Annotated in this window: 55 protein-coding genes and 1 other RNA gene (1 of these 56 cut by a window edge); 28 read left to right on the forward strand and 28 right to left on the reverse strand. The window is 54.1% G+C overall.

Annotated elements, in window-relative coordinates:
* Nucleotides 1–75: 75 nt before the first annotated feature.
* Entirely contained in the window at nt 76–969 is an 894-nt protein-coding gene (locus JIN87_RS08340; RefSeq protein ID WP_200355090.1) for an AraC family transcriptional regulator, read from the reverse strand.
* Between the two features lie 89 nt (nt 970–1058).
* Between JIN87_RS08340 and JIN87_RS08345 the strand changes: the two genes are divergently transcribed.
* From JIN87_RS08345 to JIN87_RS08355, 3 genes are all read left to right on the forward strand, one after another.
* On the forward strand, nt 1059–2102 hold the full coding sequence (locus JIN87_RS08345) for a Gfo/Idh/MocA family protein (RefSeq protein ID WP_200355091.1): 1044 nt from the start codon (nt 1059–1061) through the stop codon (nt 2100–2102).
* Between the two features lie 14 nt (nt 2103–2116).
* Entirely contained in the window at nt 2117–3022 is a 906-nt protein-coding gene (locus JIN87_RS08350) for a sugar phosphate isomerase/epimerase family protein (RefSeq protein WP_200355092.1), read from the forward strand.
* A 201-nt stretch (nt 3023–3223) separates the two neighbouring features.
* On the forward strand, nt 3224–4711 hold the full coding sequence (locus JIN87_RS08355) for an MFS transporter (protein WP_200355093.1): 1488 nt from the start codon (nt 3224–3226) through the stop codon (nt 4709–4711).
* Between the two features lie 36 nt (nt 4712–4747).
* Here JIN87_RS08355 and JIN87_RS08360 read toward each other — a convergent pair whose 3' ends face one another.
* Nucleotides 4748–5524, reverse strand: a complete 777-nt coding sequence (locus tag JIN87_RS08360; protein ID WP_200355094.1) for a sugar phosphate isomerase/epimerase family protein — start codon at nt 5522–5524, stop codon at nt 4748–4750.
* Between the two features lie 122 nt (nt 5525–5646).
* Here JIN87_RS08360 and JIN87_RS08365 point away from each other — a divergent pair, with 122 nt between their 5' ends.
* Nucleotides 5647–8706 (forward strand): glycoside hydrolase family 9 protein, encoded by a 3060-nt coding sequence (locus JIN87_RS08365; protein ID WP_200355095.1) that lies wholly within the window; start codon nt 5647–5649, stop codon nt 8704–8706.
* A 21-nt stretch (nt 8707–8727) separates the two neighbouring features.
* Here JIN87_RS08365 and JIN87_RS08370 read toward each other — a convergent pair whose 3' ends face one another.
* Both JIN87_RS08370 and JIN87_RS08375 read right to left on the reverse strand, forming a co-directional pair.
* A complete protein-coding gene (locus JIN87_RS08370) occupies nt 8728–9549 on the reverse strand; it encodes a hypothetical protein (protein WP_200355096.1) in 822 nt (273 codons plus the stop codon).
* Nucleotides 9550–9568: 19 nt separating this feature from the next.
* The gene (locus tag JIN87_RS08375; protein ID WP_200355097.1) at nt 9569–10555 is read right to left on the reverse strand and encodes a zinc-dependent alcohol dehydrogenase; all 987 of its coding nucleotides are present in this window, start codon (nt 10553–10555) and stop codon (nt 9569–9571) included.
* Nucleotides 10556–10812: 257 nt separating this feature from the next.
* Here JIN87_RS08375 and JIN87_RS08380 point away from each other — a divergent pair, with 257 nt between their 5' ends.
* Entirely contained in the window at nt 10813–12312 is a 1500-nt protein-coding gene (locus JIN87_RS08380; RefSeq protein WP_200355098.1) for a sulfatase family protein, read from the forward strand.
* A gap of 515 nt (nt 12313–12827) precedes the next feature.
* Here the strand turns inward: JIN87_RS08380 and JIN87_RS08385 are convergent.
* On the reverse strand, nt 12828–13601 hold the full coding sequence (locus tag JIN87_RS08385; RefSeq protein WP_200355099.1) for a GIY-YIG nuclease family protein: 774 nt from the start codon (nt 13599–13601) through the stop codon (nt 12828–12830).
* 248 nt (nt 13602–13849) lie between these two features.
* Nucleotides 13850–14206, reverse strand: a transfer-messenger RNA (tmRNA) gene (gene ssrA / locus JIN87_RS08390).
* 213 nt (nt 14207–14419) lie between these two features.
* On the opposite strand from ssrA, the gene JIN87_RS08395 reads away from it, so the two are divergent.
* Both JIN87_RS08395 and JIN87_RS08400 read left to right on the forward strand, forming a co-directional pair.
* Nucleotides 14420–15904, forward strand: coding sequence for a mechanosensitive ion channel family protein (locus JIN87_RS08395; protein WP_200355100.1), 1485 nt, complete (start codon nt 14420–14422; stop codon nt 15902–15904).
* 46 nt (nt 15905–15950) lie between these two features.
* Nucleotides 15951–17078 (forward strand): hypothetical protein, encoded by a 1128-nt coding sequence (locus JIN87_RS08400; protein ID WP_200355101.1) that lies wholly within the window; start codon nt 15951–15953, stop codon nt 17076–17078.
* 149 nt (nt 17079–17227) lie between these two features.
* Here the strand turns inward: JIN87_RS08400 and JIN87_RS08405 are convergent, their stop codons facing one another.
* Both JIN87_RS08405 and JIN87_RS08410 read right to left on the reverse strand, forming a co-directional pair.
* On the reverse strand, nt 17228–18208 hold the full coding sequence (locus tag JIN87_RS08405) for a malate dehydrogenase (protein ID WP_200355102.1): 981 nt from the start codon (nt 18206–18208) through the stop codon (nt 17228–17230).
* A gap of 196 nt (nt 18209–18404) precedes the next feature.
* Complete coding sequence (locus JIN87_RS08410) at nt 18405–19466, reverse strand: 3-deoxy-7-phosphoheptulonate synthase (RefSeq protein WP_200355103.1); 1062 nt, start codon at nt 19464–19466, stop codon at nt 18405–18407.
* A 258-nt stretch (nt 19467–19724) separates the two neighbouring features.
* Here JIN87_RS08410 and ygfZ point away from each other — a divergent pair, with 258 nt between their 5' ends.
* The 3 genes from ygfZ to JIN87_RS08425 all read left to right on the forward strand — a co-directional run bounded on the left by ygfZ (nt 19725) and on the right by JIN87_RS08425 (nt 21294).
* Complete coding sequence (gene ygfZ / locus JIN87_RS08415) at nt 19725–20654, forward strand: CAF17-like 4Fe-4S cluster assembly/insertion protein YgfZ (RefSeq protein ID WP_200355104.1); 930 nt, start codon at nt 19725–19727, stop codon at nt 20652–20654.
* Nucleotides 20647–20853, forward strand: coding sequence for a hypothetical protein (locus JIN87_RS08420; protein WP_200355105.1), 207 nt, complete (start codon nt 20647–20649; stop codon nt 20851–20853). The genes ygfZ and JIN87_RS08420 overlap by 8 nt, the downstream gene beginning before the upstream one ends.
* A gap of 126 nt (nt 20854–20979) precedes the next feature.
* Nucleotides 20980–21294 (forward strand): HU family DNA-binding protein, encoded by a 315-nt coding sequence (locus tag JIN87_RS08425; RefSeq protein WP_200355106.1) that lies wholly within the window; start codon nt 20980–20982, stop codon nt 21292–21294.
* A gap of 101 nt (nt 21295–21395) precedes the next feature.
* Here JIN87_RS08425 and JIN87_RS08430 read toward each other — a convergent pair whose 3' ends face one another.
* The 4 genes from JIN87_RS08430 to JIN87_RS08445 form a co-directional block, all read right to left on the reverse strand.
* The gene (locus JIN87_RS08430) at nt 21396–22277 is read right to left on the reverse strand and encodes a prepilin peptidase (RefSeq protein WP_200355107.1); all 882 of its coding nucleotides are present in this window, start codon (nt 22275–22277) and stop codon (nt 21396–21398) included.
* 12 nt (nt 22278–22289) lie between these two features.
* A complete protein-coding gene (gene aroE / locus JIN87_RS08435) occupies nt 22290–23216 on the reverse strand; it encodes a shikimate dehydrogenase (protein ID WP_200355108.1) in 927 nt (308 codons plus the stop codon).
* Between the two features lie 36 nt (nt 23217–23252).
* Entirely contained in the window at nt 23253–24152 is a 900-nt protein-coding gene (locus tag JIN87_RS08440) for a transglutaminase family protein (RefSeq protein WP_200355109.1), read from the reverse strand.
* 504 nt (nt 24153–24656) lie between these two features.
* A complete protein-coding gene (locus JIN87_RS08445) occupies nt 24657–25043 on the reverse strand; it encodes a response regulator (RefSeq protein ID WP_200355110.1) in 387 nt (128 codons plus the stop codon).
* A 224-nt stretch (nt 25044–25267) separates the two neighbouring features.
* On the opposite strand from JIN87_RS08445, the gene JIN87_RS08450 reads away from it, so the two are divergent.
* Together JIN87_RS08450 and xseA are read left to right on the forward strand one after the other, a co-directional pair.
* Nucleotides 25268–25942, forward strand: coding sequence for a TVP38/TMEM64 family protein (locus JIN87_RS08450; protein WP_200355111.1), 675 nt, complete (start codon nt 25268–25270; stop codon nt 25940–25942).
* Nucleotides 25932–27296: an exodeoxyribonuclease VII large subunit gene (gene xseA, locus JIN87_RS08455; protein ID WP_200355112.1), complete on the forward strand. Its 1365-nt coding sequence runs from the start codon at nt 25932–25934 to the stop codon at nt 27294–27296. Before JIN87_RS08450 ends, xseA begins: the two co-directional genes overlap by 11 nt.
* Here the strand turns inward: xseA and JIN87_RS08460 are convergent.
* Nucleotides 27293–27706 carry an ACT domain-containing protein gene (locus tag JIN87_RS08460; RefSeq protein WP_200355113.1) on the reverse strand — a complete coding sequence of 138 codons (414 nt, stop codon included), beginning with the start codon at nt 27704–27706 and terminating at the stop codon, nt 27293–27295. The genes xseA and JIN87_RS08460 overlap by 4 nt on opposite strands.
* A 524-nt stretch (nt 27707–28230) precedes the next feature.
* On the opposite strand from JIN87_RS08460, the gene JIN87_RS08465 reads away from it, so the two are divergent.
* The 3 genes from JIN87_RS08465 (at nt 28231) to JIN87_RS08475 (ending at nt 30081) form a co-directional block, all read left to right on the forward strand.
* A complete protein-coding gene (locus JIN87_RS08465) occupies nt 28231–28851 on the forward strand; it encodes an outer membrane lipoprotein (protein WP_200355114.1) in 621 nt (206 codons plus the stop codon).
* Nucleotides 28852–29099: 248 nt separating this feature from the next.
* Complete coding sequence (locus JIN87_RS08470) at nt 29100–29471, forward strand: glycine zipper domain-containing protein (RefSeq protein WP_200355115.1); 372 nt, start codon at nt 29100–29102, stop codon at nt 29469–29471.
* Between the two features lie 151 nt (nt 29472–29622).
* A complete protein-coding gene (locus JIN87_RS08475; RefSeq protein ID WP_200355116.1) occupies nt 29623–30081 on the forward strand; it encodes a peroxiredoxin in 459 nt (152 codons plus the stop codon).
* Here the strand turns inward: JIN87_RS08475 and JIN87_RS08480 are convergent.
* Nucleotides 30061–31671, reverse strand: coding sequence for a beta-N-acetylhexosaminidase (locus JIN87_RS08480; protein WP_200355117.1), 1611 nt, complete (start codon nt 31669–31671; stop codon nt 30061–30063). The genes JIN87_RS08475 and JIN87_RS08480 overlap by 21 nt on opposite strands.
* Nucleotides 31672–31857: 186 nt before the next feature.
* On the opposite strand from JIN87_RS08480, the gene JIN87_RS08485 reads away from it, so the two are divergent.
* Nucleotides 31858–32955 carry a glycoside hydrolase family 117 protein gene (locus JIN87_RS08485; protein WP_345780788.1) on the forward strand — a complete coding sequence of 366 codons (1098 nt, stop codon included), beginning with the start codon at nt 31858–31860 and terminating at the stop codon, nt 32953–32955.
* Between the two features lie 19 nt (nt 32956–32974).
* On the opposite strand, the gene JIN87_RS08490 is transcribed toward JIN87_RS08485, so the two are convergent.
* The 4 genes from JIN87_RS08490 to JIN87_RS08505 form a co-directional block, all read right to left on the reverse strand.
* Entirely contained in the window at nt 32975–33676 is a 702-nt protein-coding gene (locus JIN87_RS08490) for an HAD family hydrolase (protein WP_200355118.1), read from the reverse strand.
* Between the two features lies 1 nt (nt 33677).
* Nucleotides 33678–34448, reverse strand: coding sequence for a pseudouridine synthase (locus tag JIN87_RS08495; protein WP_200355119.1), 771 nt, complete (start codon nt 34446–34448; stop codon nt 33678–33680).
* Between the two features lie 210 nt (nt 34449–34658).
* Nucleotides 34659–35648, reverse strand: coding sequence for a DUF4097 family beta strand repeat-containing protein (locus JIN87_RS08500; protein WP_200355120.1), 990 nt, complete (start codon nt 35646–35648; stop codon nt 34659–34661).
* 101 nt (nt 35649–35749) lie between these two features.
* A complete protein-coding gene (locus tag JIN87_RS08505) occupies nt 35750–36754 on the reverse strand; it encodes a small ribosomal subunit Rsm22 family protein (protein ID WP_200355121.1) in 1005 nt (334 codons plus the stop codon).
* A 107-nt stretch (nt 36755–36861) separates the two neighbouring features.
* Between JIN87_RS08505 and JIN87_RS08510 the strand changes: the two genes are divergently transcribed.
* Nucleotides 36862–38598 (forward strand): ABC transporter ATP-binding protein, encoded by a 1737-nt coding sequence (locus JIN87_RS08510; protein ID WP_200355122.1) that lies wholly within the window; start codon nt 36862–36864, stop codon nt 38596–38598.
* 38 nt (nt 38599–38636) lie between these two features.
* On the opposite strand, the gene JIN87_RS08515 is transcribed toward JIN87_RS08510, so the two are convergent.
* Together JIN87_RS08515 and JIN87_RS08520 are read right to left on the reverse strand one after the other, a co-directional pair.
* Nucleotides 38637–39704, reverse strand: a complete 1068-nt coding sequence (locus tag JIN87_RS08515; protein WP_200355123.1) for a tRNA dihydrouridine synthase — start codon at nt 39702–39704, stop codon at nt 38637–38639.
* A gap of 55 nt (nt 39705–39759) precedes the next feature.
* The gene (locus tag JIN87_RS08520; protein ID WP_200355124.1) at nt 39760–40167 is read right to left on the reverse strand and encodes a DUF1801 domain-containing protein; all 408 of its coding nucleotides are present in this window, start codon (nt 40165–40167) and stop codon (nt 39760–39762) included.
* A 175-nt stretch (nt 40168–40342) separates the two neighbouring features.
* On the opposite strand from JIN87_RS08520, the gene JIN87_RS08525 reads away from it, so the two are divergent.
* The 3 genes from JIN87_RS08525 to JIN87_RS08535 are packed head-to-tail and all read left to right on the forward strand — an operon-like array spanning nt 40343 to nt 42444.
* Complete coding sequence (locus tag JIN87_RS08525) at nt 40343–40915, forward strand: RNA polymerase sigma factor (protein WP_200355125.1); 573 nt, start codon at nt 40343–40345, stop codon at nt 40913–40915.
* Nucleotides 40912–41667 carry a HEAT repeat domain-containing protein gene (locus tag JIN87_RS08530; protein ID WP_200355126.1) on the forward strand — a complete coding sequence of 252 codons (756 nt, stop codon included), beginning with the start codon at nt 40912–40914 and terminating at the stop codon, nt 41665–41667. Before JIN87_RS08525 ends, JIN87_RS08530 begins: the two co-directional genes overlap by 4 nt.
* Nucleotides 41668–41685: 18 nt before the next feature.
* A complete protein-coding gene (locus JIN87_RS08535; protein ID WP_200355127.1) occupies nt 41686–42444 on the forward strand; it encodes a DUF4097 family beta strand repeat-containing protein in 759 nt (252 codons plus the stop codon).
* 89 nt (nt 42445–42533) lie between these two features.
* On the opposite strand, the gene JIN87_RS08540 is transcribed toward JIN87_RS08535, so the two are convergent.
* The 4 genes from JIN87_RS08540 to JIN87_RS08555 all read right to left on the reverse strand — a co-directional run bounded on the left by JIN87_RS08540 (nt 42534) and on the right by JIN87_RS08555 (nt 45467).
* Nucleotides 42534–43271 carry a LytR/AlgR family response regulator transcription factor gene (locus tag JIN87_RS08540; protein WP_200355128.1) on the reverse strand — a complete coding sequence of 246 codons (738 nt, stop codon included), beginning with the start codon at nt 43269–43271 and terminating at the stop codon, nt 42534–42536.
* A gap of 100 nt (nt 43272–43371) precedes the next feature.
* A complete protein-coding gene (locus tag JIN87_RS08545) occupies nt 43372–44190 on the reverse strand; it encodes a 3-keto-disaccharide hydrolase (RefSeq protein WP_200355129.1) in 819 nt (272 codons plus the stop codon).
* Nucleotides 44191–44224: 34 nt separating this feature from the next.
* Complete coding sequence (locus tag JIN87_RS08550; protein ID WP_200355130.1) at nt 44225–45292, reverse strand: sensor histidine kinase; 1068 nt, start codon at nt 45290–45292, stop codon at nt 44225–44227.
* A 7-nt stretch (nt 45293–45299) separates the two neighbouring features.
* Complete coding sequence (locus JIN87_RS08555; RefSeq protein ID WP_200355131.1) at nt 45300–45467, reverse strand: hypothetical protein; 168 nt, start codon at nt 45465–45467, stop codon at nt 45300–45302.
* A gap of 112 nt (nt 45468–45579) precedes the next feature.
* On the opposite strand from JIN87_RS08555, the gene JIN87_RS08560 reads away from it, so the two are divergent.
* Complete coding sequence (locus JIN87_RS08560) at nt 45580–46086, forward strand: hypothetical protein (RefSeq protein ID WP_200355132.1); 507 nt, start codon at nt 45580–45582, stop codon at nt 46084–46086.
* A 39-nt stretch (nt 46087–46125) separates the two neighbouring features.
* On the opposite strand, the gene JIN87_RS08565 is transcribed toward JIN87_RS08560, so the two are convergent.
* A complete protein-coding gene (locus JIN87_RS08565; protein ID WP_200355133.1) occupies nt 46126–46989 on the reverse strand; it encodes an alpha/beta fold hydrolase in 864 nt (287 codons plus the stop codon).
* A 125-nt stretch (nt 46990–47114) separates the two neighbouring features.
* Here JIN87_RS08565 and JIN87_RS08570 point away from each other — a divergent pair, with 125 nt between their 5' ends.
* Nucleotides 47115–47756 (forward strand): LysE family translocator, encoded by a 642-nt coding sequence (locus tag JIN87_RS08570; protein ID WP_200355134.1) that lies wholly within the window; start codon nt 47115–47117, stop codon nt 47754–47756.
* Between the two features lie 15 nt (nt 47757–47771).
* Here JIN87_RS08570 and JIN87_RS08575 read toward each other — a convergent pair whose 3' ends face one another.
* A complete protein-coding gene (locus JIN87_RS08575) occupies nt 47772–49127 on the reverse strand; it encodes an aminotransferase-like domain-containing protein (protein ID WP_200355135.1) in 1356 nt (451 codons plus the stop codon).
* Between the two features lie 53 nt (nt 49128–49180).
* On the opposite strand from JIN87_RS08575, the gene JIN87_RS08580 reads away from it, so the two are divergent.
* The 4 genes from JIN87_RS08580 to JIN87_RS08595 all read left to right on the forward strand — a co-directional run bounded on the left by JIN87_RS08580 (nt 49181) and on the right by JIN87_RS08595 (nt 52405).
* On the forward strand, nt 49181–49657 hold the full coding sequence (locus tag JIN87_RS08580) for a GNAT family N-acetyltransferase (RefSeq protein ID WP_200355136.1): 477 nt from the start codon (nt 49181–49183) through the stop codon (nt 49655–49657).
* Nucleotides 49654–50376 carry an AzlC family ABC transporter permease gene (locus tag JIN87_RS08585; protein WP_200355137.1) on the forward strand — a complete coding sequence of 241 codons (723 nt, stop codon included), beginning with the start codon at nt 49654–49656 and terminating at the stop codon, nt 50374–50376. The genes JIN87_RS08580 and JIN87_RS08585 overlap by 4 nt, the downstream gene beginning before the upstream one ends.
* Complete coding sequence (locus JIN87_RS28900; protein WP_200355138.1) at nt 50369–50695, forward strand: AzlD domain-containing protein; 327 nt, start codon at nt 50369–50371, stop codon at nt 50693–50695. The genes JIN87_RS08585 and JIN87_RS28900 overlap by 8 nt, the downstream gene beginning before the upstream one ends.
* Nucleotides 50696–51163: 468 nt before the next feature.
* Nucleotides 51164–52405, forward strand: coding sequence for an MFS transporter (locus tag JIN87_RS08595; RefSeq protein WP_200355139.1), 1242 nt, complete (start codon nt 51164–51166; stop codon nt 52403–52405).
* Nucleotides 52406–52411: 6 nt separating this feature from the next.
* Here JIN87_RS08595 and JIN87_RS08600 read toward each other — a convergent pair whose 3' ends face one another.
* A complete protein-coding gene (locus JIN87_RS08600) occupies nt 52412–53293 on the reverse strand; it encodes a PqiB family protein (protein ID WP_200355140.1) in 882 nt (293 codons plus the stop codon).
* A 41-nt stretch (nt 53294–53334) separates the two neighbouring features.
* A complete protein-coding gene (locus JIN87_RS28735; RefSeq protein WP_200355141.1) occupies nt 53335–54270 on the reverse strand; it encodes a paraquat-inducible protein A in 936 nt (311 codons plus the stop codon).
* 299 nt (nt 54271–54569) lie between these two features.
* Between JIN87_RS28735 and JIN87_RS08610 the strand changes: the two genes are divergently transcribed.
* Entirely contained in the window at nt 54570–55790 is a 1221-nt protein-coding gene (locus JIN87_RS08610; RefSeq protein ID WP_200355142.1) for a hypothetical protein, read from the forward strand.
* A gap of 160 nt (nt 55791–55950) precedes the next feature.
* Nucleotides 55951–56158: the 5' end (the start) of an InlB B-repeat-containing protein gene (locus JIN87_RS08615; protein ID WP_200355143.1), read on the forward strand. Its footprint extends 5852 nt past the window's final position; 208 of the gene's 6060 nt are visible here — the first part of the coding sequence; the start codon lies at nt 55951–55953; the stop codon falls past the right edge of the window.

The raw sequence follows: 56158 nt of genomic DNA on the forward strand, positions 1-56158 counted from the left end.
CCCCTGTCGAATCGCGTGACAAGCACGCTCCCACTTATTTTCTGTTTCGGATTTCGCACTTTATTGGAGAGTCTCTCAGGTGAGCTGGGAACCTCTTCGACTTTTGCGGTATTCTGAAGCGGAATAACCCATCTCATCCTTAAAGGCGCGGGAGAAGTAATTGAGGCTGGTGAAGCCGGTTGACCAAGCGATTTGAGAAAGATTGAGTGACGGATCTTGTAAGAGTGTAATCGCGTACTGAATACGTTGCTTCCGAATATAATGATTGGGAGTGGTGTCGGCGTATTGACGGAACAAGCGGGTGAAGTGGTCAGGACTGCAGTTGAGCCGATCGGACAGGAACCTGACGGAGAGCTTTGGATTGCTGATTTCGCTGCTGATAAGGTCTTGGGCTCGGATGACGCGAAGATCGTAGGGTTTGTGGTAGGTCTCGGCGTTTTCCAGAATCTCGAGAAGGAGGGCGAAGAACGCGCGAAGCAGACCGTTTATATGCAAGTGCGAGTTACGATTAGGATGGCTTGTTTGGTGGGTAATTTGGTTGATGTAGCCGAGTGCCAGTTCAGCAGAAGCGGTTTGATAGGTGTCACCCGAGCGAACCTCGGGGGAATCGCCATCCCGGCATTCGGATTCGAGGACGTTAAGATGACTCTGACCAAAGCAGATGACAATATTGTGAAACGGACCGTTTGAGTCAGCGTATCCAGATTCTCCGTGCGGTAGGCCCGCATGGATGATGGCAGCCTCGCCTGCCTGAAGATCGAAGGCGGAATCTGGGCATCGGAATTTGTTAGTGCCGGATTGCTGGAGGAACACTTCTGGCGTAGGGTGAAAGTGCATACACCTGACCCGTTTTCTCAATTGAGAGACAGGCGGCAGGTGCAGGGTGTTTTTCTCCGCCAACAGTCCATCCAGGTAATCAGAAACGATTTGCCGATGGCTCAAGTTGCGTTGTTGAAAGGGGCTTGTCATTGGGGAGTCGGAAATGTGCTAATCTTGTCGGCTATCTGGAATCAATGGAAGTTGAAAGTGGATGCCTGAACGGTGAGTCTACTTGGACTATGGTAAAGCTTGCAGTAATTGGCACTGGAGGAATGGCGAACCATCAGGTCGAGTCATTCTTGAAAATTGATAAGTGTGAAGTGGTCGCTGCCTGCGATATCGATGAGGAACGTGTATCGGATTTCGGAAAGAAGCACGGAATCAAGACTCTTTATACTGATACCGATAAGCTTTTGGCGGAGGTTGAGTGCGATGCGGTGAGCATTGTTACGCCAGACGCGTATCACCATCCGCTTACGATGAAAGCGATCGCCGCGGGAAAGCATGTTCTCTGTGAAAAGCCGTTGGCCCTAAACGCAGCGGATGCGCTTGAAATGTCGGAAGCGGCGAAGAAGGCGGGCGTCATAAACATGGTCAACTTCTCCTACCGGAACAGCTCCGCGATTCAATACGTGGCGAAACTGGTTGCTGCGGGCGAGCTGGGTGAGATCCGGCACCTGCACGCTTACTATTTGCAAGGCTGGCTTGCCCAAGATGACTGGGGCTTTTGGGAGACGAGTCCGCATTGGCTCTGGAGGCTTTCGACCAAGGCGGGCAGCATGGGAGTTCTAGGGGATATTGGAGTGCATATTCTGGACTTTGCTGGGATGCCGATGGGCGCCTACAAATCTGTTAATTGTAAGCTCAAGACCTTCGATAAGGGAGAGAATAATACGATGGGAGGCTTTGAGCTGGATGCGAATGACTCTGCCATTGTTACCGCAGAGTTTGCGAACGGAGCTATCGGGACGATCCACACGACTCGTTGGGCTCAGCCCCATCAAAACTCGCTTCGCTTGAACCTTTACGGCGACAAGGCCTCGGTAGAGATCGATTTAGATACTTCTTATTCGCAGTTGAAGATAAGCCGTATCCTCGGACGCAAGTCGATGCCATGGGAGACCGTAGATTGCGGAGAGACTCCGACGAATTTCGAGCGCTTCATCACGGCGGTAGAGTCGGGAGTTCAAGATCAGGCGGATTTTGCCCGTGGGGCAGAGGTCCAAGCAGTGTTGGATGCCTGTTTCGAATCAGATAAGGAAGATAAGACGGTGAATCTTTAGTTGGAGAAACGATTATGTCATTGAATAAAGAATACGATATTCGAATCGGTACGCTGGTCGGACAAGGTCAACGAACCCCAGAGTACATTTCCCAAATTTTACCGCATGGGTTTGAGTCCTTTCAGATCAACTTTTGGCAGACCACAGGTGATACCGATCTTGAGCGTTTGGCGGCCGAAACGAAGGAAGTGATAGATGGACATGATGTGATCGTCTCCTCACTCGGAGTCTTTGGAAATCCGCTTGGGGATACGGAAATCGATGAGCAAACGAGAGAAAGTTGGCGCAAGTGTATCGATGCTGCGGGGGACTTTGGAGCAGATCTCGTTTGCGGCTTCGCGGGGCGGGTCAGAGAAAAGCCAGTACCGGATTCCATCGATCGTTATGTAGAGGTTTTTGGAGAGCTATCGGAGCGAGCGAAAGACAAGGGGATCCGCATCGCCTTTGAAAATTGCCCGATGGCTGGAACTTGGGAAAGTGGTGATTGGAACATCGCGTTCAATCCTGCTGCCTGGGACATGATGTTTGATGCGCTTCCGGCCGAGAACATAGGGCTGGAGTGGGAGCCGTGTCATCAGATGGGGCAGCTAATCGATCCGATCGCGCAATTGAGAAAGTATGTGAGCAAGGTGTTCCACGTGCATGGCAAGGATGCGAGCCTCTACCATGAAGTGATCCGGGAGTTTGGAGTGCATGGTCCGAAACCCCACTTCGAGCATCGCCATCCCGGTTTGGGAGATAGCAACTGGACGGATATCATAAGCGAGCTAAGACGTGGCGGCTACAAGGGTACTATCGATATCGAGGGCTGGCATGATCCCATCTATGTGGGCGACTTGGAAATGACAGGACAGGTTCATGCTCTGGAGCACCTAAAACGGTGCCGGGGAAACTATGTGCCCAACCCGGTCGGGTTTTAAGTATCCAGCTCATCTAGGTAACGGTTGTTGCCCCCCAACGGACACAGATTCGCTCTGGACCCATTTTGCCCGCTGGGGACAGCGGGCTCTACCTTTACTGACGCTTTCCATGAAGCTTCGATCTCCAGCTCTGCAGGAGCCCAACTTGATGTTGAGTGGTGCAATGTTGAGCTGTGCCATGGCTGTTGCCATCTCTGAAGCATGAGTACCCTGAAGACCGAAGCAGACCCCGCTGCTGGGAACCCCCAGAGTTCTTCCAAAAGAAACATTTCCAAAGAGCCGAAACCGGGCGAACTCGTAGCCTTTGGGTCGGCTCAGTCTGTCTTTGATTTGCAGAACGTGACGATGAACACGTTGCTGCTGCAGATCCTTAACATGGTTTTGCACATCAACCCCGTATTGGTGGGGGGACTACTAACGGTCCGTTCGTTTGTGGACGCGATTACGGATCCACTGATGGGGCATGTGACAGATAGCACGAGGACACGCTGGGGCCGCCGCCGTCCCTACATTCTCGTAGGCGGGATTTTGACCGCGGTTGTAATGGTGGCAATGTGGCAGTTTGACCGGAATTGGGACCATCAAACGATCGCCAATTACATGGGAGTCGCGATTGTCATGTTGGCGATAGCAACTACGGTGCAGAACGTTTCTTATGGGGCGTTGACCTTCGAGATGTCGCCTAGCTACCACGGGCGTACACGTGTTCAAGTCTACCGTGCGTATTGTCAAAAAGTCCTGGGGCTTGCGAATCCTTGGTGGATGCCGATCGCTATGTTGCCCCTGTTTGGCGACGGTTTGACTGGAATGCGGTCTCTTTCATTCCTGTTTGCGACGATCATGGTTTTGGTAAGCGTGGCTTGTTTCAAGTTCTGCCATGAGCGCACGGAACTGTTGCCGCTTGAACGATCCGATGATAGGGGCTTTGTCGCCGACGTGCTTTCACCAATCGGCAAATTCTTTGTCGGTATTTGGAGTACCATTACGAACATACACTTTGCAAAGGTCACCATGATCTACATGACCTTGCTCTTTCTGCTCGGTGTCTTTCAGGCCTATGGGAGTTACCTGACGATATACTATCTCTTTGATGGCGATCTGCTGAAAGGATCGGCGTTCCACGGTGGGGCAGGCACTCTCGGAGCGGTCTTTGGCTTTTTGGCGATACCGTTCGCATCGATGTTATCACGCCGCTATGAAAAGCACATCGCACTCAAGATTTGCATCACCTGCATGGCGTTTGGATCCGCTTCGAACTATTGGTTTTACCAGCCCGATTATCCTTGGCTGCTCTATCTCGCCCAACCCTTCTATTCAATCGGGATTGCAGCTTTGTTCGTGCTCTTGGGTTCTCTCTTCAATGACGTAATCGACGTGGACGATCTGAAAAATGGTGTCCGCAGAGAGGGGCTCTTTTCAGCGACTTCAGGTTTCTTCATGAAGCTAGCCGGTTCAGCGGCGGGGTTGTGTACCGGGCTGGTTCTGAATTACACGAGGTTTGATGCTGCCCTTGGCGGCGATCAACCGGAAGGGACGTACCAGAAACTTCTGTTCCTTTACTCCTTTGGTCCGGTTGCGTTGCTGTTGATCTGCATCGCCTTACTCTGGAGATACCCGCTTACCGAGAAGCGGATATCGGAGATACAGACCCAACTGCACGAGAGAAACGAACGTGCGGGATCCGTGTGATCGGGTGTAGTTGAAAATCGGAAACGAATTCGTAACCTAGTCGACTAGATTACCTTTGATGTAATCGAAGCTCTTCTTGAGAGAGTCGAAAGGATTGCCCGGGCACTCGTCTTGTTCGACAACGAAGGTTTCGCATCCGCTAGCTTCGGCAGCGGAGATGATGCGTTTGAAGTCTAGATTTCCCGATCCGATTTCACCCATTGTGGATTCGTTGCCTTCGTAGACGGTCATGTCTTTTATGTGAAGGATGGGAAGGCGTCCGGAGACCTTTTGGCACCAGGTTACTGGATCGCATCCTCCACGTTGGATCCAAAATGTGTCGAGTTCTGCTTTCACTAGATCCGGATCTGTCCGCTCGAGGATGGTATCCAGGACGATCTTTCCGTCCCGCTTTAGAAACTCGAGGGCATGGTTGTGATAGAGTAGGTTGAGTCCGGCCTCTTTGTAAACCGCTCCTGCTCGGTTGAGGCGGTCGATGAGGCGATCTACGCTCGCAGGGTCGTTGAAGTCCGTATCGTGCGGGTATGAGTAGATAATGTACTCGCAGCCCAGGTCCTTGATGTGGTCGACTAGGGTTTCTGGTTCGTCCAGTGTTTTGCCGAGATCTTCGTGGGTAGAAGTGATGCGCAAACCGTTATCGTTGCAGATCTGCAGGGTCTCTTTTGCGCTTATCATCCCCTGGGGGAGGGCTGCCAGTTCGACGGCTTGGTAGCCGATTTGGGCGAGCTTCTGACAGCTGTCTTGAAAGTTCTTTTCGCTCTGAATGAAGTCGCGAATTGTGTAGGTTATGGCTGCGATTTGGTCGATTTTCATCTTGTTCCATGTTCTTTCTTCCGCCCTTAGGAATCAACGCGCAGTTTCTGTACGTTGACCCTTTCATAAGCGTAGAGTGCATCGTTGGTTGAGCCCCAAACACTTTAACGACTTTCCCAAACATGATTTTTAGACGGTTCTGTCTTTTGCCCTTTTTCCTGACAGTCGGACTCGCTTCCGAGCTGGTTGAGGTAAGCCCGTTGACGGATTCAATCCTACTGGTCCATTTCGACGACGGATTCGTTGAGCGGCATCAGCTTGGCGAGTCTCGTAGAGCGGATACAGTGATCGTAGACCCGCTCGATGTGGAATTGGCGAGTCAGGTGAGTTCCTATTCGCTGTCCAGTGAGAGCGATGCGAATTATCAAGGAGGCAAAGCTCCGTCATCGGTCGGTCGAAAAAGCAAGGCCACTGATTTTTCTTGGATTTGTGAATCGTGGGTTAGCGGTCAGGGATGCGTGAACTCGGGCCCAGATGCAGCATTGGAGCATTGGCTCTACCTTTTCCTTCCTGACCCGTTGGTAGATGGCGCGAGTTATCGTTTAGAGCTCGGCAGCTTATCGGGAGGTCAAGCGGTCGAATTTGTTTATGATGTCAAAAGCTCTCGATCGGAAGCAGTTCACGTCAATCTGCTAGGGTATGTTCCGGAGGCGACTAAGAAATTTGGATACGTATACGCTTGGCTAGGGGATAGCGGAAAACTTGAGTTGGCAGACTACGCCGGGAACGCGTTTCACCTGATTGATCGAGAGACGAATGAGAGTGTGTTTTCCGGAGAGCTGACATTCCGTAAGGATTCGATGAATGCGGAAACCCGCCAGCCTGCAACTGACGAAACTCCAAACCAGAACTTTCTCGGAGCGGATGTCTATGAGTGTGATTTCTCCGGGTTTACGGGTACTGGCAAGTTCCGTCTCGCGGTAGAGGGGATAGGTTGCTCATTCGACTTCGAAATTCATCCCGACATTTACAGGGAGGCTTTCAGGACAACGGTACGCGGCCTTTACCATAACCGAAGCGGTATCGCTCTTGAAAAGCCCTATACTGTTTTTACTCGTCCAGCACCGCATAATCCTAACCTCACGCCCGGTTTCGATGGAGTCATCAAGTATACCAGTTCCCGGATGTTGGATTGGGTAAACGATAACCATTCAGAGGAAGATAAGCCTGCTATCGAGAATGGAATTGAGGGGCCGATAAACACTTGGGGATGGTATCAGGATGCTGGAGACTGGGATGGTTACGTCACGCATATGAAGATTCCAAGTTTGCTGATGTTCGCGTTCGAAGCGGCCCCGGATAACTTCAAAGATGGAGAACTCAATATTCCTGAAAGTGGAGATGGGATACCGGATATATTGGGGGAAGCCCGCTGGTTGTTGCGTTTCTACTATCGTACGCGGATGGCGATGAAGGATGCGGGGTATGGGACTGGTGGTGTAGGCGGCGGTCGCGTTGCGGGTGACTGGTTCGGAGGAGATGAAGCCGAAGATGGGACCACGAAGGCGTCATGGACAGATGTCGATCGCACCTACATCGTTTCTGGCGAGGATCCGATGACATCTTTCAAGTACGCCGCCATCGCCGCTCACTATGCTTACATTTTAGGTGAATTTGGATACAACGATCCGGAGGGGATTGATTGGGAAGAGGAGGCGAAGACCGCGTATGATTGGGCGATTCAAAATACTCTGGATGGGGATGATCAGATTCGCTTTAGTGGCTCGTTTCTTTGGGAATATCGTCTTTATGCGGCTGCGGCTTTGTATCGTTTAACGGGTGTTGAAGTGTATCAAACTCAGTTTGAAGCGGATGCTTCAAGCATTCAGGCGACCAGCTTCGTGCAGGGTGAAGCCCGTTGGGGAACCGCTTTGTTCGCTGGTATCGAGAATGTTGAGAGTATTAACGCTACGTTGAAAGATCGCATGCAACAAGCGATGCTTGCCACCGCGGATCGAGTCCTAGTAACGCATATCGATCAGCGTGCGTGCCGTTGGGGGGGGAACATCGATCAACCGATGAACGTAGGCCAACCGACGACCCCAAAGATTCCGGAAGTGATCCTTGCTTACCCGATCGCCAAGCAGATCGATCCAGAGCGGGCCGAGGTGTATTTGAACAATGCGAGAACGACCGCTGATTACTTTCTCGGTACGAACCCGCTTAACATGACTTGGGTGACGGGGCTCGGTGAACGTCGACCGGAACGTCTCTTTCACATGGATAGCTGGTACAATGGTCGAGATGAGATGGTACCTGGGATTGTACCCTACGGGCCATGGCAACAAAGCCTGGTGCTTGGAGAATCTGAGACGGGGCCCTGGCAGCATGTATGGGCAAACAAATACATTTACCCTGACGATATTGGAGTTTGGCCGGGGCATGAGCGTTGGTTCGAGCAATGGACTTCGCCTCTGACTAACGAATTCACAGTACACCAAAACACTGTGATCTCTGCTGTGGTCTATGGTTTTCTTTGTGGATCGAACGAGGAACGTGATGCGTCAGCTCCGAGTTCACCAAGCGAAGTAACAGCGAATGAGCTGAGTTCCGAATCAGCGGTGCTGAGCTGGGCAGAGACGAATGATGATGTCAGGGTTATTGGATACAACGTATACCTCGATGGAGAGCTTTTTGATCAAATTGAGGGCACGCGTGTGAGCTTTGACCAATTGACTGCGGGGGCCGGTTATACCGTGGAGATTGAAGCCATCGATCATGCGGGTAACCGATCAGAGGAAGTCACAAGTATTGAGCTCGTTTCTGACTTCTCAGCGAAAGTTAAGACCGAGCTGGTTGCCTGGAGAATTCAGAACTTTGGCACAGAAGAAAACCAAGGAGACGCCGCTGATGACGCAGACCCGGACAAGGACTCTGTATCCAATATCATGGAGTTCTATTTAGGGACCGACCCAAATAGCTTTTCGGCCGCATTCGATCTGTTCGATGCTCAGAAGGAGGGAGGCAACTGGTATTTCTCTGCCGCAGTAGAGGGTAGTGTGGGCGAGGGGGTTGTATCATTCGAGTCGTCAGAGGATCTTTTGAACTGGGGGCTCGCAGATTCATCAGAAGTCGAGAAGGCCGGGAACCTCTGGGTTTTCAGGGGAGCGCTTAGCGGAACCCTGCAGAAACCGTCTTTTATTCGATGGCGTCTGGGGGAACCTGGTATACAGGTCCGTTGAGTGTGTTTTGCTAACAGCCTCCTAGGCTGTGGCAGACAGGTAGATCGTGTGTGAAACCTTCTCGCCAGACGTCGCTTCGAGAACAGGGGAAATTTGCTCTAGCTCGGTGAACTCGCTATCGTTGGAGCACCAGATCTGACTTCTGTAAGCAGAGTCTATCTCCGCGGAGTTTAATCCGGAATAGATACCGTGCTCCATGGAAAGAGTGCCTCGCTCGGATTCGAAGCAAATCGTTTGAACGGGGAATCCCAGTTTAACTCCGTCGCTACTGACTTTTGAAGGATCGATTATGGCGTTTTGATCGTTGGTTCTAATGGCAGGGCTCGATGTCGGATGATTCGTTTCGAGTCCGATCGTTAGGTAGCCGTGAGGAGTAGAGTCCGATTTCTGGATACGAAGTTTTATTCGTTCGGCACGAGGGACCGCGAGTACATGCATCGCGTAATGATCTGTGGCGCTTGGCTGCCATTCGCATGAGCAGGCGAGTTTCGAACCAGACCAGAAGTAGCGCCTCGTAATCCGAGGGAATTGTGGGGCGGTGTGTGGCAGTTCGAGTGTTAGCGCTTCTCCAGAAAGATGACAGTTTGCTTGGGAGCGTTCCCAGTCGATCGGTGGGGGCCAGTTCCAAATCCGCTGGGGGCCAAGCCAGAAGCGATGTCCGCCGAAGTCCTTGTTTAGACCAGTGGGACTGTAGAGGAGATTGCGACCTGTCCCGTAGGACCCGAAGTGTACGAGTCTTCCTCTCGTGGGGCTAACGATTGCTAGGCTTCCTCCAACGGCAGATTGGTAGGCTTTCTCTCCATTCCAGATGATGGATTCCCAGCTAGCAAATTGGGTGGTCACCGATTTGGAATTCGTGAATTTAGCTCCACTTGAAAGTGCCTGTAATCAGACTTTCATCTCTAGAGATCAACCGGTCGTAAACGCTTTGGGCCTCTTCGGGGTCGTAGGGGGATCCGATGAGCTTATCTACGGACAATTGGCCGGAGCCCAAAAGATCAAGAGAGTCGGCGAGGTCGGACTTGGAGTTATCTCGAGGCAGGAGGAATGTAGTCTCGCGCTCGAAGGCGTCCACGTAGGGAAATTGTAGTGACATGGGTGAGCCTTGTATGACGAAGCGGGAACCAGCGGTATCGGCCCCCCAATCAGGGACTCTTCCGAGTTTGATCGCTTCTGGAAAGACTGCGGCTGAGCCGGTCGAGTCGACGATGCTGTCTGCCCCGTTTGGATACGTTTCGAGCAAAGCGGACTCTAGGGAGGTCCCTTTCACGCAGATCGCGTTGATGCCAAGACTTCGTGCGAGTTCGACTCGGGAGGGCGACAGGTCGAGGGCCAGAATGTTAGCAGGAGACGTCTTGTGGATCAAAGCCGATAGCATTCCTATTGGGCCAAGCCCAATAACGACAATGTTTTCACCGGAAGTGGGACGGTTCAATTTGAAGCCATGCAGTGCAATTGCGATCAGTTTAGTCGCGGAAGCTTGCCTGAGGTCGACTGTGTCCGGAACTTTCGTCAAGTCCCCGTCGTCCACGGTCGCGAACTCTGCGTGTCCTCCCCACATGCTGTTCGCGTCGGTTTTTTGTGTCCCGCAGAATTGAACCCTATCTCCTTTCTTCCAACTGGAGTTTGGTCCTGCTCTTTCGACGACTCCAGCTGCGGAATATCCAAGAACTACAGGGTGAGCGGGGAGGCCTGGTTGGCTTCCGTTGAGAACGCGCAACTCGGTGCCAGGGCTGATGGTCGAGTAAGTCGTACGAACGAGAGCTTCTTTTTCTCCGGGTTCCTGGATACCGATGTCTGCGATTTCGACTCGATTTATATCAACTGCAACTAAGGCGCGTCCCTTCATGTTTTGACCAACTATTTTCAACTAGGTCTGAATGATCTTCAATAATTCCCTCGACGTCCAAGTCGGTAAACTGAACGTTGATCAATGAGGTGGTTCCGAAGGTCGTGGCTGAGGAGCTCGCGGCGACACTAGAGCGAAGCGATGCACCGAACCTGCAGTATCTTGTGAGCTTTATCCGAGGTTAAGCACGCCCATCTGAACGTTCATCAATTTCTGTTCGAAAAGTCGGCATCCGATAAGGTAGCTTCGGGTCCTACATGATGAAGATTAAACGAAAATTAGCTGGGTTTAACGTACGTGCTCTCATTTTGCTACTGGTACTGAGCTTTGGTGAGGAAGCGCGAATCTGGGCGAAATCCGAAAGACCTAACATCGTATTTATCTTAATTGACGATCAGCGTTACGATTTTCTCAGTTTTTTGGACCATCCTTGGATCGAGACTCCGCGTATCGATGAGCTCGCATCTCATGGCATGTATTTCGATCAAGCCTTTGTTACAACTTCGCTTTGCTCTCCCAGTCGAGCTTCCATCGTAACCGGAGTATATGCTCATACGCACGGTGTCATTGATAATGATACGCCAGTTCCTGAGAATTTGGATACGTTTCCCAAAGAACTGCAAAAAGGAGGCTATCATACCGGGTTTGTGGGTAAATGGCACATGGGCGGTAGTAATGACATGCCACGTCCTGGATTCGATTACTGGGCTTCGTTCAGGGGACAGGGCCCGTACAATGATCCTGAAATGAATATTGATGGGGAGGTGTATCAGAAGAAAGGTTACACTCCGGACGTGTTGACGGACCTCGCGGTAGAATTTATTGAGGAGCAAACTCAGTCCGATAAACCCTACTTTCTTTACCTTTCTCACAAGTCGATACACGAAGATTTTACGCCAGCTCGAAGACATGCTGGGCGTTATTCCGACCTTGAAATCCCGCTTCCTGAATCCTTCGGGAATAGCGAAGCGAACTATGCTGGAAAGCCGGACTGGTTGAAGAAGCAACGCGTTAGCTGGCACGGAGCCGAGAGGGATTACGGGATACTCGACTACGGAAGTTTTGATCGATTTTTCCAACTGTACAGCGAATGCATGCTCGGTGTTGATGAAAGCGTAGGGCGGATCGCGGATACTTTGGAGCGGTTGGGTGAACTAGATAATACGGTGATTATCTATTTCAGTGACAACGGCTACTTGATTGGTGAACACGGGCTGATCGACAAGCGGGTTATGTACGAAGAGAGTATTCGAGTGCCTGCTTTCATTCACTGGCCGAGTAAAATTAAGGAAGCATCGGTTAACTCAGAGTTCGTTCTCAATGTTGATTTGGGGCCTACGATCTTAGACATCGCCGGAATCGGGACACCGGAATCAATGCACGGAGAGTCGTTCTTGCCGCTAATCGAAGGAGAGTCCGACGGCTGGCGTCAGGATTTCGTGTACGAGTATTTTATCGACCCTAACGCGGTGCAGACACCGACAATCTTTGGACTCCGAACCAAGGACTACAGCTACATGACCTATCACGGAGTCTGGGATCTCTTTGAGTTGTACGACATGCAGAAGGATCCGAACCAGCGGAACAACTTGTTAGGCGAAGTGGATTATGGCTGGGGGTATGGTGGCTTCTTGAAATACACCCGGCAACAGCTGCCGGAAGTGTATCCAACCGTGAAGCGATTGGATAATCGTCTGACGGAATTGATGGAGGAATTAGGTGGAAGTCGAAATCCGTCCTGGAAGTTGGCGGACTGAATCGCGGAGAAATATTGTATCCCGGTGAAACGCACCCCCAGCATATTCAAGTGCATTTGAAAACGGGATACGCTTGCATTTACACGCTGAATCTTGGGCAAGTGTGGGAAGGAGACTGAAGGCCTGTCGGTCTTCTTATGACGGAAAAAACGGAAAAAATCGACACGTCTTGTTTTCATGTCGATTGGATCGACATGTTGCTATTTGGAAGTGGCCACTCTCCTTGCGAGCCCGGGCGAGAACGACGCCGATGTCCTTACTGCTGGAAATCCGTGCTGATTGTGAGCTTTTCATACCCGATCGGGTATCAAGCCTTTGCGACGTACTAGCGGGAGTCACAATCGGGTGAGAACTGCCTGCTGAAACAGAAATCAGTATGGCGAGCTTGCACCAGCTGGAACTTTCGCCGCGACCTGTCTCGACGTCCTCGATCAATTCGGAGTCGAACGCCCCAAGTTCGAAAATCCAAACGAGAACGACGGGTATTGGAAGTGCTAAACTTCAGCGAGCTTGTCTCAATCTCGATGGAGCGTTTGAAGCTTGTAGCCTTGGTTCTCTAGGCTTTGGGCGAGGATCTTGATGATCTCTTCTGTCTTAAAATCTTCGAAGGCTCGTGAGGCTCGGTCGTCTGACAGGATAACGTCCATGAAGCGTCGGAATGGTTTGGGACCGTTTAGTGCTCGCAGAAATCTCTCGCGTGTAGGCTCGGAGATATCTGCGGATTGCGCGAAGTCTTTCCTGATCATGTATCCATCACTTGAATCCACAGGCTGCAAGTAAATGAAACGATCGTCTTCATCTGGGGCGACTGTTTTCCCGCATGCGTTTTTGACTTCATCTGTCCCGATGTAGATTTCACCTGTTTCCGCGTCGAGAAAGGCGCGTTCTAGGTCATTGCTGGAGTCCATCCACATGGTGATCCAGTCGAGTGTTGAGGGTGAAACGGATGCTGGTTTTAAGAAGGGGGCTGTATCCTTCGACTCTTCTTCCGGAGCTAGGGGCGTGGGTTTGTCCTTCGTGTTGAAGGGACTGGATTTGTCGAGGGGTGGCCAGAGCCTTTTGTTTGCGAATGCTCTGCCAGATCCGCTTTTCAGGTAGTCTTCAAAGTCTCTAGCTGTGTTCTCGTCGGAAAAGGCGAAGTAGTTTACAAGTTGCCAGGGCTTGTGTTTGGCGGTGTTCGGGGACTGGCCGTTATTGTGGGCTACGAGGCGAGCTTGCACATCTTCGGTGTAACCTGTGTATCGTTGAGTTGGGTGTTCAAAGGATTGGAGTTGGTAAACGTAGAACATGTTTGACCCTATCTCTACTCGTTGACGAGTCGCAATCGTGTTCTTCCATTTGCGGGGAGATCGGACTGGTGTGTCCGCCTTCGCCGAAGCCTTGGCGAAACAGCTATTCCCTTGTGGTGAAGAATATGACGAAAATCTTAACCTTTGGTGTTCGCTTAAGTCCTCCTTCGCTCTTTGAGCTTCGGCGGACAGTGCCAGGCCCTCCTTTGCTAAAGCTACGGCGGGCACTTTTCAGCTGAGCTGAAATGTGGTGGAGGTGGCGGGAGTCGAACCCGCGTCCCTCGAGCCTTCTCGAAAAGCGTCTACATGTTTGTTCTCGTTTTTGATCTCACCTCTGGGTCGCGACGAAACCGCGCTACCTTTGAGGCCAGCCCGCTGATGAAGTACGGCTAGGACGCAACAGACATCCGTTCCCAGCTATGCTCGCTAGTCGTCGCCTCGCACCACCTAGCGAGTATCGGTGGGGAGACGTAGCTGATCTATGCAGCTAGAGGCATTTCTTCGTGTGTGCCATTTGTGTTTTTGATGGACGATTTAAGAGGCCAACCATCATCCTCTACATGCAGCCAGACGTTCCAACTTGAGGTCGAATCCGGAACACCCCCGTGCGCCAGCGGAGCTGGCGAGGCTTTTAGTCTGTAGGTGTTTAGACTGTAGGCCTTGGAAATTGGGCGAAGTTGGTTCGGAACTTCGGAAATTGTTGGTGCCGCATTTGCGGCGGTTTGACTTGGAGTCAAAGAACAGGATGAGGCTTATGCGCCGTCTTTGCGCACAAATCAAGTTGATAGCGCGCAAGCTAGTAGACACAGTTTTTACCAATGAGTGCCTTATCCTCCTCTGTTTTGTTGGCCGAATTTTCGTTTTCGGGGTTCATCGAAGAGACAATCGTGCCGTGGTGGGAGCGTTTCGCCCAAGTTTTCGTGGGCGAGGACCTAGTGATTCAATCATCGGTGATCGTAGGAGCGCTTGTTTTGTCCTGGATCATTTCGGCTGCAATGAAGCCGATGTGCAAGCGGGTGACGGAGGCGATCGAGGAGCGGGATGACTGGGTGGAGGAGACCGTCGATTGGCTGGCGGACAATTTGTTTCGTCTCTTGCTGGCGGGAACGCTTTGGGCGGCTTCGCTTTGGTATGACGCGTATAATTTGGAACAGGCCACGGTCATCACGCCGCCGTCCGCAGTGACATCGGGCGAGGTTGCGGTTGGTGAATCAGGCGTGGAGTTGTCTCAAGGGACTTCGGTTGCTCCGGAAAAACGTGTATCCGTAAAGAACTACATTCTGATTCGTGCGTTTGCGAGTATCGCGACGCTTTGGTTGTTGTCTGGAGCTTTGCCGACTCGATTGAAGAAGCAGGCTTACTATAAGATCTTGTTCTTCGTTTTAGCGGCTGGGTTGACGCTTAATTTGTTGGGGATTTGGAACGCAATTAGTGAGGGCCTGAATGGGATTAAGCTGTTGCCGGTCTCGGGCTCGACGGAGACGCGAGTGACGGCATTGACCCTGGTGAAAGGTGTCGTGGCAATCCTGATACTGATCCCGGTGGCCGGGTGGCTGATGAAGTCCTCGGAGAAGAAGGTGACTCGTATGGCGAATGTCTCGCCGGCTTTGCAGGTGCTCTCAGTTAAACTGATCAAGGTGCTAGTCGTAACGGGGGCGGTGTTGTTCTCGATCAGTGCGGTGGGAATTGATCTTTCCTCTTTTGCGGTGCTTGGCGGGGCGATCGGTTTGGGGCTTGGCTTTGGGTTCCAGAAGGTGATTTCGAATTTGATCAGCGGTGTGATCTTGCTGGGAGACAAGTCGATCAAACCTGGCGATGTGATCGAGGTGGATAACACGTATGGCTGGATCAATACGCTGGGCGCTCGCTACACGTCGGTGATTACGCGTGATGGTACGGAGCATTTGATTCCGAACGAGATGATGATTACCGAGAAGGTGGTTAATTGGTCGTTCAGCAGCGACAATGTTCGGGTAAAGATTCCGTTTGGCGTTTCTTATAATTCGGATGTACGCCAGGTGATGAAAATCGCTAATGAAGCGGGCGCTGCGCATCCGCGCGTGCTCAAGGATCCAGCGGCGGCTACGCGGATGATTGGCTTTGGCGACAATAGCGTGGATTTCGAGCTGCGTGTTTGGCTGAAGGATCCGGCGGATGGCTTGGGTAATATCCGGAGCGATTTGTTATTGGCCCTGTGGGATGCGTTTCAGGAGCACAATATCGAGATCCCATTCCCGCAGCGCGATTTGCATATTCGTGATTCGCAGCCGATTCCGGTGGTTGTGAAGGAAAAGGATGAATAGGTAATGAGTTTGGGGTTCTGGGTGACGGGTGCTGGGTTGTCTTGTTATGAAAGCGTTGCGGTTCGAGGTTCGAGATCGGTTGAAGGAGAATGAGCTCCATTTGACGGAATTGGCTAACTTCGAATGGAGCGAGTCTGCAGAGGAGGTCGATGCTGAGTCTTTGCTGCTGGATCCAACGGTTACCTTGTATTGCTTCGATGATGACATTGAGCACGCGGTGTTTGTGGGCTCGGAGAAACGGATAAACCCGAGGGAAGAACCTTTCTATTTTGTAGCTCAGTATCGGTCGGCGACGCATTTGTATTTTCTGCCGATTGATTCATTCAGGGAGTTGGCGAAGCGGATCGAGATCGAGGAAGAGCGAGTTAGTTTCGTACATTCCGTGGGCCGATGCGGATCGACTTTGATTAGCAAAGCGTTTGCGGCTGTTGATTCTGTGGAGAGCTATTCGGAACCGGATGTTTTCATGCAGTTGCTCAGTTTGCGGGGGCGGGGAAAGATTGGGGGCGACGAGCTGACGGCTTTAACGGCGGACTGTGTTCGCTGGACACTGAGGCCTGAGTTGGATGTGCGAGCGGTGTCGCATTGGTCGATAAAGTTTCGGAGTCAATGCACGGAAATGGCGGGGGATTACTTTAAGGCGTTTCCGAAATCTAAGATGCTGTTTTTGTACCGGGATTGGCGCTCGTGGCTGGGGTCTGTGTATCGTGCCTTTATCGATCACGAGACCGAGGGCGATGAAGAGGTGAAGGCTATGGTCGAGGATGTCTTCAAGACGATCCATCCCGTGTTTTCTGAATACGTCACGGAAGGGCGTTCGCTGCCGTTAATCCAGAGTTGGCTTTTGTCTTGGGTGGGGAGCTCGGAGGCGTATCTGAAAAGCTGTGACGCTGGAGGTGAGTGGGTGGCGGCCAGTTTCGACCAGATAAAAGAGGATCCGAGGGTCGTGGTTGAACGACTGTTTGAGCACTGCGGGATAGTGATCAGCGATGAGGGGGTGCTGGAGAGCGTCTTTGCCCGCGATTCGCAGGAGGGGAGTGTTATTTCTCGGAAAGAGATTGGGGAGATCCCAACGATATCGGAGGCGGAGCTGACTCGTTTGGAAGGTCTTTTGAGGAAGCGGGTGTTGGTGGATCGGGCTGAGAGTGGATTGCCGTATTTGATTGAGGTGTGAGGAGGGTGTTGGTGGCCGCTGGGACAGCGGCCGCTACCTGGTTGGGGTTGTGAGCTATGGCATTGCGGCTCGCCGGGCCGTCGAGCCCTACCATGAAAAAAGCCAGTCGCGAGGCGACTGGCTTTGTGGTAATTGGTTTTTGGTGACGATTAGAGGAGGTCGGAAACCATTGTCTTCTCTTCGGAGAGCTCGGCTTCTGTTTCCTTGATCTTCTGTTGGCTGAACTCGTTGATATCGAGGCCTTCGACAACGGAGAGCTTTTCGCCGTCGCTCTTGATTGGGTAAGAGTAGATGAGGCCTGGCTCGATGCCGTATTCGCCTTGTGAGCAGATGCCCACTGAGAAGACGTCGTCAGCTGCGGTTGGTTTGATGATGTTGGCAACCGTGTCGATCGCAGCGTTGGCAGCGGAAGCGGCGGAGGAGAGTCCGCGAGCCTTGATGATGGCCGCGCCGCGTTGCTGTACGGTTGGGATGAATTCGTCCTTGTACCATGCTTCTTCGGTGATGACATCCGTAGCTGCCTTGCCACCGATTGTCGCGTCGAAGTAGTTTGGATACATTGTGGAAGAGTGGTTACCCCAGATGGCGAGGTTCTTCACGTCGGTAACGTCTACGCCTGCCTTGAGAGCGAGCTGAGTCTTGGCGCGGTTTTCATCGAGCTTGGTCATCGCGAACCAACGATCCTTCGGTACGTCTGGAGCGTTGTTCATAGCGATGAGACAGTTTGTGTTACATGGGTTGCCGACTACGAGAGTGCGGATGTCCGATGCAGCGTTCTCTTGGATCGCCTTGCCTTGAGAGGTGAAGATCTTGCCGTTGATGCCGAGGAGGTCCTTGCGCTCCATGCCTGCCTTGCGAGGTACGGAACCGACGAGGAGTGCCCAGCTTGCGCTGTCGAAACCTTCGTTGAGGTCGCAGGTTGGGACGATGCCCTTGAGGAGTGGGAAAGCGCAGTCTTGGAGTTCCATTACGACGCCTTCAAGCGCCTTCATTGCTGGCTCGATCTCGATCAGACGGAGAATAACCGGTTGGTCCGGTCCGAGCAGTTGTCCTGACGCGATGCGTACGAGGAGCGAGTATCCGATTTGTCCGGCAGCGCCGGTTACAGCCACGTGTACTGGGTTTTTCATAGCCCCTCGAAGCTATGTGCTGTCGTTATGAAAGCGAATCAAAAGAACAAGCCGTGCTAATAAATAGCACGGCCTGTTTGAGTGAATTAGATTTGCTTAAGTGGGTGTTAAGCTGGGGCGAGGTGATGGGCGCTGGGTTATTGGTGCTGGGAATGGGTGAACCTGCACTGCGGCTCGCCGGGCCGTCGAGCCCTACCTAGGCGTTGGCGAAGCGGGCGGCGAGTTTCTCGTAGGCGGAGAGGACGCTGGCTTCGGTGGTTTCCCAGTCGATACAGGCGTCGGTGATGGAGACGCCGTACTTGAGGTCTTCCTTGGGAGCGGGGAATTTCTGGTTTCCTGCTCCGAGGTTACTCTCGACCATGACACCGATGATGGAGTCGTTGCCGGCTGCGATCTGGTCCATGATCTCGTCCCAGACGATCGGCTGGCGGTTGTGGTCCTTGTTGGAGTTGCCGTGGCTGCAGTCGACCATGATAGCTGGAACGAGGCCTGCCTTGGTGAGATCCGCTTCGCACTTGGCGACGGAGTCAGCGTCGTAGTTCGGGCCGCCGGAGCCGCCGCGGAGGACGACGTGGCAGTTTGGGTTGCCGCTTGTGGTGACGGCGGATGCTTGCCCGTCGCGGTTGATGCCGAGGAAAGTCTGGGTGCCGCTGGCTGCCTTGATGGCGTTGACCGCTACGCCGACGGTGCCGTCCATGCCGTTTTTGAATCCGACTGGCATGGAGAGGCCGGAGGCCATTTGGCGGTGGGTTTGGGACTCGGTGGTGCGAGCACCGATGGCGGACCAGGAGACGAGGTCCGCTATATATTGTGGCGTGATCGGGTCGAGCAGCTCGGTGGAAGTGGGTAGGCCGAGGTCGATGACCTGACGGAGAAATTCGCGGGCGACGCCGAGGCCTTTGTTGAGGTTTTCGGAGCCGTCGAGGTCGGGATCCATGATGAGGCCTTTCCAACCGAGTGAAGTACGTGGCTTCTCGAAGTAGACGCGCATGACGAGGCAGATGCGGTCCTTGACCTTTTCGCTGAGGGCAGCGAGGCGCTTGGCATACTCGAGGCCAGCCTCGGTGTCGTGGATCGAGCAGGGGCCGATGACGACGAGGAGGCGTTTGTCTCCGCCGAAGATGATCTCGTGGATTTCATCGCGGGACCTGGTGATAAACTCAGCTTGGGCTTCCGATTTCGGGTACTCTGAGATGAGCTGATCGGGGGTAGGGAGCGCAGCGGTGCTGATGACGTTGATGTCGGAGGTTTTCTTCACGGTGGGCCTTATTGGTAGAGAGGCGGATAAATTACAAATGCGAATTCCCCTAATCGGTGGCAAAAACTTCACTAATTGGGGTTAGAAAAAGGCGGACCGCCTACCCCTAAGCGATCCGCCATCTCGTTTTCTTAGTTACCCCAAATTCTCGCTAGGCGAGAAAGTGTTTGTTGATGCGGCGTGTTGATGTGCGTATTTTTTTTCCTGTCAATTACTATTTGGCTTGATGGACCGGTTTTTGGCGGGCCTGTAACTAGCATGCGAACACGGCGTTTTTATAGCTATCAACCTGGATGCGTCTTGCGGGCGAGCGGTCCTGATGCGGCGGAGTTTCTTCAAGGGCAGTTTTCCAACGACCTGTCGAAAATGGCGGCGGGTGATGTGGTCTACGGACTCTGGCTGGATCGAAAGGGAAAGATCGTGGCGGACAGTTTTGTTCTGCGCCGGGGGGATGAGGAGTTTTTGCTGGTGAGCTATCATTGCGCGGAGGGGGCGGTTTTCGAGAGATTGGACGCTTATCTAATAATGGAGGAAGTGGAGTTGGAGGGTTGTTCGAGCTTGAGTTCGGGTGTGGGGGTGTTCGGAGAGATTTCGGCGATAGAGGAGGATTTAGAAGTCGCGATTCCTGAGACGGGGAAATTCTGCGAGGAGGACGGCGTGATTGCTTTTTGGGGACGTCGGTCAGATGAACCGTGTTTGGAGATTTTGGCGATCGCGACAGAATCGAAGTCCAAGTTCGAAGGAATTTTGGAGGGCGTTCGATCGGGTGGGGCTGTTGAGTTGGTTGACGATGAGATGGCGGAGATGGCGATCCGGTCGAAGGTACCACGGATCGGAATTTCGTTTGGGGAACGGGATCTGCCTCAGGAGTTGGGATTGGAAGTGGATGCGGTTTCCTTTAGTAAAGGGTGCTATCTCGGGCAGGAGGTCATGGCTCGATTGCATGCGATGGGTCGTGTGCGGAAAGCTCTGGCTGTCTTGAGTATTGATGAAACGGTTACGCGAGAGTTTCCGCTCGACTTGGTGGATGCTGGTGGAAAACGGCAGGGTTCGCTTCGAGAAGTGGTGTATCCGAAGACTGGTGGCGTCGGCTTGGGCGTGCTGAATCTCTCGTTTGTTGAGGGGGATCTTTATGTAGGGGAGACGCTTGTGCGCCGCGTCGACACGGAGGAAACCGGTCATGAGTGAACTTGATCAAGTGACAGCTCTGCTCGTCAATTTCGGGGCGGATGAGGTTCAGGCGAAGGTGATGGCGGCCCAGTTGCTCAAGCGATCGGAGCAGATTTCAGAGGAAAAGGGAGTCTCCAAGGTCGAGGCTTTAGCTGGCTTGCTGGAGCTCGTGAAGGCGGGAAGATCAGGCGAAAGCTACGAAAGGCCCGATAAATAGGGGGAAAAAGGGCTATTTATTGTGTTTTGCCGTCTGTTTTGTTTTGACCGTTCTAGTTTGGGCGATTCAGTAATCGTTCGAATCTCTCTCACAGATCTACCCTAACAAAGTATAAAATACCCGAATATGAATAAATCTGAACTAATTGCCGAAATCCAAAAGAACCTCGGAGACTCCTCCAAAGCTGAAGCTGAAAAGGCTCTCGCTGCTGTTTTGTCTTCTATCAAGACCGCTGTTAAGAAGGCTGGTAAGGAAGTTAAGCTCCGCGACAAGGATGCAAAGGACGCAGTTGCGATCCAGCTCGTTGGTTTCGGTACGTTCTCAGTTGGCAAGCGCAACGCTCGCACTGGTATCAACCCGCTCACTAAGGAGCCTCTCAAGATCAAGGCTAGCAAGAACGTTAAGTTCAAGGCTGGCGCTGGTTTGAAGGACGTTCTTTAATTCTTCGGAAAAAGAATTTCTTTAACCCGCGGCTTAATGCTGCGGGTTTTTTTGTGCCCATTTCGTGGGCACGTGTTTACTTTTTGAGTGTGGTATTGGAACTATCCGAAGAGGATCTCGAAGTTCCGGAAATAGGCGAGTACTTGCTCTTCCAATACTAGGGTGTAGAGGAGCGCCCCGCCTGCGAGCATGGGGCCAAAGGGGATTTGGCGGCCCATCATGGCTTCTTCGTCCTGAGGTGTTTCCTGTGGCCGCGCTTTTTTAATGATGGTCCAGATGACGAGACCGATGCAGCCGAGGGTCGCTCCGCCAAAAATTGAGAATATGGCTCCTTGCCAGCCGAGGAAGGCTCCGATGCCGCCAAGCAGTTTCACGTCGCCAAATCCCATGGCTTCCTTTTTCAGGACGGTTTCGGCGATGAGGGCTATCCAAAGGATGGTGCCAGAGCCGATCAGGAGTCCGAGGATGGATTGGAGTGCGGCGTTGATACTTGATTGAGCGAAGTCGCTCCGTGCGAATCCGTGTAGTTCAGGAATCAATACGGACACCGCGAATCCTATGATGGCGAGACCGATTGAGAAGCGGTCTGGGATTTCCATGTGATCGAAGTCGATGAATGTCGCGCAGACGAGCATGGCAGCGAAAAGCATGATGCAAAGCGCTTTGAGGGGATCATGCGCGATCCATGCTCCGGTGAAGAGCAGGCCAGTGAGAGCTTCGATAAATGGGTAGCGGAAACTGTAGCTGCTGCCACAGCATCGTGCTTTGCCACGGAGAATGAACCAGCTAAGGATGGGGAGATTGTCGAACCACTTGATTGGTTGACCGCAGGCGCAGGTGGAGCCTGGGGTGACAACCGATTTACCGGCGGGTATTCGATAGATGCATACGTTGAGGAAACTGCCGACGATGGCACCCATGGCAAACGCGAACGTGGGGAGGAACCACGGGAATTCTTGTTCGATGAATTGAAGGGTATCCATTTTGGGGACGGCTTAGGCCATGGCTTGTTCAGCGGCCTTTTGCATGGTTTCGGCTGGGGCGTCGGTCTCGGTCCAGATGGAAAGGGATTTGGCTCCTTGGTGGACGAGCATGGAGAGGCCGTTTGCGACGATGCCGCCATTTTGCGAAACGAGGTTCATCAAGCGGGTGGTGGGCGGGTTGTAGATCATGTCGTAGCAGCAAGCGTTGAGAGGGAGTTTGTCCTCTGGTATCGGCGTTGGGTCGTCTTGCTTGAGACCGAGGGAGGTCGCGTTGACGAGTAGGCAGCCTGCTGGAAGCGTGTCGATGTCTTGTGGGCTGAGCGGGTGCAGGGGGATGTTTGCTGCGGCGGCGATGGGTTGGAGCTCTGAGACGAGTTTTCCGAGTCGCTCTTGATTGCGGTTGACGATGGTCAGGGATTGGCAGCGGGACTGGAGGGCTTGGATGGCGGCGGCTCTGGCGGCGCCGCCGGCTCCGAGGAGCACTAAGTCCGAGTTTTGTATTTCTCGTTGCAGTTCTCGTTCGATCCCTTGGGCGAGGCCGTAGCCGTCAGTGTTGTAGCCAGCCCAGCCGTCGTCTAGTCGGCGAAGTGTGTTAACGGCTCCGATAGGTTGGGCCTCGGGGTCGATCTGTGACACGGCGGGAAAGGCGATTTCCTTATGCGGGACGGTTAGGTTCAGGCCTTGGAATCCTTTGGCGTGAAAGAGGGGGAGGCTTTCGAGTAGTTGTTCGGGGGCGATCTCGAAGCGGAAGTATTTCCAGGCGCTTAGCTGGGGATGCTTGGCGGCGAGCTCTGCGAGAGCTGCGTTGTGCATCTGTGGGCTGATTGAGTGGCGTACTGGTTGTCCAAGTACGGCGAGGCTGGTGCCTTGAAACTGCCAATCGTGCAGGTCTTCTAGTGTGTAGGTGTGGTCGGCGGAGTAGCTGAGCATCGGGCTCATCGTTGCGGACGAGCTAGCTCTAGCGAGAAAAAACTGCTACTTGGTTTCGCCGCTGGGCTGCTTGATGTGAGCGTCCTGGAACTCTTTGATAAAGCTGGAGAAGAGTCGTGACATGCTTTCTTCGCCGACCGCTGAGTAGTGGTTGGCTAAGTTTCTACAGCATCGGGAGAGCACTTCGCGGACAGGGGCGGGGGCGAGGTTGCCCAGTTGGGAAATGGAGAGGTAGCCGCTGGAGTAGTCGAGAAGCTGGCCCGGGGCGATGAAGCGTCCGCGTTTGAACGGGTCGATGTAGAATGGGAGGTCTTCTTCGAAGGAACCTACAAGAAAATGCCCAGGGTAAGCGATGGGGTCTAGCTCCGCTCCGAGGCGTTGGGCCACGAGGAGGTAGAGAATGGAAAGGGAGATGGGGATTCCTTTTTTGGTTTCGAGCAGGCGGTTGAGGAAGCTGTTGTCCGGTTGCTCGTAGTCCTCGACGTTTCCGCGGAAGCCGAGCTCGTGGAAGAGCACGCGATTTATGATCACGCAGCGTTCGCGGGGGGATATCGGTTTGGCGATGAGTTCGCGGCAGCGTTCGGCGATGGCGTCGAGGGCGGTGCAGATGTCGCCCGCTCTGGCCTCTGGGTAGGCGACTCGGCAGAGCATGATGGCTCCGGTTTCCAGCTCGTAGTTTTGGGAGCGGATAAATTTTCGAAACTCTTCGCTAGGGTTGGCATTTTCCACGGCTCGCAGGACGCGTTTGGCGTGGATGGCTAGCATGCGGTTGGTTCCGTTGACGATTTCTTCTAGAAATGCGGTCGCGGCCGGCCCGATTCTGGAGAGCTCTTGTACGATGGCCTTTTGGACGAGAGGGCTGGGGTCGTCGAGCAAGCCGCGCAGGGCTTCCTGTTTCTCGTCTGTCAGGTCTATCGGTGCCACAACAACTAGTGTGGCGAGCACGCCTCTGATAGCAACTTGTTAGGGGCTTAAAGTTTGGATTTCTTTTGGGGGCTATTAGAAACGGCGCTCGGAGGGTGGATACGCGGCGCGGTGGGAGTCGGTTTTCCCAGATGGAGATAGGGCTAAGACCTTGGCTGGAGGTAATCCTTTGGAGGGGGGCTTGTTAAAAAAGCGAGAATTCGGAAGAATCCATTTAAGATAATGTCGTAGACGGCGATAGACGTTGTGGGGATCTCTGAGTTTCCCTGACCAGAAAGGATTCTGATTAAATCACAACGAGCATGGAACAGCTCTATCCAAGAAACATTTTAGAACGGCACTATCCGGTACTGCGTGAACAGCGGGAAAGGGAAGAGCGTGCGGAAGAGGAAGAGGAGGCGCAGCGTCGGGCTGAGGATCTTTTCTTTCTCGAGTCGCATGGGGCCGCTTTGCATGAAAACGATCCGCTAAGGGGTGGGTCTGTAGGTCGTAGGCTCAATACTATCGCCTAGGGGATCGAAAACCTTAGGATTGTTTTTCGAGTCCTGCTTGGACTGTGGCGATGAGCTCGCCAGCGGAGAAGGGTTTAGGGATGAGGCCGGCGACTTCGCGGCTGCCGAGCCGTTCTTTTATTTCCTCCCCGAAGATGCCGCTCATGGCAAAAACGGAGAGGTCGGGAGAGATGGCCCGCAGCTTGTCGTAGAGGTCTTCGCCGAAGGAATCTTCGAGATTCATGTCTAGCATGCAGCCAACGATGCTGTCTTTGTGGGTGGAGAGTATCTGGACGGCGCTGCGAGCGTCTGCGGCTTCGAAGGTTTTGAAGTCGATGGTGCCAAGGATGGCTTGGAGGACCGCTCTGATTCCCTCTTCGTCGTCGACGATTAAAATGGCTCCCTTCTCTGCTGATTGCATATAGTCTTTGTTCGGTTAAAAACTCGTTAAGTAAAGCCTTTGCGGCGGAAATCGGGCAATTCACTAGTTTTCTTGCCCGGAGCACAGTGCTTGCCCTGATGTCACCACATGCTGAATACGGTTGTTTCGTTTTGCTGCTGACTCGTCTTCTGAGGGGGCTTTGTGTTGAGGAGGGTGATAGTTTGGTTGCGTTCGCCTGTTTGGGCTGCGATTGCTTGCTTCGAATGAAGCCTTCTCGAGTCCAACTTTTAATCCTATTCGCTCTTCTGTTTGCGGGAGGGCTGGTCCTGGTTTTGGCTTGGCCGTATCGCGATCAATTGACGCGTGAAAGTCTGGAGGCCCTGATCGAGGGGGTCGCGGCGATGGGGCCATGGGTCTTTTTCGGGCTGATGGCGGTGCTTCCTTTGTTTTGGATGCCCGCTTCCCCGTTTCTGTTTTTGGCCCCTGTGTTTGGCTTGCAAACGGCGGTATTGGGATCGGCTTGCGCTCTGAGTGTGAACCTTCTGATCGCCTGGTTTGTATCCGGGAAGTGGTTTCGGCCTTTGTTTGTGCGGATCGTTTCGCGATTCGGATATTCCGTGCCCGAGGTATCCAGCAAAAGCATGGTTGGGGTGGCGGTGTTGTTGAGGATTACGCCGGGGGTGCCGTTCCCGTTGCAGAACTATCTTCTGGGACTGGCTCGCATGCCTTTGCCAAAGTATTTGGGAGTTTCATTGCCTATCGTATGGGCGACATCGGCGAGCATCATTGTTTTGGGCGAATCGGTGCTGACTGGAAATGTGCAGTTGGCTTTGATCGCGATCGCGGCGGCGATTTGCGTGGCTTTTGCACTGAAGTACTGGAGAGGGCGTCTTCAGGCGAAATCGATAATGGAGGAAGGTCTGGAGAATGGCTCTTGAGGATTTGTTTGACGACGTTCCCAAGGTAACGGTCACCCAGTATACGGCGGCGATAAAGAAGACCTTGGAGAAGCGGATTCCCCCTGCGTGGGTGATGGGGGAAATCTCGAATTTGAGGGCTCAATCATCGGGACATCTGTACTTTTCCTTGAAGGATGCGGGGGCTCAGGTTCCGGCGGTGATGTTTCGCGGGCAGGCGTCTCGTTTGAGGTTCAAGCCGCGTGATGGGATGCAGGTTCTAGCGTTTGGAGAAATCAGCGTTTACGAACCGCACGGACGATACCAGTTGATCGTTCGCGAGTTGGAGGAAAGCGGAGAGGGAAGGCTGTACCGTGAGTTTGAGCGATTGAAGCGAAAGCTGGCAGGAGAAGGACTTTTCGAACAAGAGAGCAAAAAGCCGTTTCCTGTTTTGCCTTTGAAGGTGGCGATTGTGACGTCCCCCACGGGGGCGGCTTTGCAGGATTTCGTGCGGATATTGAAGCGGCGTTCTTGGGGAGGGACTCTGCATGTGTATCCGGTGAAGGTTCAGGGGGCAGGATCGGCAGAGGAGATTGAAGCGGCGATTCGCTACGCTAACGAATTGGGCGGCTATGATCTTATTGTTATTTCACGAGGTGGAGGGAGCATTGAGGATCTTTGGTCCTTCAATGAAGAGAGGGTTGCTCGTGCGGTATTTGAAAGTGTGATACCGGTTGTTTCAGGGGTCGGCCACGAGATCGACTTTACGCTTGGGGACTTTGCGGCTGACGTGCGAGCGGAAACGCCGTCCGGCGCGGCGGAGATGATCAGCACTGCGTATATCGAGACGGTCGATCGCTTGGAGTTGGCTCGATCCGAACTAGAGGATTTGGCGGCAGAGAGGTTAGAGCAGCTTCGGAACGACTTGGATCGGAAAAGGCTGGGGCTTAAATCGGCCTCACCTGTTGGAGCTCTTGAACGATCGTTTTTACGTATCGACGAACTGGGTACTCGCTTTGAGGGGGCTTATCGGTCTGCGGTTTTTAGCAAAAGAGATCGGTTCCGCTCGCTGGAAAGGCGGGTGCTTGCCCATGACGTTTCCCAAGCTTTGGGACAATGGCGGGAACGCTTGGATCGGCTTGAGCGTCGACTCGACCGAAGTTTGGTGGAAAAGGCGGGAGCCTTGCGAGCTCGACTGGACGTGCTGGGCGCGACCTTGGGAGCGTTGAGTCCACGGGCGACTTTGGAGCGCGGCTACGCAATCTTAGAGAACGAGGCTGGCCAACCGATCACGGGGGTGGCTGCGGTCGAGCAAGGCGCTGGGGTGCGGGCTGCCTTGAGCGATGGCGCTCTCGACTTGAGAGTGGAGAAGGTGAGGCGCCAGGAGGAGGTCTAGGCGGCGACTTGGATCTCGGTTAGGACTCGAGTTGCCAGGTGGATGTTCGAGACCTTGAGGATGAGGCGAGAGCCGGCGCCTTCTTCGTCTACGCTGGCGTACATGTAGTCGATGTTGATGCCGCTGTCTGAGAAGGCTTTGGTGAGGAAGGCGAGGCGTCCCTTGCTGTCTTGGAGACGGATGGAGAGGACTTCATCGACTTCTACGGCATAGCCTTGCTCTTCGAGGGAGCGTTTAGCGGCGACAGGGTCGCAGGCGGTGAATCTGAATTTCCCTTCGTGAGCGCTTTCGCTGATGGTGAGGGCGTTTAGGCTGACGTCGTGCGCTGCGAGGGTATCGCTGAGCTCGGCGATCGCGCCGGGGGTGTTTTCGATGGCAACGCTTATTTGGGTCTTAACTTCGAAGTTCATTGTCTGGGGGCTTGCTTATGAAGTCAGGCGGAATGAGGGAGGGTTCCGCGGTTGGGGGCAAAAATAAAACCGGAGCGAATCGCTCCGGTTTGAAAGAGAAATGGCTATTTGTAGCGCTCAGTCAAGGGAGGATCCGAAGGAAAGCTCACGGCGGGTGAAGTGTCTGGCCACACGGTCATGTCGCACGAGGCTTCTTAGTTGCGGTCGCTCGAAGTTGACGCTTGAGCCGCCTTGGTTCGCTGCTCTGCTTGATGGGCTGAAGATGCGCAAAGGAGGGTTGAAGCTGGACGGGGTATTTTCTTTGAGGTCGTTCATGTGAGGTGTGTAGTAAGTTAGAAGATAGAGACGTTATTCGTAGACCTTTGTTCTGTAAACAGTTGCGCGGTGAATTTCTTTTTTTCGGTCTGGATTTATCTGTTTTTGACTAAATTCGTGTGAAGCGGGGAGCTCATTGGAGAAACTACTTAGCTTGACAATATGCTTTGCTGATAGTGTTGTCTCGGTATAACCCGCAGCCTGCCGCTATGCTCTTTCGTGCTCTGTTACCCTTCGCGCTCTCGGTTCTTTTCAGCGTCCTTGTTGGAGGCTGTGCTTCTAGCGCTCCTACAAAGTCGACCTATCCCGTGACGCATGCCGGATCGATCCAGCGTGTGGAAGACGGTACGGTGGTGACGGTGCGGCAGGTGAAGATCGACGGAGTCGCTACCAACATGGGAGCGATTGTGGGTGCGGGAGTTGGCACTGCGGTGGGCGCGATTTCAGTACCCTTGGAGACTAAGACGACCGTGCATGAATCGTCCCCGGGCGTGATCAGCATCAATGAGAGCAGCAATCGACACGAGAGTACGGCTGCCATGGCTGTGGGGGGCGCCGTAGGGATGGTCGTTGGCCAGAAAGTCGAAAAGATGATGACTGCGAAAAGGGCCCAGGAATTGACGATTGCCCTCGATAGCGGTGAGACGGTTTTGGTGGTTCAGGAGTATCGGGAACCTGCCTTTTACGAGGATGAGCGGGTCAAGCTCTACACGACCCGGACGGGAGACTCGATCGTGTATCATGCCCATGACGATCCTAGCATGGACCCGGATACGAACGCGTATCTGGTGGGGGATGAAGGCGAGGAGTTTGAGCCTGTTGAGTTTTAGGCGATCAGGGGGCGTTAGGCGTCTCTCATCGCGTGACAAGCACGCTCCCACCTTGGCTGCGGGCTGATTGGTGAATCCATTCGAAGGGTCCGTCGCGTACTGGTTTAGCGATGGAAACGAACAACGTTGCAAAGACGTGGTGCGCGATGCGTTGCCTGGTAGGCCTTTGTTGTGTCGCTCTTCTGTACGGTTGCTCATCGTCGAATTACGAGACAGTGCCCCGAGGCTCCTCTGGCAAAATCCAGAGTGTGAATGCCGGTACAGTTGTCGCTACTCGCGATGTGGTGATCGAAGGCGAAGCGACTTACGTGGGGCATTCGAGTGGAGCTATAATGGGTTCGGCGGTCGGTCAGACGGTCGGCAAGGGCTCTGGACGAACGCTTGCTGCTGCGGGAGGAGCCGTGGTGGGTGGTCTTGTTGGCGGCGCCGTTGAGAAGGAACTCAGCAAAAAGCACGCTCAGGAGCTAACGGTGAGTTTGGACGATGGCGGCACGGTCGTCGTGGTTCAGGAACGGAAGGCTCCGGGCTTCGTGGAGGGCGATCGGGTGAGTGTCACCCATGCTCCTTCAGGAGAGGCTTATGTCTCGCACGCGCATTACGAAACGGACGGGATCTACTGACATGATCAGAATGGGAGGAAATATCCTGTTTCGTTAACTGCGGAGGTAGCTAGGAGCTGCCTCCGCTTTTTTTCTACGAGCGAGAGTATATAGGTTTTGCTGTTTTCGTGTTGAATGAAAGCGTTGTGAGGTTGGGATCGTTGCATTAGATATGGGGTTGTCAGTTGGAGATATTGCTCCGGATTTTTGTTTGGAGTCGAGTGGTGGTGGTGTGGTGTCGTCGAATGATCTGAGAGGACAGTGCTTCGTTTTGTACTTTTATCCTAAGGATTTCACTTCGGTGTGCACGGCTGAGGCGTGTTCGTTTCGGGATCAATTTGCCGATTTGCGAGACTTGGATGTGACTGTGTTTGGGGTGAGTCGTGATGATTTGGATACGCATCGAAAGTTCAAGGAGGAGTACGATCTACCCTTCGAGCTGCTCTCGGATCCTGATGGGAAGACGGCAAAGGCGTATGGGGCTCGAGTGCCGCTTCTAGGGGTAACAAAGCGAGTTACTTATCTCGTCAACGGCGAGGGGCGGATCGCTGCGGTGCATGAGGAAATGTTTGGAGACGCCTCGCATGTGAATGCGGTGCTCTCTGCTCTTTCAAAGGGGGAAGTGCGCTAGGCTTTCATCAAGTCCGCCCGGGCGGTTGCGTGCTAGCCAATGGTGTTCGAACTCTTCGAGAAGGTCGGGGGCGAGTTTGGCGGGCAGTTTGTTTTGGCAGAGTGATAAACCCTTTTGAGCAGCGTAGACTAGAAGATTTCGGGCGAGGTTTAGCTCTCCTTCCACGGTCAAGGACTTCAAGCCTTCCAGCGAAATCTGAAGTTCGTGGGGTGATAGCGAGTCTGCGAGTGAAGCGAAGTCTTTTGAGGGGGCAAAGAGGATCTTGTTTAGCCAGCTTGCGTTGTGGAGGTACGTTTTGAATCCGCTGGCTATGGAGCTGAGTTCCTCAATCGCCTCGTATTCAGAAAGTGATAACGGGTGAGGGATGAGCTGAGTGGCGATAGCTTTTTGATCGAGTGAATCGCTTTTCTTGTTCCAGCTCGCTCCGGCCGTTTGGAGGATAGGGAGGACGCTGAGTTTGTGTGATTGGTGGTGTCCGTTGTCTCCCCAGTCGGTGAGTAAGATACCTTTTGCTCCGAAACGTGTGGCGTTTTCGATAGCGGCCGAGATGTTTGGGCGAGCTGTGTAGAGGCGGCCGCCGATGCTGTTCCAAGTTGAGGTACCTGGCACGACATAGAAATCGACGCCGGACGCCTGCATGGCCTGGCATTGTTCGGGAAAGGGGTGGCTGGTCTCGTAGCCCCAAAGGAGGGCGGTTGTCTTTTGGGGGAGTTCTTTGGCGAGTTCTGGTTCGTTCAGGATTATATCTCCCCAGAATTGAGTTTTGAGTCCGCGGTCCTCTACTTTTTTTTGGATACGCTTTAGGTGGTCGAGATAGACGCGTGTTTTCCCTTTTTCTGCAACGCTTTCTTTCGAGTATCCTTGGCCGAGTTCCCAAGGTTCGTCTCCGCCGATATTGAGGGTACGGCTTGTGAAATTGGGGAGTAGTTCTTGGAAGAGTGTGTCAACGAAATCAGCGGAATCCTGTGTCGGCTTGAGGGTGCTTCCTGTTTCCTTCCAGCCTGCGATTGGATGTTCGAAGCCGTTGGGAGACTCCGCAAGGTGCAAGTAGGCTGGATGCTTGAGCCAGCGTTCCATGTGTCCGAAGGAATTTTGATTGGGAACCAGTTCTATGTATCTGTCGCGACAATACGCGTCCAGTTCTCGGATTTCCGTGGCTGTCAGAGGGGACGAGTCCTGCCAGACCGATTGATGCTCGGAATAGGCGAAGGTGTGTTCGGTGTAGAGTTGAAGCTGGTTGAACTTTAGCGATGCGAGCAGATCAACCAGTTGGAGCAAGGATCGACGGGTGGGGACTTTGCAGCGCGAGATGTCGAGCATGTACCCGCGGATTGGTAGATCCGGCCAGTCCTCGATCTCTAGGCAGGGGAGTTCTTGGGGGGATTGATTGGAGATCTGCTTAAGAGTCGTTTGGGCGTGAAACGCGGAGGCGGGTGTGGAGGCTACGATTTTGATTCCGGCTTTGGATATGGACAGCTTGTATCCATTGGTCGGAGCAACTTGCGGATCTATTTTTATCTCAGGGGTGGCCGAGAGGGGGCAGTTTCCGGGGAGGAGTTGAAGGCGTTGAGGTTGAGGAAAGAGGTGCATCGCGTTCGCTAGAGCAGCTTTGCCATTTAAATGTGTAAAGCAAGTTCCCCTTGGGTTGGATTCAGATTGCGCGCAATCTGCCGTTTTAGTTGGATTGGAAACATCGCTATGAAACTACCCGTTATTGCTACTACCCTTGTTACAATCAGTCTTCTGGGCCTTGCCGGCTGCGGAGACTCCAGCTCGATGGAGGAGACTGTTTACAGCGATGAGCTGTACGATGAGCTTGGGATCACTAATCCGGACAAGCTTAGTGCGGCTTCAAAACGCGCGTTGGAATGGCCGGACAGCGGTGAGGAGTGGTATTTCCAGCATAAGGTCTACGATTTAAAAGGCGACTTTGCTTACGAGGAAGGTGTGGTTCGACGAGATCCGAGCGCGATCATAGAGGTGGATGGAAAATATTTCACGTGGTACACGCGGAGCACGGGCGAGACTCAGGGCTTCGATGGGGACGTGCTCAACGACAAGGTTTTCCCATGGGATCGATGTGATATCTGGATGGCTACGTCTGAAGACGGAATCACGTGGAAGGAAGAGGGGCTTGCGGTGCCGCGCGGCGAGCCGGGTGAGTATGACGATCGTTCGGTTTTTACGGTGGAGATAATGGTTTGGGAAGGGAAGTACTACCTCTGCTACCAGACGGTGAAGCACCCGTACAACAAGCGGGTTAAGAATCAGGTGGGGCTTGCCTGGTCCGACTCGCCTTATGGGCCGTGGACGAAGAGTAAGGAGCCAATCCTCAGTCCTGCGGATAATGGAGTCTGGAAGGGCGACGATTGGAATGATCGCCGCAGTGTGTTGAAGAAGGGGGACTTCGATAGCCACAAGGTTCACGACCCATGCATTTTGCCCTTCAATGGAAAGTTCTACCTTTACTACAAGGGAGAGCAGATGGGGGAGAAGGTCACTTGGGGCGGTCGCCAGATTCGACATGGGGTAGCGATTGCGGACAATCCGTTGGGGCCGTATGTGAAATCTGACTACAACCCGATCAGCAATAGCGGGCACGAGATTTGCGTTTGGCCTTACAATGGTGGGATTGCCTCTTTGATCACGACTGATGGTCCGGAGCGAAACACGGTGCAGTGGGCGCCTGATGGGATTAACTTCGAGATTAGGGGGGCCGTGAAAGATGCGCCGCACGCGATTGGCATTAATCGCTCTCTGGACAATGAGAAGGAGCCGACCGAAGCGTTACGCTGGGGGTTGACCCATGAGTACAAGAGCTGGAATTGGCAGTACATCCGAGGGTTCAAGACTTATCGCTTGAAGCGGAAGTAGCTGACCGTTGGAAGCCGGTTTACTTGAGCGAATCAAGTAGGCCGGGTAGCTGTTTGATGGATGGCAACTCGTGGAAACGAGAGTGGTTGTCGGGGGCGTTTTCTACGCGTTCGTGCTCCCAGGTGAGGTGGTATGGGATGTAGGCTGCGTAGCCTCCGAGATCGAGCACGGGGAGGATGTCGGATTTCAGGGAATTGCCGACCATGAGAAGCTTTTGTGGATCGATGCCAAGACGGTGGAAGACGCGGTCGTAGGTTTCTACGTTTTTGTCGGAAACGACTTCGGCGTGCTCGAAGTGGTGTGCGAGCCCGGACATGGCGATCTTGCGTTCTTGGTCGCGCAGGTCGCCTTTGGTGATGAGGATGAGTTGGTACTGGGAGGCGAGTGTGGCGACTGTTTCTTTTACGCCTTCGAGCAGCTCGACTGGGTGGCGTAGCATTTCTTGGCCGAAGTGGATGATGCGCTTGAGCTCTTCGGCGGAGATTGAGCCTTTGGTCAGTTCGATCGCTGTTTCGATGCTGGAGAGCATGAAGCTCTTTACCCCGTAGCCGTAGAGCTCGAGGTTGCGCATCTCGGTGCTGAAGAGCGTTTTTTCGACTGTTTTGGCGTCGTGGAATTCGGAGAGGAGTTCGCAGTATTTGCTGTGATGTTCCTCGAAGAGGTTTTCGTTGTGCCAAAGCGTGTCGTCCGCGTCGAAGGCGATGGTGGAGATCTGGCTCATATCAGGTGGTGGCTAGCTCGGTGCGTGAGAGAGCTGATAGGAAGCTGTCTTCCGGCTGGCAAGTGATTTGGACGAGCTTGTCCTGAAAGGGATGTTGAAACTCGACCTGGGTTGCGGCGAGGAGCAGTCGATGGATGTCCAGGTTTTCGCGGGCGAGTTTGTTGGTCTTGTTGCAGCCGTGGCGGACGTCGCCGACGATCGGGTAGCGGATGTGGGCGAGGTGCCTGCGGATTTGGTGGCGGCGCCCGGTGTGCGGGAAGAGCTCGACGAGGGAAAAACGGGATGTCGCGTATCTTTCAGTTGGATACGGTAGTTCGGAGATGGCGAGGCGTTTGAAGTCGGTGTGGGCGTCTTGGGTTTCAGCGGATTTTTTGTGGCCGTCGAGGTCTTCGTATTTGTGGAGTGGCGAGTCTATGGTACCGGAGGTCGGGATGTGGCCGCGTACCACGGCTTGGTAGGTCTTTTGAACTTTGCGTTCTTGGAAGAGGATGCTGAGGGCGGTGCCGGCTTCGTCGTCGAGTCCGAAGAGGAGAATGCCTGAGGTGGGGCGATCGATGCGGTGTGCGGGGTAGACGTGCTGGCCGATTTGGTCGCGTAGGAGCTGGATGGCGAAGCGGGTTTCGCGTTTGTCGATCGGACTGCGGTGCACGAGCAGCCCTGATGGCTTGTGGATCGCGATGTATCGATCATCGCGATACAGTATCTCGAGGGGCGGTTCTGGGGCGGGAGTGTGATCTGTGGTTGGCGAGTTGATGATGTCTACGAATGACACGAAATAGTGCGAATGAAATTCTAAACTTCAGTTTGGTGCACTTGATTGTCGTGGGAGCGTGCTTGTCACGCGATCCAATCTTTCGAGTGACAAGCACGCTCCTACCTCACGAAAAAGCCCGCATCGTCGATGCGGGCTCCCTCCTTATCATCTGCTGTTGCTATATTTTATAGCCGTACTGGACTGAAAGTTGGTTCCTGGGTGTTGCGCTTAGATTTCGCTGACGCGGACTCGGCCGCCGTGGGTGGTCATGGTGACCTTGGGGCCGCCGCCGTTGATGTTGCCTTCTATTTTCTTGTTGTTGAAAGAGCCTTGGAATTGACCGCTGTGGTCGAGGGAGACGCCGCCGCCGTTAGCTTTGGCGTAGAGCTCGAAGGCTTGGTCTTTGGGGAGGTGGATGGTGACGCTGCCGCCGGAAGTGCTGAGTTTGGCGGGTGCTGACATGCCTTCTCTCAAAGTGGCGTTTACGTTGCCGCCTGAGGTGGTGAGTACGAGGGGCTCGACGAGCTTGCTCTTGACCTGAGCGCTGATGTGTCCGCCGGAGGTATGCGCTTCGAGGGCGGTTACTTGGCCGTCGATGTTTATGTTGCCTCCGGATGTGTGGAGGTCGGCTTTGCCGGTGATGTTGTTGGCGTTGATGTTTCCTCCGGAGGTGTGGGCCTTGGTGTTGCCTTGAATTTCGCGTAGTCGGATGTTTCCGCCGGAAGTGGTGAGTTTGAGGGGGCCGGCGATGTCGGAGGCATTGATGTTGCCGCCTGAGGTATTGAGGGTGAGAGCGGCTTGGACTGCTTCGGCGTCGATGTTGCCGCCGCTGGTGCGAACTTTTGTTTCCAGATTGGAGGGGATGTGAAGGGTGGCTGATTTGTAGCCTTTGTTGTTCGATCCCCAGGAGAGCCAGCCGCCTTTGTCCTTTTCGTATTCGATCTTGATGACAAGCGTGTCGCCGTTGCGATCGATGGTTTGGGTGATCTTGTCGGGATCGAAACCGCTGAGCGGTTCTTCTAGCTCCAGCTCGAGGTCGGATCGGTCGGATCCGATGATGTCGATGTTGGATTTCGAGATGTGGAACTCGAGCTTGCTGATGCCGTCGAGCTCGTGGTTTTGGATTTCATCGGCTTGAACGAGGCCGATTGAGAACGTGAGGCTTGAAAGCAGGGCCGAGATGGCGAGGAGCGGTTTGGAAAGGAGATTGGTTTTCATGAGCAAGATTGTGTTTCTGGCTCATGTATACTCGGCTTGCTGGAGGAGGTTACGGGATAATTTGAAAATGATTTTGGCAACGACGGAGCGTTGCCCTCCGGTTATAGTTGCTCGCCGGATTTTAGGCGGCCGTTCGAGTCGTCGATCTCGTGCCAGCGGTAGAGGCTTCTGGTCTGCTCTTTCTTGAGGATTTTCCAGAGCTGCTTGTCTTCGCGTTTTTGCAGCTCGAGCTCGCGTAGGCCTTGGGCGTCGCAGCTGAGAAGGCGGGTGTAGCCTTTGAATTGACGAGGGCGGCCGATCAGACGCGACCCGCCTTCGCCAAGGCTACGGTGTGGCGAGGGCGTCTCGACAGCCTTCTTCTGCAGGGCGAGGAAGCTGTAGGGGAGGGAGCGGAGATCGATCTCCATGGTTTGGGAGAAGCGGGACCAGAAGCCTTCGGTGAATGCTTCGATGGGGGGCTTGCCGAAGAAGTGGCACCAGTGGCGTTGGTTGTCTTCGGTGAGCATGGGACAGGTGTCGCAGTGGGTGCAGGGAGCGAGAGCTTGGAAATCGCCGCGCAAGGCTTGGCGTTGGGCGATGAGCTTGCGGCTGGCGGAGTGGTCTCCTGGCTCTACGAAGAGGATTTGGGAGGCGGAACGGAGTTGTTGGGAGAGGTTTTGCTGGGCCTCGTGGCCGAGTTCGTTGACGGCGTGGGAGATGAGGGTGAGGGCATTTTGAGGGATGACGGATGAGGTGTGAACTTCGACCTCTAGACTTGGGTAGGCGTCTTGGATAGTTTTCTTGGCGAACTGGCAGGCTAGGCTTGAGTGGTCCCAGAGGAGTACCTTGTCGAAGAGGTGGGGGCCGAAGAATTCGAGGAAGCGTAGGCTGGCGATGCCTGAACCGCAACCCCAGTCGAAGAGCGTGCGGGAGGCGGGGGCGAAGCCGGCTTGTTTGACGGATTCCAGGGCGCTGTCCCATTTCCAGCCGATGCGAGCGGCGAATGTGGCGTGGTAGTGGCGGAGGTCGTCTTCGCTTTGCCAGTAGACGCCGGGGGTGGAGCCGGTCGAGAGGAAGCGGCTGCGGAGGCGTTCGAGGGTGTCCCAGTTGATGTCGATTTCTTGCATGGAAAGGCGGAAGTGAAGAGCGAAAAGCGAAGTGTGAAAAGTGAAAAGGATATTGGGGGTTCTGAGCTTGTGTTGAATCAGGTGGTGGTCTGAATCGTTCTGATTCGATGAAGACGATTTGGAGAGTTTCGAGTTACTTGTTTCGGTACAAGTGGATGTTTTGGGGGACGCTTGCCTTGGCGATCGGGAGTACCGGCTTCTATCTGGTCGTGCCGAAGGTGGCGGGGTATATCGTGAATCGGTTGACTTCCCAGCAAGGGATTGACGGGTACTGGCTCCTCGTCGGGACGCTGATTGGCTGTTTTGCGATGCGCGAGACGCTTAATTCCTTGAGGATTCGGTTGAACAACGTCCTGGAGCAGAAGGTGCTGATCGACTTGCGGACGGACTTGCACAAGAAGCTGCTGAACCTGCCGGTTCGCTATTTCGACACGCGTAAGTCTGGGGATATCGCTTCCCGCGTGATCGAGGACGTGCAAAATGTGGAGCGGGTGATTCTCGATGGGACGGAGCAGGGAAGCACGGCGATGCTTACTTTGATCGGGGTGACGGGGATGATGTTCTATTCCGAACCGCGTCTGGCGGCATTGATGATATTGCCGATTCCGATCATGGTGGTGCTGTCGCGACTGCACTTCAAGACGCAGAGCGTGAATTGGCGCAAGGTTCGCGAGGCTTCCGGGGAGTTGAGTTCGCTTTTGATCGAGGACATCCAGGGGAATCGCTTGATCAACTCTTTCGCCCTTAAGGAGCGGGAGCAGAAGCGCTTCACGGAGAAGGCGGAGGAGTTGCGTCGCTACACTTTGAAGGGGATGTTCCGCTGGTCCCTGCACGGCCCTGTGAACGGTTTTATCGTGAGCATGGGCACGGTCGCGGTGGTGGGCTATGGTGGGTACCTGACTTTCACGGAGCCGGAGACGTTCAAGACGGGGGACCTGGTGGAGTACTTGCTGTTTTGCTACATGCTTTATCAGCCGCTGACATTGATCTCGTCGCTGAACAATATGTTGGCGACCGGGAAGGCTTCGGCGGAGCGTGTGTTCGATTTGCTGGATTTCGATATCGATATTAAGGATCCGGATACGCCGAAGGCGTTTCCCGAGACTCCGCTGGAAGTGCAGTTCGCTTCGGTGGATTTCAAATACACGGAGCGGGCTAATTTATTGTCGGACTTTTCCCTCACCATGCCGGCTGGCAAGGTGACGGCTCTTGTGGGCCATACGGGCGCGGGCAAGTCGACGGTGGCGAACCTTTTGCAACGCTACTACGATGTGAGCGAGGGCTCTGTTTCTCTCAATGGAGTCGATGTACGAGAGCTTACTTTGAAGGCGCTCCGTTCAAACATAGGCATGGTGGCGCAGGATCCGTTTTTGTTCGATGGAACGGTGAGAGATAACCTGTTGCTGGCTCGCGAGGACGCGACGGAAGAGGAGCTGGTGCAGGCTCTCGAAGGGGCGTGCGCTTGGGAGTTCGTATCCAAGCTTCCGGACGGGATGGATACTTTGATCGGGGAGCGCGGCATCCGTTTGAGTATGGGGGAGAAGCAGCGTTTGACGATTGCCCGCGTGATTTTGAGAAATCCTCCGCTGGTGATTCTCGACGAAGCGACTTCTGCGGTAGATACTTTGACGGAGGCGAAGATTCAGGCCGCGGTGGATAACTTGGTGAAGGAACGCACGACCCTTGTGATCGCTCACCGCTTATCGACTGTTTTGAAAGCCGACAAGATTGTTGTTCTCGATCAAGGGCGTATCATCGAAACGGGTACGCATGACGAGCTGCTGCATATCGACGGACATTATGCGAACCTCTGGAAGGTGCAGAGCGATTTGATCGCTGATTGATAGCAGGAGTGGCCGTTGCGGACAACGGCCGCTACCGTTCAAGACTCGCGATTGGGTCGGGCGATGACGCCTGGGTAGGGCTCGGCGGCGAAGAGATGCTCGGGGCCTTCGGGCATGTGTCGGTCGCAGATTCCAAAAAGGTCTGCCTTGGTTTTTGCCCGTCTCATTTCGTAGAGGAACTTTCCTTCGGGGTCCACGCCTTGGCCGACGAAGTTGAGGTATTTTTTCATCTTAGCAACTTGGCGAAGCTCAGGAGCGTCCGGTTTCGCAACGGCGTGGTAGAGCTTTTTGATATACTGGTTGACCTCTTGAAGTGTGATCTTGGATACGGGCTGACCGTTTTGCTCTTCGCGGATTTGGCGGAAAATCCATGGGTTGCGAATGGCGTGTCGACCGATCATCACGCCCGCGGCGCCGGTGTAGTCGAGCACCCAGCGGGCCTTGGCGGCGGAGGTGACGTCGCCGTTGGCGAGGAGGGGGCAATCGACGCGCTCTACGGCTTGCTTGATGCAGTCGTAGTGGACCTCGCTGCGGTACATCTCTTTAACGGTGCGGCCGTGAAGGGAGAGGAGGTCGACTTGGTGCTTGTTGACGAGGTCGAGGATGGTTTCGAAATTTTGCGTATCCTCGAAGCCGATACGCATCTTCACGGTGAAGAGTCCGGGGCACGTTTCGCGTAGGGCGCCGAGGACGCGGTCTATTTTTTGTGGATCGCGCAGGAGGCCGCCTCCGCATTGTTTTTTGTAAACGGTTGGGGAGGGGCATCCCATGTTGAGGTCGACGCCGGCGATGGGGTGGTTTTGCAGGTCCTTGGCGGCTCGCACTAGGTGGTCGATGTCCTCGCCGATCATCTGGGCGAAGACGGGGCGGCCGGTATTGTTTTCGACTACGGCTTCGAGGATGTGCTTTTCGAGGCGGGACTGGGAGTGGACGCGGAAGTATTCGGTGACGAAGTAGTCGGGGGCGCCGCAGTCGGCGATGACTGCCATGAAGGGGCGGTCGGTGACGTCTTGCATGGGAGCGAGCGCCGTGAGGGGCAGCCCCGCTTGAATGGGTGCGGGGAGCGGGTGGCTGGATTTTGCGCTGCTTGAAATCGGTTCGCTCATGGGCAAGGGCGAAGGGAATGGAGGCTGTGCTGGGAAATGTGAAGTTTGAAATGGCCTAGGCTTCGGAGCAGATGTCTGCGGTGGCGGCTTTTTGGATGAGTTCTTGGAGGATGGTTTCGTCTATGTCGGAGAGGCGTTTGATGTTGAGGCAGCAGCTGCCGGTCTTGTGCTTGCCGAGCTGGGCGAGCAAGTCGCCGTAGTCATCGAAGCCCGCCATGAGGTAGATGGAGAGGTATTGCTTGCGAGGGGAGACGCCGATGCGGAACCAATCGCCTTCGCGGCCGGTGGCGTAGCGGTAGTGGTAGGATCCGTAGCCGACGATGGCGTCGCCCCACATGTAGGGTTTGGCGGCGGTGGCGGCCTTCATCCAGCGGCAGATGGTTTTGGTGTCTTTGCGTTTTTGCGGGTCTTCGATGGCGTTGAGGAAGGCGGGGACGCTGGCGTTGTTTTTCTGGGTCTTCATCTTTCTGAGGGACGGGAGCGGAGTTTGGCGGGATTTTACGAAGATATGGGGTGTTGCGGCGTGTCGCAAGCGACAGGGCTACAAGGGCTTGTTATGTGAGCGAGTTTTTGTTGGAAATCGTGTAACGCTATCGTTTGGCGGCAGTAGTCCTAGGCGAACAGAAGAATTCGATTCAGTGGATACGGTAGATGATAACAGATTGATGACGGCGGTCCGGGACGGGGATCTGGACGGGATTGGCGTTTTGTTTGAGAGATATCACGCTCCGCTGGTCGGATACTTTCGCAGAATGTGCGGAAGCTCGGAGCTGAGCGAGGACCTGGCTCAGGAGACGTTTTGGCGGATCTTGAGGTATCGCAGGACTTACGACGCGAGCCGGCCTTTTCGCGCTTGGATGTACCAGATAGCCCGTAATCTCATGTATGATCATGCCAAGAAACAGAAGTCGGCGAACCGTGTTTTTGACGACCGGGTGGAGGTCGATTCCGAGAGCTTCGCTCAGCCCGATTGCGATGTAGGGCGCGAGGTGGAGCGTGCCGATAGCAAGGAGCTTTTGAAGCAGGCGCTTGCCAAGCTGCCATTGGAGAAGCGGGAGCTGATCGTGATGTGCCGTTTTGAGGAAATGCCGTATGCGGAGATCGCTCCGATGTTTAACTGCAGCGTGGGTACGTTGAAGGTGCGTCTTTTTCGGGCGCTGCAGGATTTGAAAATTGTATTTGAAGAATTGGGAGGAAAGCAAATCGCATGAAGGACCAAGAGAAGAAAGCGTTCATCGACCGTTTACGAAAAGGTCAGGAATTGATCGATCCGTCTCGGGAGGAAAAGGAGATCGCGAGTTTGTGGGACCAGCTCGGTGAGTTGGATGAGCCGGCTCAGGTGGATGAGGAGAGCGTATCCGATTTTCAGGATAAGCTGGTCCAGTATCGCCAAGGGTGGCAGGCTGCTCTGGATAAGGAGCGGGAGATTGCCCCGGCTACGGCAGGTGGGCAGCGTCCGGTTTGGGTAGCGTTCAGCTACGGTTTGGTTGCTTGTGTGGCGGCTGTGTTAGCGATCGGTGGATACGCTGGATTTAACTTCGTGCAGCGAGCGAACGATTTGGAGGCGGAGCTACGCAGCACGCAGGAAACGCTTGCTTTGTCGCTGCTTGAGCAATCTTCGCCATCGAAACGGTTGGCGGGATTGGCGACCGTTTCGAAAATTGGCGAACCGAGTCCGGTCTTGCGGGAATCGGTGGTGCGGACGTTTGACGGCGAGTCGAACTTGAACGTTCGCTTGGCGGCGGTATCGGTGTTGAGCTTGTTGCCGAGGGAAGAGGCTTTGTCGGTTTTGCTCGCTCGTTTGGAGCGTGAGAGCTCGCCGGTGGTGCAGCTGGAGATTTTGAGGCAAGTGGTCGAGCTCGTGGGCGAAGATTCGGACGCGGATCTGAGCGAACGGATTGAGTCGATCCCGATGGAGCCACGCGTGCGCAGCTTGTGGGAAGAGAAATTCAAGGGTATTTAAAAATTGGAGACTATTAGGATGAAAATTGTTTTTAAGTTAGTGGGACTGCTGGTCCTGGGGTTTGGTGGGGTGACGCTTTTATCGGCGGATGAGCTTTGGTTTGAGGGAAAGACACAGGAGCTCGCAGTAGAGGAGGGGGCGGATATCATGCTCTCGGTATCGAGCGAGGACGGTGATATTCGAGTGGTCGGCGAGGACCGTGGATCGATCGAGGTGACATTGTCAGATTTTAAAGCGGATGATCCGAAGCGTAACCGGGCGGCGATCATGTTTACGGAGGACAATGGCTTTGTCCGCGTGAAGTTGAATCTGGTCGGGAAGCTCCGGAAGACGGATATTGTGATCAGGGTTCCGCAGCGCATCTCGATGCGGCTGAACTCGGTTGATGGAGATTTGCGAGTAGACGATGTTGTGGGTGAGTTGGATGTGTCGGCTGTGGACGGCGATGTGGTTCTGCAGGAAGTTGAGGGCGGTATTGTTGCGAACTCTGTAGATGGAGACATCCGTATCATTCTATCCGATACGGGTTTTAAGAGTCCGATCTCAATGGTGACGGTGGATGGACATGTGCATCTGGTGACGCCTTCCAACTTTCATGCGGACTTTTCGGCCTCGACGATCGATGGGACATTCAAGTCGGACCTGGAGTATCGGGTGAAGGGGGGCGGCAAGAATTTTTGGGGCGATGGCGTCAATATGAACGGCCAGTTTGGTGAGGGTGGCCCGCCGCTGTCGATGAAGACGATCGATGGGAGCATCTTTGTGAAAGAGAAGTAGCGGGCGAGGGGCAATGACGGAGCAACAGCCGAGGGCAGCTAGGTTTCGCTCGGATCTAGGCTCCACGGCAATGACGGAGCATTGCCCTCCTAGAGGCTGGTGAGCTCTTTGAACTTGCTGGCTTGGCGGCGGGAGATTTCGACTTCTTCGCCTGCGGAGAGGGTGAGTTTGAGTCCGCCGGAAAACCAGGGCTCGATGCCGGAGATGTGCTTGAGGTTGACGATCTGTTGGCGGTTGGCTCGGAAGAACTGGCCGGGATCGAGTCGCTCTTCGAGTTGGTTGAGCGTCTTGGGGATTGTGGGCCGGTTATCGGCGAAATGGATACGGGTGTAGCTGCCTTCGATTTCGAGGAGGCGGATGTCGGCGACTTTGACGAACCAGCAGCGGTCTCCGTCTTTTACGAAGACTTGGGAGGCGGAGGTGAGCGGGGCTGGTTGATGGGAGCTTGCATCGCGGCTCGCCGGGCCGTCGAGCCCTACCGTCGATTGTGTCATCTTTTCTAGGGCGGTGGCGAGGCGGTCCGTTTGGATGGGTTTTTGCAGGTAGTCGAGGGCGTTGTATTCGAAGGCTTTGAGCGCGTATTGGTCGTAGGCGGTGGTGAAGATCACTTGCGGGGCTTCGTCGAGTTCTTCGAGGATTTCGAAGCCGTCTTTTCCGGGAAGGTGGATATCAAGAAAAAGCAGCTCGGGTTGGAGCTTCTTGATTTGGGCGATCGCTTCGTCGGCGTTTTCCGCTTCGCCGACTATCTCGATGGAGTCGAAGGCTTTGAGTAGGCCTTTGAGCTCTTGGCGAGCGAGGCGGGAGTCTTCGACGATGAAGGCGCGCATTTCCGAAGGCAGAATTGGGTTCCGGGAATAAGGCGTGACGTGGTGGTCACGCCTTTCGTTTTCGTATGGCTGTGGCCGTTGGGACAACGGCCGCTACCATTTACTTTTTGGCTTTTAGTTCGGGGAGGATGGTGCGGTCGTTGATTTCCTCGCCGTCGAGTTCGCGAAGCCAGATATTGCGGAATGAGACGGCGTCGGTGTGGTCTTGCAGGGAGATCGGCTGCTTGACGGGGTGAGCCTTGTATTCAGGGAGTCCGCGGAAAATAGTTGGTCCGTAGAGCTCGGCGTCTAGTTGGGTGAGGACGCCGTTGATGAATGTTGTCATGCGGGCTGGCGATTTGAGGGAGCCGTCTGCATGGAAGCGGGGAGCGATGTAGATGACGTCGTAGGTGGACCATTCGCCGGGCTTGCGAGCTGGGTTCGCGAGCGGCGGGAACTGTTTGTAGAGAGAGCCGAGTTGGCCGTTGGCGTAGGTTTCGTTCTGGTAGGAGTCGAGGATCTGGGTTTCGTAGCGACCGCCGCCGAAGAAGAGTCCGCTGTTGCCGCGACCTTGACCATTGCCGTCGACGACTTCCGGGGAGCGGAACTCGAGGTGGAATTGGACGTCTCCGAAGGATTGCTTTGTGCGTAGGCCGTTGTTGGTCTTCGGCTTTTGTGGGGCGATGGTGACGATGCCGTCGGCTACGATCCATTCGTTTTCGGCCTTTGGATTGGTGTGTTCCCAGGCGTCGAGGTTGCTCCCGTCGAAGAGGACGATCGCGTCTGAGGGGATTCCGCTGGAGGGGACGTCAACCACTTGGACTTTAGGCTCCCACTGCTCGGTGAGCTTTGGATCGGGCTTTTCTTCGTCCTTGGCGAGGCAGGATGTGGCTACGGCCACGCTTAGGAAAGTGATAAGGGCAGGGGTGTGCTTGATCATATTACAAGTGAAGTCGCAGCTATCCGGCGCTTTTTCAAGGAATTTGAACGGGACTTGTTGGGATGCGTATGGTGGCGAAAACGCGTACGTTTTGCTCGCGAAGGCTGAGGCTCGCGGATTTGCCGTGGAGGAGGTGGAGGCGGTTGCGAACGTTTTGCAGGCCGACGCCGGTGGATTGCGGATTGGGCGCGGAGAGCGAACCTGTATTGGATACTTCGATCGTTAGCTCTGTATTTAAATTTTGGATAGAGATGGAGATTTCCCCTCCTTTTGGCCTCCGGGCGAGGCCGTGCTTGATGGCGTTTTCGACAAGGATCTGGATTGCCATAGGGGGGATCTCGGCGTTTTCGCATTCCGTGGGGCAATCGATGTTGTAGCTGAGCCGCTCTTCCATGTGGATTTTTTCTAGGTCCAAGTAGTCTTTCACGACCGTTAGCTCTTCGGCCAATTGGATGCGTTCGGCTTTGTTTGACTGGATTGAGCTACGCAGAAGGTCGGAGAGTTTGGTGATGGCGTCGCGCGCTTTTTCGGAGTCTTCCAGGACGAGGGCGCGAATGTTGTTGAGGCAGTTGAAGATGAAATGGGGATTGATCTGGGCTTTGAGGGCGATGAGTTCTGCGTCTTTCACGGCCGCTTGCAGGCGCCATTTCTCGATTTCCTCGGATTTGTAGTTCCGGATGGCTTGGTAGCTGAAGTAGGCGAGTGACCAGAGCATGAGGATGATCTGGGTCTGGAAAATGTAGATGACGAGGAAGGTTATGCTGTACGGCTTTTCGGGAGTGAAGAGGTCGAGCGGCCAGTACATCAGCAGCGAAACGAGGAGTTGGCTGCAGGTGGAAATGAGGAGGGTGGCTCCGAGGAGGCGGAGGATGAGGCGTCCGAATGAGAGCTGGTGCCAATGCTTTCCACGAGCGTAGTTGCGGAGGAAATGGGTGGAGAGAAAGAGGAGCCCAGATCCGAAGATGGCGATGGTTGCGACTTTGGTGGCGGATACGTCGCTGTTGAATCGGATGTTTGTGGCGTATCCGATTGTGGCATACGAGAGCCATCCGAGTATCTGGAGTGTCCAGTAGGTTTTGCTTGGTTTGGCGAGGGAAGGCATGCTGGTGTCAGGGGGTAAGTTTGGGGATGCGGGCTTTCATGCCGTTGGCGGCGAGTAGAAGCCAGACCATAATGGGCGGGACGAAGCTCTCGAGAGACTTTCCGAGGAGAAAGGCGATGTACATGAGGATGGCCAATGTGAGTGCGGAGGCGATTAGCGTTTTTAACTGTTTCATAGTTTGTTGAATGTTGAGAGCTCTGTTTCAGCTTGCAGGCGAGGAGTGAGCTTGCAGCGTGTAGGTCATGTTTTTGCGAGCGTTATGGATTTGTTTGGCGGCAGTTCTACTGATGTCGGACACCATTGCAGGCGAGTTGTCGAACGGGCGGTTTGCTCCGAGACGTCCTGGCGAGCCCTCTTCACGGGAGCGTTGGCAGCAGCCAAGGCAGGTTCGGAGCTACTCCTATCAGCAGCCGGCTCAGACGCGTCGTTACAGCAACTCGTACGTCGCTCCGCCGGTAGCGAGACCGATGACCTATGCTCAACCGGCTTACACTCCTCGTCAGCGCTTCGCTCCGACGCGCCCGAGCGATGCGAGGGCGAAAAAGGGACGTAGCAAGAGAATGACTACAGCTACGGTGAAGACGGCTTATAACATTTATAAGGGCTATCATTCGATTAAGCAGGCGACGGCGACGGCCCAAGCACGAACGGCGGAGCAGTTGTTTGTGGAGGCGGTCGAGGATACGACAAGCCCTCCGACGGTGGCGAAGATCATTACTTATCCGATCAAGCTCGTTGCCAACGTGGTAGTGGAAGTCGTGCGTACGGTGACGGTCGATTTGTGGAAATACTAGGAGAGGCTCCGAGTGGGCTTGGGATTGTTTGGGCCATCTTTAGAGAATCGTATCCAGTTCTTGGTAAAAAAGGTCGGGGTCGTCCCACATGATGAAGTGCTTTCCCTTTTCGCTCATGACGAGGCGGTAGTTCGGGTGTTTGGCGTATTGGGAGTCGAAGATCGCTGCGGTTGATTCTTTGGTGGATCCGAATTGGGAGTAGCCGTACCAAGCGCCCAGTACGGTGGTGGGTGTTTTGATATTGGATACGGTCTCGCGTAGGTCGGTGGTGTTTAACTCGAACATGGCTTGGGCTACGGTGGGGCCATGACTCGAAGCGGAGAGTTTGATCGCTCGTTCGATGTTTTCTGAAGAGGTGACCATCATCTGTAGCATCATACGGAGTTGGGCTTCGTTTTGTCCGCTCTGGCTCATCATTCTTCGTTGGGCGTCGGCTTGGGGTTTCATGCTGTCTACGGTGGCGTGGGGATTCATCGCTGCAGGGAGGAAGGGAAGGCTGTCGACGATGAGGAGATGGGAGGCGAGATTTGGTTGCTCGGATGCCAATGATAGTGCGAGGAAACCGCCGAGACTGTGTCCGACAATTATGGCGGAGTTTAAGTTTTGCTCCCGAATGTAGGCGGCGAGATCGCTCTTTACGGTTTCGAGAAAATTGGAGGTGTCAGCGAGTGGGGCGGTTTTTGCGAAACCAGCGATGGAAAGCACGTGGCATTCGTTCGAACCAGAGTACTGGGAGACTGCTTCGTTCCACACGGATCCATCGCAGGCTAGACCGGGGATGAAGATGATGGGTCGTCCTGAGCCGGTCACTTCGACTTGGAAACTGCGATCGGCAGAAGCGATGCTTGCGATCGTGAGGGAGAGGAGGAGAGGGATAATCTTGGAGATACGTCTTAAGTTCATGCTTCGGAACTTGGATGATCAGGCTGGTTTTGTGGCGGCTTTTTGTGGGAACGGTCGAAAACGGCAGGTGAGCGGTAGCTGAGATAATGCTGGCAGGTGGGGACCTATGGTGAGAGATAGGTCCCGTGTTTGAGCTATCGCAGTGGTTGGTTTTTATCGGGGCGTGTCTCGCCTTGGTCGCAGTGCCGGGACCGGCGGTGATCTTCATTGTGGCTCGTAGCGTGTCGGATGGTCTGCGAGTGGGACTGGTGACAGCTGCGGGGATTGGGCTCGGAAATCTAACCCATGCCATCGCAGCTGCTTTTGGAGTGTCGGCAGTTGTTGCTTCGATTCCTTGGGCGATGGATGCGGTGCGTTATCTTGGAGCCGCTTACCTGATTTACTTGGGCCTTCGAGGGCTGTTGGCTCGTAGTAAAGGAAATGAGGGTGCGACGAAGGAAGAGTCGTCACTAAAGTCCAAGCGACGTTCGGACTTCGCGAAGGGTTACTTCGTGGCCTTGCTCAATCCGAAGGTGATCTTGTTTCTACTAGCGTTCTTGCCCCAGTTTGTGAGTCAGGCCGATGGCGAATTCTGGTTGCAACTGTTGGTTTTGGGGTGCTCCTTTGTATTCATCGGCTGGATAGGTGACAGCACCTGGGCTTTACTTGCTGGATCTGTCTCAGCTCGATTGCGGAAAGGGGCAGGTGAACGAGCATGGGTGAAAGTGGTGCCGGCTGTGGTGTTTATTGGTTTGGGGATAATGACAGCCTTTGCGGAGTTGGGATGAGGCGTGGGACGGTTTCTACCTCAATATTGTTACCAACTCCTCGAGTCCACGTTCAAGGTCTTCGATGCTTTCGGGGGCGCTAAGGGAGAGACGGACGGTGTTGGATTGGCTGGCTGGTCCGACTAGGAACTGATCACCGTTGGTCACTTTGACATCATGTTCCGCAGCTTCTCGGACGAAGTCGCTCGCGTTCCAGTTTTCAGGGAGTTCGAGCCATGCGAAGTAGCCGTAGGTTTGTTGCTGAACTTTGAAACGGCGTAGTTTCTTTTTTGCTAGGAGGTTACGTCGTTTGGCCTCTGCCTTCTTGAGCTCCATCGTGGTATCGGCAGTGCCGCTTTGCAGCAAGCGACGAGCGATTTCGGCAGTCAAGGGGGCAGGCATATAGGTGAAGTCGGCGATTGCTTGCTCTACACGTTTGACGAGTTTGGAGGGACTGCTGACGTAAGCGACTCGAAGCCCGGCAGCTACGATCTTCGAGAGACTCCCAATGAAGAAGGTCTGCTCCGGTGCGAGTTTGAATAGAGGTGTGAGTGGTCCTTCGCTGAAGAGTCCGTAGGCTTCGTCCTCGACGATAATGAGTTTTTGGCCTATTGCGATATCCGCCAGTTGGATACGGCGTTTTTCGCTCATCTGAGCTGCCGTCGGGTTTTGGCAATTGGGCATGCAGTAGAGCGCTTTGATCTTTTGCTTTTTGCAGGCTCGCTTCAGCGAGGTAGGGAGCATGCCTTCTCGATCCATCTTGATCGGGATGAGTTTTATACCCAAGCGCCGAGCGAGCGTTTTGAAAAGGGGATAGCTGTATTGCTCCACTGCAATAGCGTCGCCTGGCTTGAGAGCAGCGCTGAGAATTACGGCGAGGGCATGTTGGCCTCCGACCGAGAGTGAAATGTTATCAGAATGTGTATCCACACCGTAACGACGGAGCCACTCTACTCCGGTTTCACGATCGATCAAGCGACCACGAGAGGGGAAATAGCGCAATAGGGATTGCAGGTCCGGGGAACTGGATAGTTTTGCCAATGTAGGGCCGAGCTCGGGGTCGAGAGCATGTAGCGGAAGGGTGAGGCCCATGTTGACTGCGTTGTTTGGGATGTCTTCGGGATTCTGGAAGGAGCGTTCGGGTTCGACTGCACCATTCACAAAACTGCCGCGTCCAGTCTCGCCACGAATGAGCCCGCGCTGGGCGGCCTCTGCGTAGGCTCGGGTGATTGTGCCGACGGTTACGCCAAGATCGTCAGCGAGTGAGCGATGAGTCGGAAGTTGGAACCCTGCGGGGATAGTCCCTCGGGCGATGTCGGCTTCAAGCGCGTCGGCAATGGCTCGGTAGCGTGGGCCAGGGAAAGGGCTTAGGTCAGGGGTCCACATTGTCATGGTGACAATAAGGACATTGACGATGGATTGTGTCAATTGTCATCATTCTCCACATGAAGATTGAATTGGTCGAGTATCGTGAGGAGCTGAAAGATCGCTTTCGGGAGTTAAACGAAGAGTGGCTGGAGGCGTTCTTTCATGTGGAGCCGATTGATCGAGAGCTTTTGTCGAAGCCCGAGGAGACGATTCTAGCTAAAGGCGGCTGTGTGTACTTTGCCTTACTAGACGGGCTGGCTGTTGGAACAGGTAGCGTTATTCCCTTGGGCGGAGGCGTTTACGAGCTCGGTAAGATGGCGGTGACGCCTGAACACCAAGGAAATGGAATTGGTCGCATGCTTGTTGAGTTCGCGGTTGAATGGACCAGAAAACGAGGAGGAGACGAGGTCATCCTCTATACGTCTTCGAAATTGTTTGGAGCGATTGCTCTGTATCGGAAACTTGGATTCGTAGAGACAGAGTTAGGCCCGACGCCCTATGGGCGGGCGGATGTGAGGATGCGTTTACCGTTGGAGGAGGATGTGCCGATATGAGCGATCTGGAGCTTTTTGAGTTGGGTCGTTGGGTCTCGTTTAAGGAGGGGGCTAGGGCTACTTTGCCGGTAATGCTTGGAGTCGTGCCTTTTGGTCTGATTTGCGGAGCGGTCTGCGTGGCTTCGGGAATGACGGAGTGGGGCGCGATTGGCTTGTCTGTAATGATATTCGCGGGGGCGAGCCAGATCGTTGCCGCTCAACTGCTAGCGGAGGAAGGAATGGTGGGCGTAGCGATTGTGGCGGCTTTGGCCATTAATCTACGCATGATGATGTATAGTGCTTCTTTGTTGCCACACTTTCACAAGGAGCGTTTTTCGATGCGGGCTTTGTTTGCCTATCTGCTGACCGACCAAGCCTTTGCGACTTCGATCAATCGATTCTCTGAGAAGGATGCGGTGTCAGTACATCGTCCAATGTATTACTTGGGAGCAGGCATCGCTATGTGGATCTCGTTCAACCTGTCCACAGCTTTGGGAGCTTATGTCGGACCGTTCATCCCCTCTGAGCTCGGACTGGAGTTTGCTATCCCGCTGACGTTCATTGCCTTGGTAGTACCACGGGTTTCGGATCGTCCGAGTTTGATCGCTGCTTTGGCGGCGGGAGGAATCGCGTATGCTTTTGATTGGCTGCCCTTAAATCTCGGGTTGCTCGTCGCCGCGTTTGGAGGAATCGCTCTGGGCTGGATGGCGACCTTGAGAAAGGGGGCACGTTGTGATTGAGGAGCAAGAGTATTGGCTGGTTGCAATTGCAGTGGGCGTAGGGACTTTCCTGGTACGAGCCTCGTTTCTTCTCCTGCCGATCCGCGTTGGAGGGGAGGGGCGATTGGAATCAGTTCTGCGTTTTATTCCGCCGGCTGCATTGACTGCGCTTATCGTTCCGGCGGTTTTGCTCAGTGGAGCGAGTGAAGGCGAAATGTTTGAAGTGGAAAAGCCGGTAGCCGCTCTCGTTGCTGTTTTAGTTGCATGGAAAACACGGAATGTTCTAGCGACGATTGCCTTGGGGATGCTTACGTATTGGGGGCTGAGTTACGTGCTTTGATCCAGGTCCGAGGCGGTGCTCCGCTCCAGTTTTTTTAAGTGTCGATCGTAGGGGTGACGGCTCGGCACGCAGCAGAAGCTTGATCCTGCAACACGGTCTGCCCGGCGGTCAGACCCTACCACTTGAGAAATAGGCGACACTTTAAAACACGCTCTCGGACACTAGCTTTATAAATCTGTGCTTGATATTTTTCGTTTGAGGAGATTGTTTCACGACGAATGACTTTCCAGCCGACAGCCAAAATGAAGCAAAGCGAAGCGTATGCGCTCCGTTCGCTCATGGCTGTGTGCGTGTGGTCCGGTGCAGGTTTTGATAAAGACCGTCATGTGCTAACCTATTGCAGCGGGAAAGGCTTATCCATATAGTCGATACATAAAATAATAACGTATCAGAGCTAAGAAGCCCCTGCTGAATGAAAATCCAGCAGGGGCTTTTTGTATATCTGATCCCCCTAATCCATGCCGTAAAATGAAAACTCCTCTCCCATTTCTGAAAGAGCTAATAGCTGAGGTATGCTCCATGCCAAGGCCGGTCTATGTCCTCGTAGTAGGGCAGTTTCTCAATCGCTTTGGCGCTTTCGTCTATCCCTTCCTTGCTCTCTATCTGAAGGAGAAATCGTTTGATTTTGCCCAGATTGCAGGAGTGATGGCAGCCATGGGAGTAGGGAACTTCGTGGGACCTTTCGCAGGGGGATATCTTGCGGATGCGATCGGTAGGCGAAACACGATTGTGTTATCGCTTACTGCCAGCGCGACCCTGTTGATAGGAATGTATTACGCTGAACACTACGGTGTGTTGCTGTTGATTGGAACTGTCTATGGCTTTTCGACCTTTCTCTTCGGCCCCCCGTCTAGCGCGTTGCTGACTGACTTGGTACCAGAGGAAAAGCGAATCATGGCGTTCGCATTGTTTCGTTTAGCAATCAATGCTGGCTTCGCTGCAGGACCTGCAGTGGCGGGTATCCTATATGTGAAGTCACCGATGCTCATTTTCTTTGGTGACGCGTTCACGACATACTTGTTTGCGATCCTCGCGTTTTGCTTCTTGCCGCACGGATTGCGGACCATCGAAGGCAATGTGACCTCTCCAAAAGTTGTACTTAAAAGTTGGATGGAGGCTGCGGTGGATGTTCATCGGAATATCCGTTTCCGTCGCTTTCTGACTGCTGTATTGCTGATGGGGATCGCTTTCGCGCAGATCTTTATCCTGCTGTCGATTCTTGCTACCGATCGTGGACTTACGCCGGAGAAGTATGGACTGATAATGGGCTGGAACGGTTTGCTGATTATCTTCGTTGAGATGCCAGCTAGCAAGTGGTTGAAGGAAAAGAGTCCGCGCTTGGTTCTATCGATAGGCTATAGCCTGATTGGTGTCGGTTGTGCGATGTTCGCCGTTGTGGAAGGCTTCTGGGGCTTTTTCGCTGCGATGAGCGTTTTCACGATTGGCGAGATCATTGCGATCCCGCTCGGAATGGCCTACAGCAGTAACCTGGCTCCGGCGAAGTTGAGAGGCCGCTATTTCGGATTTCGTGGCATGACATGGGCGATGAGCAACTTGATCGCTAGTGGGGGCGTTTGGTTCTATGGCCAAATCGGCCCTATGTGGTGGGCGATGGTTGGAGGGGTTGCCGTTATGGGAGCCGCTGTCATCGCAATGCGGATACCGGTAGAGGTTGAACGCGAGGAGGGGTGCGCTCCGTCGCGTTTGTGAGTGGGCTTATGGCAACGACGGAGCATTGCCCTCCTGTTCGAGTTGGATGATTGGTTTCCACTCGTGCCAGTCGCTGTCGGCTTCTTTCTGGAGGGGGAATTCTGTGTTTTCAGGTGCGAGTTCGCCGTCCTCGAGGTCTTCGGGGGTGGCGAACATGATGCCGCCGGTGAGGACGGATTGAAGGGAGTCTGTTTGGATTTTTGCTCCGAGCAGGCCGACCTTCATGTCGATGCCGCTTGCGTTCCAGAAGACTGAGTTGGTGCGGACGAGCTTGTCGTAGGGGGAGTTGATGAGGATGGTTATGAGAATCGCCGTCGCGTCGGGGGCGAGTTTGGTTTCGACCACCTCGCCGACTTTGAACTGCTTGTAGAGAACGGGCGCTCCCGGATTTAGAGATCCGAGTTGGTCAACTCTGAGGGTGTAGTGGTAGCCGAGCTGAGAGCCTTGAAGGGGGGCGCGATCCAGTCCGGTGAAGCGTTTTTTGAAGGGGCCAATCCCGGGGGCGACTTGGATGCTGGGACCGCTGAGGATCGTGCCCAATCCAGTGACGCCTTCGAGCCCGATTTGAGGTCGGAGTATCCAAAAATCGGATCCATCGCGAGCGAGGCCTTTGGCAGATCGGTTTAGCGTGATGACGGCTTCGACTTCGGAGAGGTCTTTCGAGAGGGCGACAGAATCTACGGTACCGACCGTTAGTCCCTTGTGTTGAACTTTTGTTTTTCCAGCTTCAAGCCCGGCTCCATCTTGGAACGCCACTGTAACTCGTGGTCCCTCGTTGCGGAGTTCCTTGAAGATCATGTAAGCCCCGACTAGGAGGGCTAGCAATGGGACTATCCAAACGAGGATGGAGTTGGGACTGGGACTTTTGGTTTTAGGTGATTGTGTCACTGCGATCGGTAGTGGGTTCTGTGTCTTTCGAGGAAGGTGGTTTATCGTGATTGCGGGCTGGGCAGTTCGAAGCGTTCGACGGCGATCACGGTCAGGATAACGGCTGCGGCGAAGGCGGGCGCTGCTGGCCCAGGTTTTATCGATGAAAGGGGGCCAAAGTCTATGAGAGTCGCCAGGAATCCGATGAGGAAGATGTCGAGCATGGACCAGCGTCCAACGAAGTCGATGAAGCGGTAGGTTTTGCGAGCGAAGGGAGAGGACGACTTTTGCGGAGAGAGTGTTAGGAGCCAGCAAAGGCTTCCGAGTTTTCCGATCGGTATGAGTATGGAAGCGATGAATACGACTGCTGCTATTCCCCAGGATCCGTGGATGGCGAGTTCAGCGATGCCTCCGAGCAGGGTGCTCTGAGTGGTGCCTCCGGGACTTGCTATGATGGTGATCGGTAAAGTGAGCGCCGGAATCAGAAGCGCGGATGCTGCGACGATGTAGGAGATGGCTGTCTTTCTATTCTTCCAGTGGGGGGCATCTTTGAGTTGAAGCTTTTGCATGACGTAGGTCAGCAAGATGACGCAGGCTAAGAGGAAGTAGAATCCGGGGGCGACTCGAGAGTTTGCGAGCGAGCCTATTTTGATAAAGGCGACCAGTATTGATAACGCGAATACTTCAGGCATCGCCCAGGTTCGTGCGAATCTCAGAATTCGAATTGCGAGCCCACGAAATTTGGTTCGTGGGGGTGCGCTTGCGATCGGGAGGAGAAGAATGATGAGGGAGGGAAAAACGAGCAGGAAGAGCTCTGCGACGAGCCCAAGGAGTTCTTGCTGGTTGCTTCGGAAGGTACTTCCGATATCGAGCAGGCGGGCGGAGTTCGAGAGTCCGAACTTCTCGACCTCTGCCAGCGGAAAGTGCAGGGCGAATAGCCAGCAGATTGTCGCAGCGAGGGAAAGAGGGAGGAGCGTTTGTTGGGGAGGTTTAGCCACAAGCGGTGATTGGGTTGGCTCGGCTTTCTATAGTTCGAACGCGAGCTATGGCTTGGTGATACACGTTTTAGGGCTGAGAGGTTACTTGTCGGCGCGGGCAATTGGGCGGATGTTAGGTTGAGAGAGTGTGGGGGCGAGATGAATTCTGGGCTGATTGATTCGTTTTTCCGGGGGAACGGCTAATTGGAATAATTAGCGCGACTACAAACGCATGCTATGGGCTGCATCTGAAGTTGAGACGGGTGCGGAGTGGGCGTTGTTGTTCATTGCGTCCGTGATAAGTGGATTCGCGAATGGTTATGGAGTCTCTAGATTTTGGAAGGGTAGGTTTGTTGGCGAAGAGCTTTGGCTTGGGGCTGGGTCTGTTTGTTGGAGCTCAGGGCGTGAGCTCGGCTGAATTGAAGATCGATGGGTCGATGTTGATGCTGGCGATGGGACGAGACTATGGAGGAGAGGTGGAAGGTGAAAGCGTGAGCGCGTCGCTGACCTTGGATTTCGAGTCAGACTTGTCGGACGCGCTCAGGGTGGGCGCCCAATTGCTGCATGTGGAGCGGCTGGATGAGAGTGGTATCGTCGATGCGGGTTATTGGCTCTCGAATGACTCTACGAGTGAAGTGAACGAGCTCTACCTGGATTGGAAACTGGTGGGGTTTGGTTCGGGCAGCTCACGCCTTAAGATCGGGCGTCAGTCTGCGGGGTTTGACTTCATGCCGAGTTACAAGGTGCGTCACAAGTCGCAGGCGTTTGAAGGGATACGCTTCGAGACGAAGGTTGCGAACGGAGTGGCTCTCGATTTTGGCCACGTCGAGCGTTGCAGCTCTTGGTCGTGTCGGGAAGGTGGGCCTTCTACGGTAAACGCGGATTTCATCGATTTCAGCGAGCGTCTTGGATTTGGGGGTGGAGACCGCGGAGTGCAGTTTGCTTCGGCGGCGTGGGAAGTGAACGACGCTTTGAGGATTAGTGGATACGATTACTATGCTGATGGCTTTTATAACAATATGGGTGGGAAGCTCGCGTACCGTTTGCCTCGGACTGAAGCCGAGGGAGATTGGATCGTATCCGCGCATTTTGTACGGCAGGACGGAATGAGTGGTGGAGCGATGTCGGCGCATGAGGCCGACATGTTGGAGCTGAATCTGCGGCGTCAGGTGGGTGGCCTGACTTTGGATACTGGTTGGGCGCATGTTGGAAGGGGGTCGGACCTGGCGGCTCCCTTTCGCACTTCGTTTGTCATTGATGCGACACTGCTTTGGTACACCGAGCAGTATGCTGCGGGATCGGACTCGTTGTATCTGAAGTCTGTTTACAGGACAGGGCCGTGGACTTTGGTGGGCGTGCTGGTCGGAGCGTTTCACGCGAATGACAAGGAGTCGCAGGAGTTCGATACGGTGATCAAGTATGCGTTTGAGAACGATGTTTGGGTCGCGTTCAAAGGGGGCTTGGGGCGTCGCCGCTTTGATGAAGGGGCGCCGGGACAGGATGCGACTGACTTACGGCTATTTGTTGGGTACTCGTTCTAAAGGGTGCGAACTGGGAGGTGGTGTGAGACGCTTTCCGCACGCGACGTTTTCGGTGTCGACTATTAGAGGGGAGGTTCTCGGTTGTTTGTCGATTTAATGTTACGTAGAAACACTCAGAATTGGCTTGAGTGTTGATGGTGTTTGGTGGTTCCAGTTAGGGATGCTTTTTCGCAGTTTTGTTACCCTTTGTTGTTTTGTATCCTTAGCTCAGCTTGTTTTTCCGAGCGTGGATGGTGATCAGGTGAATGAGGCTCTTGATATTCCAGACGAGTCGGGATTGGTCTGGTGGGAGTTTTACAACAACTCTAGTGCGGATTTAGAAGTTGTTGATGATGAGGATGCTGAGGGTGGAAAAGCTCTCAAGGTTT

The sequence above is a fragment of the Pelagicoccus mobilis genome, assembly GCF_016595505.1.
GTDB lineage: Bacteria > Verrucomicrobiota > Verrucomicrobiia > Opitutales > Opitutaceae > Pelagicoccus > Pelagicoccus mobilis.

Bases quoted from the DNA above. Each gene is read 5' to 3' on its own strand.
- JIN87_RS08340 (WP_200355090.1), bottom strand. From the start codon at position 969: ATGACAAGCCCCTTTCAACAACGCAACTTGAGCCATCGGCAAATCGTT.
- JIN87_RS08345 (WP_200355091.1), top strand. From the start codon at position 1,059: ATGGTAAAGCTTGCAGTAATTGGCACTGGAGGAATGGCGAACCATCAG.
- JIN87_RS08350 (WP_200355092.1), top strand. From the start codon at position 2,117: ATGTCATTGAATAAAGAATACGATATTCGAATCGGTACGCTGGTCGGA.
- JIN87_RS08355 (WP_200355093.1), top strand. From the start codon at position 3,224: ATGAGTACCCTGAAGACCGAAGCAGACCCCGCTGCTGGGAACCCCCAG.
- JIN87_RS08360 (WP_200355094.1), bottom strand. From the start codon at position 5,524: ATGAAAATCGACCAAATCGCAGCCATAACCTACACAATTCGCGACTTC.
- JIN87_RS08365 (WP_200355095.1), top strand. From the start codon at position 5,647: ATGATTTTTAGACGGTTCTGTCTTTTGCCCTTTTTCCTGACAGTCGGA.
- JIN87_RS08375 (WP_200355097.1), bottom strand. From the start codon at position 10,555: ATGAAGGGACGCGCCTTAGTTGCAGTTGATATAAATCGAGTCGAAATC.
- JIN87_RS08380 (WP_200355098.1), top strand. From the start codon at position 10,813: ATGATGAAGATTAAACGAAAATTAGCTGGGTTTAACGTACGTGCTCTC.
- JIN87_RS08385 (WP_200355099.1), bottom strand. From the start codon at position 13,601: ATGTTCTACGTTTACCAACTCCAATCCTTTGAACACCCAACTCAACGA.
- JIN87_RS08395 (WP_200355100.1), top strand. From the start codon at position 14,420: ATGAGTGCCTTATCCTCCTCTGTTTTGTTGGCCGAATTTTCGTTTTCG.
- JIN87_RS08400 (WP_200355101.1), top strand. From the start codon at position 15,951: ATGAAAGCGTTGCGGTTCGAGGTTCGAGATCGGTTGAAGGAGAATGAG.
- JIN87_RS08405 (WP_200355102.1), bottom strand. From the start codon at position 18,208: ATGAAAAACCCAGTACACGTGGCTGTAACCGGCGCTGCCGGACAAATC.
- ygfZ (WP_200355104.1), top strand. From the start codon at position 19,725: ATGCGAACACGGCGTTTTTATAGCTATCAACCTGGATGCGTCTTGCGG.
- JIN87_RS08420 (WP_200355105.1), top strand. From the start codon at position 20,647: ATGAGTGAACTTGATCAAGTGACAGCTCTGCTCGTCAATTTCGGGGCG.
- JIN87_RS08425 (WP_200355106.1), top strand. From the start codon at position 20,980: ATGAATAAATCTGAACTAATTGCCGAAATCCAAAAGAACCTCGGAGAC.
- JIN87_RS08430 (WP_200355107.1), bottom strand. From the start codon at position 22,277: ATGGATACCCTTCAATTCATCGAACAAGAATTCCCGTGGTTCCTCCCC.
- aroE (WP_200355108.1), bottom strand. From the start codon at position 23,216: ATGAGCCCGATGCTCAGCTACTCCGCCGACCACACCTACACACTAGAA.
- JIN87_RS08445 (WP_200355110.1), bottom strand. From the start codon at position 25,043: ATGCAATCAGCAGAGAAGGGAGCCATTTTAATCGTCGACGACGAAGAG.
- JIN87_RS08450 (WP_200355111.1), top strand. From the start codon at position 25,268: ATGAAGCCTTCTCGAGTCCAACTTTTAATCCTATTCGCTCTTCTGTTT.
- xseA (WP_200355112.1), top strand. From the start codon at position 25,932: ATGGCTCTTGAGGATTTGTTTGACGACGTTCCCAAGGTAACGGTCACC.
- JIN87_RS08460 (WP_200355113.1), bottom strand. From the start codon at position 27,706: ATGAACTTCGAAGTTAAGACCCAAATAAGCGTTGCCATCGAAAACACC.
- JIN87_RS08465 (WP_200355114.1), top strand. From the start codon at position 28,231: ATGCTCTTTCGTGCTCTGTTACCCTTCGCGCTCTCGGTTCTTTTCAGC.
- JIN87_RS08475 (WP_200355116.1), top strand. From the start codon at position 29,623: ATGGGGTTGTCAGTTGGAGATATTGCTCCGGATTTTTGTTTGGAGTCG.
- JIN87_RS08480 (WP_200355117.1), bottom strand. From the start codon at position 31,671: ATGCACCTCTTTCCTCAACCTCAACGCCTTCAACTCCTCCCCGGAAAC.
- JIN87_RS08485 (WP_345780788.1), top strand. From the start codon at position 31,858: ATGGAGGAGACTGTTTACAGCGATGAGCTGTACGATGAGCTTGGGATC.
- JIN87_RS08490 (WP_200355118.1), bottom strand. From the start codon at position 33,676: ATGAGCCAGATCTCCACCATCGCCTTCGACGCGGACGACACGCTTTGG.
- JIN87_RS08500 (WP_200355120.1), bottom strand. From the start codon at position 35,648: ATGAAAACCAATCTCCTTTCCAAACCGCTCCTCGCCATCTCGGCCCTG.
- JIN87_RS08505 (WP_200355121.1), bottom strand. From the start codon at position 36,754: ATGCAAGAAATCGACATCAACTGGGACACCCTCGAACGCCTCCGCAGC.
- JIN87_RS08510 (WP_200355122.1), top strand. From the start codon at position 36,862: ATGAAGACGATTTGGAGAGTTTCGAGTTACTTGTTTCGGTACAAGTGG.
- JIN87_RS08515 (WP_200355123.1), bottom strand. From the start codon at position 39,704: ATGAGCGAACCGATTTCAAGCAGCGCAAAATCCAGCCACCCGCTCCCC.
- JIN87_RS08520 (WP_200355124.1), bottom strand. From the start codon at position 40,167: ATGAAGACCCAGAAAAACAACGCCAGCGTCCCCGCCTTCCTCAACGCC.
- JIN87_RS08530 (WP_200355126.1), top strand. From the start codon at position 40,912: ATGAAGGACCAAGAGAAGAAAGCGTTCATCGACCGTTTACGAAAAGGT.
- JIN87_RS08535 (WP_200355127.1), top strand. From the start codon at position 41,686: ATGAAAATTGTTTTTAAGTTAGTGGGACTGCTGGTCCTGGGGTTTGGT.
- JIN87_RS08540 (WP_200355128.1), bottom strand. From the start codon at position 43,271: ATGCGCGCCTTCATCGTCGAAGACTCCCGCCTCGCTCGCCAAGAGCTC.
- JIN87_RS08545 (WP_200355129.1), bottom strand. From the start codon at position 44,190: ATGATCAAGCACACCCCTGCCCTTATCACTTTCCTAAGCGTGGCCGTA.
- JIN87_RS08550 (WP_200355130.1), bottom strand. From the start codon at position 45,292: ATGCCTTCCCTCGCCAAACCAAGCAAAACCTACTGGACACTCCAGATA.
- JIN87_RS08555 (WP_200355131.1), bottom strand. From the start codon at position 45,467: ATGAAACAGTTAAAAACGCTAATCGCCTCCGCACTCACATTGGCCATC.
- JIN87_RS08560 (WP_200355132.1), top strand. From the start codon at position 45,580: ATGTCGGACACCATTGCAGGCGAGTTGTCGAACGGGCGGTTTGCTCCG.
- JIN87_RS08565 (WP_200355133.1), bottom strand. From the start codon at position 46,989: ATGAACTTAAGACGTATCTCCAAGATTATCCCTCTCCTCCTCTCCCTC.
- JIN87_RS08575 (WP_200355135.1), bottom strand. From the start codon at position 49,127: ATGACAATGTGGACCCCTGACCTAAGCCCTTTCCCTGGCCCACGCTAC.
- JIN87_RS08580 (WP_200355136.1), top strand. From the start codon at position 49,181: ATGAAGATTGAATTGGTCGAGTATCGTGAGGAGCTGAAAGATCGCTTT.
- JIN87_RS08585 (WP_200355137.1), top strand. From the start codon at position 49,654: ATGAGCGATCTGGAGCTTTTTGAGTTGGGTCGTTGGGTCTCGTTTAAG.
- JIN87_RS08595 (WP_200355139.1), top strand. From the start codon at position 51,164: ATGAAAACTCCTCTCCCATTTCTGAAAGAGCTAATAGCTGAGGTATGC.
- JIN87_RS08610 (WP_200355142.1), top strand. From the start codon at position 54,570: ATGGAGTCTCTAGATTTTGGAAGGGTAGGTTTGTTGGCGAAGAGCTTT.